General features: G+C 43.0%; 42 protein-coding genes and 1 tRNA gene (1 of these 43 running past the window's edge). 23 read left to right on the forward strand and 20 right to left on the reverse strand.

Annotation, left to right across the window (positions count from 1 at the left end):
• Positions 1-336: 336 nt before the first annotated feature.
• Both dapA and G500_RS0113145 read right to left on the reverse strand, forming a co-directional pair.
• The gene (gene dapA / locus G500_RS0113140) at positions 337-1,206 is read right to left on the reverse strand and encodes a 4-hydroxy-tetrahydrodipicolinate synthase (protein WP_027002887.1); all 870 of its coding nucleotides are present in this window, start codon (positions 1,204-1,206) and stop codon (positions 337-339) included.
• Positions 1,207-1,383: 177 nt separating this feature from the next.
• Entirely contained in the window at positions 1,384-2,223 is an 840-nt protein-coding gene (locus G500_RS0113145; protein WP_161626136.1) for a glycosyltransferase family 2 protein, read from the reverse strand.
• Between the two features lie 380 nt (positions 2,224-2,603).
• Between G500_RS0113145 and G500_RS0113155 the strand changes: the two genes are divergently transcribed.
• Together G500_RS0113155 and groL are read left to right on the forward strand one after the other, a co-directional pair.
• Positions 2,604-2,882 carry a co-chaperone GroES gene (locus G500_RS0113155; RefSeq protein ID WP_027002889.1) on the forward strand — a complete coding sequence of 93 codons (279 nt, stop codon included), beginning with the start codon at positions 2,604-2,606 and terminating at the stop codon, positions 2,880-2,882.
• A gap of 100 nt (positions 2,883-2,982) precedes the next feature.
• The gene (gene groL, locus G500_RS0113160) at positions 2,983-4,632 is read left to right on the forward strand and encodes a chaperonin GroEL (RefSeq protein ID WP_027002890.1); all 1,650 of its coding nucleotides are present in this window, start codon (positions 2,983-2,985) and stop codon (positions 4,630-4,632) included.
• Between the two features lie 134 nt (positions 4,633-4,766).
• On the opposite strand, the gene G500_RS0113165 is transcribed toward groL, so the two are convergent.
• Together G500_RS0113165 and nhaD are read right to left on the reverse strand one after the other, a co-directional pair.
• Positions 4,767-5,177: a MaoC family dehydratase gene (locus tag G500_RS0113165; protein ID WP_027002891.1), complete on the reverse strand. Its 411-nt coding sequence runs from the start codon at positions 5,175-5,177 to the stop codon at positions 4,767-4,769.
• Positions 5,178-5,306: 129 nt separating this feature from the next.
• Positions 5,307-6,647 carry a sodium:proton antiporter NhaD gene (gene nhaD / locus G500_RS0113170; protein ID WP_027002892.1) on the reverse strand — a complete coding sequence of 447 codons (1,341 nt, stop codon included), beginning with the start codon at positions 6,645-6,647 and terminating at the stop codon, positions 5,307-5,309.
• A 501-nt stretch (positions 6,648-7,148) separates the two neighbouring features.
• Here nhaD and G500_RS0113175 point away from each other — a divergent pair.
• Positions 7,149-7,739 (forward strand): NADH-quinone oxidoreductase subunit NuoB, encoded by a 591-nt coding sequence (locus G500_RS0113175; protein WP_086047905.1) that lies wholly within the window; start codon positions 7,149-7,151, stop codon positions 7,737-7,739.
• A gap of 103 nt (positions 7,740-7,842) precedes the next feature.
• Here G500_RS0113175 and G500_RS0113180 read toward each other — a convergent pair.
• Both G500_RS0113180 and dprA read right to left on the reverse strand, forming a co-directional pair.
• Positions 7,843-7,915 (reverse strand) — tRNA-Thr (locus G500_RS0113180).
• Between the two features lie 237 nt (positions 7,916-8,152).
• Complete coding sequence (gene dprA / locus G500_RS0113190) at positions 8,153-9,283, reverse strand: DNA-processing protein DprA (RefSeq protein WP_027002895.1); 1,131 nt, start codon at positions 9,281-9,283, stop codon at positions 8,153-8,155.
• Positions 9,284-9,641: 358 nt separating this feature from the next.
• Between dprA and G500_RS0113200 the strand changes: the two genes are divergently transcribed.
• Both G500_RS0113200 and G500_RS0113205 read left to right on the forward strand, forming a co-directional pair.
• Positions 9,642-10,628 carry a DUF6268 family outer membrane beta-barrel protein gene (locus G500_RS0113200; RefSeq protein WP_154657155.1) on the forward strand — a complete coding sequence of 329 codons (987 nt, stop codon included), beginning with the start codon at positions 9,642-9,644 and terminating at the stop codon, positions 10,626-10,628.
• 194 nt (positions 10,629-10,822) lie between these two features.
• Positions 10,823-12,058, forward strand: coding sequence for a Glu/Leu/Phe/Val dehydrogenase dimerization domain-containing protein (locus G500_RS0113205; RefSeq protein WP_027002897.1), 1,236 nt, complete (start codon positions 10,823-10,825; stop codon positions 12,056-12,058).
• A gap of 129 nt (positions 12,059-12,187) precedes the next feature.
• Here the strand turns inward: G500_RS0113205 and G500_RS25125 are convergent, their stop codons facing one another.
• Positions 12,188-14,068 (reverse strand): caspase family protein, encoded by a 1,881-nt coding sequence (locus G500_RS25125; RefSeq protein ID WP_051203578.1) that lies wholly within the window; start codon positions 14,066-14,068, stop codon positions 12,188-12,190.
• A 729-nt stretch (positions 14,069-14,797) separates the two neighbouring features.
• Here G500_RS25125 and G500_RS0113225 point away from each other — a divergent pair.
• The gene (locus tag G500_RS0113225; RefSeq protein WP_027002899.1) at positions 14,798-15,643 is read left to right on the forward strand and encodes a potassium channel family protein; all 846 of its coding nucleotides are present in this window, start codon (positions 14,798-14,800) and stop codon (positions 15,641-15,643) included.
• A gap of 27 nt (positions 15,644-15,670) precedes the next feature.
• Here G500_RS0113225 and G500_RS23485 read toward each other — a convergent pair whose 3' ends face one another.
• The 9 genes from G500_RS23485 to G500_RS0113295 form a co-directional block, all read right to left on the reverse strand.
• Positions 15,671-16,303 (reverse strand): 2-thiouracil desulfurase family protein, encoded by a 633-nt coding sequence (locus G500_RS23485; RefSeq protein ID WP_051203580.1) that lies wholly within the window; start codon positions 16,301-16,303, stop codon positions 15,671-15,673.
• A gap of 222 nt (positions 16,304-16,525) precedes the next feature.
• On the reverse strand, positions 16,526-17,557 hold the full coding sequence (pdhA, locus tag G500_RS0113235) for a pyruvate dehydrogenase (acetyl-transferring) E1 component subunit alpha (RefSeq protein ID WP_027002900.1): 1,032 nt from the start codon (positions 17,555-17,557) through the stop codon (positions 16,526-16,528).
• A 189-nt stretch (positions 17,558-17,746) separates the two neighbouring features.
• The gene (gene porM / locus G500_RS0113245) at positions 17,747-19,366 is read right to left on the reverse strand and encodes a type IX secretion system motor protein PorM/GldM (RefSeq protein WP_051203582.1); all 1,620 of its coding nucleotides are present in this window, start codon (positions 19,364-19,366) and stop codon (positions 17,747-17,749) included.
• Positions 19,367-19,438: 72 nt separating this feature from the next.
• Positions 19,439-20,254: a type IX secretion system motor protein PorL/GldL gene (porL, locus tag G500_RS0113250; RefSeq protein WP_027002902.1), complete on the reverse strand. Its 816-nt coding sequence runs from the start codon at positions 20,252-20,254 to the stop codon at positions 19,439-19,441.
• Positions 20,255-20,920: 666 nt separating this feature from the next.
• Entirely contained in the window at positions 20,921-21,193 is a 273-nt protein-coding gene (locus G500_RS0113265) for a hypothetical protein (RefSeq protein WP_154657156.1), read from the reverse strand.
• A gap of 48 nt (positions 21,194-21,241) precedes the next feature.
• Positions 21,242-23,641, reverse strand: coding sequence for an endonuclease MutS2 (locus G500_RS0113270; protein ID WP_027002905.1), 2,400 nt, complete (start codon positions 23,639-23,641; stop codon positions 21,242-21,244).
• A gap of 182 nt (positions 23,642-23,823) precedes the next feature.
• Positions 23,824-25,800, reverse strand: a complete 1,977-nt coding sequence (locus G500_RS0113280) for an alpha-ketoacid dehydrogenase subunit alpha/beta (protein WP_027002906.1) — start codon at positions 25,798-25,800, stop codon at positions 23,824-23,826.
• A 363-nt stretch (positions 25,801-26,163) separates the two neighbouring features.
• A complete protein-coding gene (locus G500_RS23490) occupies positions 26,164-27,645 on the reverse strand; it encodes an OprD family outer membrane porin (protein ID WP_051203584.1) in 1,482 nt (493 codons plus the stop codon).
• A 48-nt stretch (positions 27,646-27,693) separates the two neighbouring features.
• Positions 27,694-28,794, reverse strand: a complete 1,101-nt coding sequence (locus G500_RS0113295; RefSeq protein ID WP_245574489.1) for a c-type cytochrome — start codon at positions 28,792-28,794, stop codon at positions 27,694-27,696.
• A gap of 104 nt (positions 28,795-28,898) precedes the next feature.
• Between G500_RS0113295 and G500_RS0113300 the strand changes: the two genes are divergently transcribed.
• Positions 28,899-29,144 carry a hypothetical protein gene (locus G500_RS0113300; protein ID WP_154657157.1) on the forward strand — a complete coding sequence of 82 codons (246 nt, stop codon included), beginning with the start codon at positions 28,899-28,901 and terminating at the stop codon, positions 29,142-29,144.
• A gap of 3 nt (positions 29,145-29,147) precedes the next feature.
• On the opposite strand, the gene G500_RS0113305 is transcribed toward G500_RS0113300, so the two are convergent.
• Both G500_RS0113305 and G500_RS0113310 read right to left on the reverse strand, forming a co-directional pair.
• The gene (locus tag G500_RS0113305; protein ID WP_154657158.1) at positions 29,148-31,340 is read right to left on the reverse strand and encodes a 7TM diverse intracellular signaling domain-containing protein; all 2,193 of its coding nucleotides are present in this window, start codon (positions 31,338-31,340) and stop codon (positions 29,148-29,150) included.
• Positions 31,341-31,510: 170 nt separating this feature from the next.
• Positions 31,511-32,107 carry a hypothetical protein gene (locus tag G500_RS0113310; protein ID WP_027002910.1) on the reverse strand — a complete coding sequence of 199 codons (597 nt, stop codon included), beginning with the start codon at positions 32,105-32,107 and terminating at the stop codon, positions 31,511-31,513.
• Positions 32,108-32,337: 230 nt separating this feature from the next.
• On the opposite strand from G500_RS0113310, the gene G500_RS0113315 reads away from it, so the two are divergent.
• From G500_RS0113315 to G500_RS25130, 8 genes are all read left to right on the forward strand, one after another.
• Positions 32,338-33,402: a beta/alpha barrel domain-containing protein gene (locus G500_RS0113315; RefSeq protein WP_027002911.1), complete on the forward strand. Its 1,065-nt coding sequence runs from the start codon at positions 32,338-32,340 to the stop codon at positions 33,400-33,402.
• A gap of 123 nt (positions 33,403-33,525) precedes the next feature.
• On the forward strand, positions 33,526-34,857 hold the full coding sequence (locus tag G500_RS0113320) for a hydroxymethylglutaryl-CoA reductase (RefSeq protein WP_027002912.1): 1,332 nt from the start codon (positions 33,526-33,528) through the stop codon (positions 34,855-34,857).
• 600 nt (positions 34,858-35,457) lie between these two features.
• The gene (locus G500_RS0113335) at positions 35,458-36,381 is read left to right on the forward strand and encodes a GYDIA family GHMP kinase (protein ID WP_027002914.1); all 924 of its coding nucleotides are present in this window, start codon (positions 35,458-35,460) and stop codon (positions 36,379-36,381) included.
• A gap of 263 nt (positions 36,382-36,644) precedes the next feature.
• Entirely contained in the window at positions 36,645-37,376 is a 732-nt protein-coding gene (locus G500_RS0113340) for a glycosyltransferase family 2 protein (RefSeq protein WP_027002915.1), read from the forward strand.
• Positions 37,377-37,387: 11 nt separating this feature from the next.
• On the forward strand, positions 37,388-37,858 hold the full coding sequence (locus tag G500_RS0113345) for a regulatory protein RecX (protein WP_051203589.1): 471 nt from the start codon (positions 37,388-37,390) through the stop codon (positions 37,856-37,858).
• A gap of 69 nt (positions 37,859-37,927) precedes the next feature.
• Entirely contained in the window at positions 37,928-39,337 is a 1,410-nt protein-coding gene (locus G500_RS0113350) for an MBOAT family O-acyltransferase (protein ID WP_027002917.1), read from the forward strand.
• Positions 39,338-39,439: 102 nt separating this feature from the next.
• On the forward strand, positions 39,440-43,261 hold the full coding sequence (locus tag G500_RS0113355; protein ID WP_027002918.1) for a DUF7149 domain-containing protein: 3,822 nt from the start codon (positions 39,440-39,442) through the stop codon (positions 43,259-43,261).
• Positions 43,262-43,394: 133 nt separating this feature from the next.
• Complete coding sequence (locus tag G500_RS25130; protein ID WP_051203591.1) at positions 43,395-46,385, forward strand: M43 family zinc metalloprotease; 2,991 nt, start codon at positions 43,395-43,397, stop codon at positions 46,383-46,385.
• Positions 46,386-46,800: 415 nt separating this feature from the next.
• Here G500_RS25130 and G500_RS0113375 read toward each other — a convergent pair whose 3' ends face one another.
• Positions 46,801-47,592, reverse strand: coding sequence for a tetratricopeptide repeat protein (locus G500_RS0113375; protein WP_027002919.1), 792 nt, complete (start codon positions 47,590-47,592; stop codon positions 46,801-46,803).
• A gap of 22 nt (positions 47,593-47,614) precedes the next feature.
• On the opposite strand from G500_RS0113375, the gene G500_RS0113380 reads away from it, so the two are divergent.
• The 8 genes from G500_RS0113380 to G500_RS0113425 all read left to right on the forward strand — a co-directional run bounded on the left by G500_RS0113380 (position 47,615) and on the right by G500_RS0113425 (position 57,057).
• The gene (locus G500_RS0113380) at positions 47,615-47,800 is read left to right on the forward strand and encodes a hypothetical protein (RefSeq protein ID WP_027002920.1); all 186 of its coding nucleotides are present in this window, start codon (positions 47,615-47,617) and stop codon (positions 47,798-47,800) included.
• A 214-nt stretch (positions 47,801-48,014) separates the two neighbouring features.
• Entirely contained in the window at positions 48,015-49,487 is a 1,473-nt protein-coding gene (locus G500_RS0113385; RefSeq protein ID WP_027002921.1) for a replication initiation protein, read from the forward strand.
• A 338-nt stretch (positions 49,488-49,825) separates the two neighbouring features.
• Entirely contained in the window at positions 49,826-51,277 is a 1,452-nt protein-coding gene (locus tag G500_RS0113395) for a hypothetical protein (protein WP_027002922.1), read from the forward strand.
• The gene (locus G500_RS0113400) at positions 51,277-51,798 is read left to right on the forward strand and encodes a DinB family protein (RefSeq protein WP_027002923.1); all 522 of its coding nucleotides are present in this window, start codon (positions 51,277-51,279) and stop codon (positions 51,796-51,798) included. Before G500_RS0113395 ends, G500_RS0113400 begins: the two co-directional genes overlap by 1 nt.
• Before the next feature lie 518 nt (positions 51,799-52,316).
• The gene (gene lepB, locus G500_RS0113405) at positions 52,317-53,495 is read left to right on the forward strand and encodes a signal peptidase I (RefSeq protein WP_027002924.1); all 1,179 of its coding nucleotides are present in this window, start codon (positions 52,317-52,319) and stop codon (positions 53,493-53,495) included.
• Between the two features lie 275 nt (positions 53,496-53,770).
• Positions 53,771-54,619 carry a DivIVA domain-containing protein gene (locus G500_RS0113410; protein ID WP_027002925.1) on the forward strand — a complete coding sequence of 283 codons (849 nt, stop codon included), beginning with the start codon at positions 53,771-53,773 and terminating at the stop codon, positions 54,617-54,619.
• A gap of 159 nt (positions 54,620-54,778) precedes the next feature.
• Positions 54,779-56,245, forward strand: coding sequence for a sensor histidine kinase (locus G500_RS23500; RefSeq protein ID WP_086047908.1), 1,467 nt, complete (start codon positions 54,779-54,781; stop codon positions 56,243-56,245).
• A 293-nt stretch (positions 56,246-56,538) separates the two neighbouring features.
• Positions 56,539-57,057 (forward strand): hypothetical protein, encoded by a 519-nt coding sequence (locus G500_RS0113425; protein ID WP_027002926.1) that lies wholly within the window; start codon positions 56,539-56,541, stop codon positions 57,055-57,057.
• Positions 57,058-57,063: 6 nt separating this feature from the next.
• On the opposite strand, the gene G500_RS0113430 is transcribed toward G500_RS0113425, so the two are convergent.
• A protein-coding gene (locus G500_RS0113430) for a tetratricopeptide repeat protein (protein ID WP_027002927.1) crosses the window boundary here: on the reverse strand, positions 57,064-57,671 show its final stretch. Its footprint extends 889 nt past the window's final position; 608 of the gene's 1,497 nt are visible here — the last part of the coding sequence; its start codon lies off the right edge, out of view — the gene reads right to left on this strand; it ends in the stop codon at positions 57,064-57,066.

Genomic DNA, 57,671 nt, shown 5'->3' on the forward strand with positions numbered 1-57,671 from the left:
CTTTGAATTGTTACATCAAAACGCAATAATTCGGACAAAAAACCTTCTAAGATGCCAAAATTTGCCTTGTGGCGCAGCATCTTTTTCATTGCCCAGTCGAAACGGATTAGTTTTTTGCTCATAATCTTATTAGTTTTCCGACAAAGATACAAAAAAACAAGCCAAATTGAAACTCGACTTTTCGCCCTTCTTCTACCCAAATCCTACACAAAATAACTTGCACGCAGGGATAAGGCAGTGCCTTATCCCTACGCCTATGTACGCTAAAAGTATTTTTTTGAACGATAAACTTATAGGGTTTTGATAGGAAGGAAAATACCAATCAGACTAAAAAACTTACAAACTTTTCATTTTTTCTTCTAACTGTTTCAAGAGCTTATCCGTAGGCTCTACCAAAGGCAGACGCACCGTTGTTTCGCAAATATTTAATAGTTTCAATACTGCTTTAATTCCCGTAGGATTGCCTTCTGTGAAAAGTAAAGGTAGAATATCAGCAATTTGATACAATTTTTGAGCGGCTTCTTTATACTTGCCTGCTAACGCCAAATGGGTCATCTGACTAAAAATTTGCGGATAGGCATTAGGCAAGACCCCAATTACGCCTGTCGCACCCATAGAAATAAGCGGCACTGTGAGAGCATCATCGCCTGAAAGTAACTGAAAATGAGCGGGTTTGTGCCTCAAAATATCCAAACACTGTCCCAAATCGCCAGAGGCTTCCTTGATGCCAATAATATTAGGGTGCTGCGCCAAACGCAAAGTGGTTTCCGCCGTCATGTTACAAGCCGTGCGGCTTGGCACATTGTAAAGCAAAATAGGGGCAGGCGCGGCATCGGCTAAGGCTTTGAAGTGGCGATACAGCCCTTCTTGGGAGGGTTTGTTGTAGGCAGGAGCAGCCGAAAGAAAGGCATCTGCACCCTGATAATCGGTTTTTTCTAAAAGTTCTAAAAGTTGGCGCGTGTCATTCCATGCCAAACCATACACTAAGGGCAGGCGGCGTGGGTTGTTTTTACGGACAAAATCAAAGATTTCGTTTTTTTCGGGGCGCGTCGTAGTGGCGGCTTCGCCCGTTGTGCCATGCACGACCCAAAAATCTACATGAGGCGAAGTATGCGCCAAAAGCCGTTCTAAGGCTGGATAATCTACAGCCCCGTCGGGGCGAAAAGGCGTAACTAAGGCTACACCCACTCCTTGGATTGGATTCATAAAGCAATATGGGAAAACGGAAACAAACAGTCAATAATAAGCAAGTAGGAAGGTAGGAGAAGCCCTTTTTGCCCCTTAGCAGGCAGGGCGCAATCCCAAACAGACAAAAGTAGTCAAAAGTAAGCAAGTTCGGATAAATTTCACGCTTTTTAGGACTTCTTTTTTAACCTCTTCGGATTAGTTTGGCTTTTCCTTCGCTGCCTTTCGCTCCAATTCTAAAACCTTAATGTATTTGACCACAGGATAAAAAGCCGAAAAAAGCGACCACATAAAACCGCCAAAGCCATTGAGAAAACAACCTCGCAAGAAGAAAAGTTGGCAAAACGTTATCGGCAATCTGACCACAATGAGCCATTTGCCTTTCCCCTTTTTTTTGTGAAAAATCTCTTGGGCGGCTAAGGTTGTATATTTATTAAATTTATGAAAATAGTCGTGTATGCTGCGGTAGCTATCGTGCCAAATGGGATTTTTGAAACTGCCAATTTCGCCGCTGACCTTGATGGTTTCATGCACCTTATCAGGCGTAACCTCACCCTTTTGGCGATGAAAAAGGCGCAAACAAGGCACTTTGTATTCTGAACGGATTTTTTCGCCCCAAAAAATAAGCGTGCGTGGCAAATAAAAACCAGCCTCTGCAATATGAGGCTGTGCCAACGCCGCCTGTATTTCGGTTTGCAGCCCTTCGGAAAGTACCTCGTCGGCATCTATTGATAAAATCCATTCATGCTCCGCCTGCGCTACGGCAAAACGTTTTTGCTCGCCAAAACCCTCGAAGGCTTTGTAGAATACCTTACAACCGTACTGCTCGCAAAGGGCGACCGTACCGTCGGTACTGCCCGAATCTACGACCACAATTTCATCACACCATTGCAAGGCTCGAAGGGTATTCTCCAAAATCGCCGCCTCATTCATCACGATAAGTACCGCACTGACTTTGTGTTTCATCTCTAATTTTGCTCTCTTGTGGGTTTGTTTGGTATAAAAGCCCTGCAAAGGTACAAAAAGTAACGAAAGCATCTTGGGGGGCGAAGTTTGTGATGCCTTTCTTGCCAAGCTGGAGCTTCGCGCTACATTTTCGAAATCCAAAATACGACAAAATGTCAGGCTTTCTGAAAAAAAGTCGGCTCTTTTCTGCCAAAAAAAAACTTTTTCGCCGCTTTTTATAGCCTGCTTGTGCCAATTACTGAAAAAGAGTACGAAAAAAGGCTTCTTTGCAGGCTTGGCACATTTCATGAAAAAAGGCATATCAGAAACGCCAAATCGGGCTTTCACTAACTCCTTTCACCTCTCTTGCGCGTCTTTTTCGCGATATGTTTCGCTCGAAAAGTTTGCGCCAAAAGACGGAATTTGTTTTTTTGTTTTCATTGTTTCAAACACTAAACACAGTTAAAGCTAATATGTCCAAGCTATCTATTCGTCCCTTAGCCGACCGCGTAGTCGTAGAGCCTGCTGCCGCAGAGGAAAAAACCGCAGGTGGTATCATCATCCCTGACAGCGCAAAGGAAAAACCCCAGCGCGGCACTATCGTAGCCGTAGGTGCTGGTAAAAAAGACGAGCCTCTCACCGTACAGGTAGGCGATGCTGTATTGTATGGTAAATATTCTGGTACAGAAATTACCATCGATGGCAAGGATTATTTGATTATGCGCGAAGCCGACATCTATGCGGTTATTTAATCGCACTTCGTCATATTTCGAGCTTTAGGTTCTTTTTTTAGTACATTTCCGTTTCTTTATTTCGTTTCTCAACTCGACATTTTCATACTCTCTTTATATTATGGCAAAAAAAGTAACATTCGATATTTCAGCAAGAGAAAAACTCAAAAAAGGTGTAGATACCTTAGCCAATGCTGTCAAGACTACCTTGGGTCCCAAGGGTCGTAATGTAGTTATCGATAAGAAGTTTGGTGCGCCTACCGTAACCAAAGACGGCGTGAGCGTAGCCAAAGAAATTGAATTGAAAGACCCCGTAGAAAATATGGGTGCGCAGCTAGTCAAAGAAGTAGCCTCTAAGACTGCCGACACTGCTGGTGATGGCACTACCACCGCTACCGTTTTGGCACAAGCCATTTTTAATGCAGGTTTGAAAAACGTAGCCGCAGGCGCAAACCCTATGGATTTGAAGCGTGGTATGGATAAAGCCGTTACTGCCATTGTTTCGCACCTCAAAACACAGTCGCGCCCTATTAGCTCTTCTAACGAAATTGCACAGGTAGCCTCTATTTCTGCCAACAACGACAACGAAATCGGTAAGATGATTGCTGATGCGATGGACAAAGTAGGCAAAGACGGCGTTATCACCGTAGAAGAAGCGCGTGGCACAGAAACCGAAGTCAAGACCGTAGAAGGTATGCAATTCGACCGCGGCTATCTTTCTCCTTACTTCGTAACCAACACCGAAACGATGGAAGCTGAACTCGACAGCCCCTTTATCCTTATCTATGATAAGAAAGTTTCGGCTATGAAAGAATTATTGCCCGTTTTAGAGCAAGTAGTACAAACAGGCAAGCCTTTGGTTATCATTGCCGAAGACGTAGATGGTGAAGCCCTCGCTACTTTGGTTGTCAATAAGATTCGTGGCGCACTCCGCATTGCAGCCGTAAAAGCACCCGGCTTTGGCGACCGCAGAAAGGCGATGCTCGAAGACATTGCCATCTTGACAGGCGGCACAGTTATCTCGGAAGAGAGAGGCTATAAGCTCGAAAATGCTACCTTAGATTATTTGGGCAGAGCCGAAAAAATCACCATCGACAAAGACAATACTACCCTTATCAATGGCGCAGGCGAAAGCGACAACATCAAGCGTCGTGTAGCTGAAATTAGAGCGCAAATTGAAAAAACTACCTCTGATTACGACCGCGAAAAACTCCAAGAGCGTTTGGCGAAATTGGCAGGCGGCGTAGCCATTCTCTATATCGGTGCTGCTACCGAAGTAGAAATGAAAGAGAAAAAAGACCGCGTAGATGATGCCCTTCACGCAACACGCGCTGCCGTACAGGAAGGCGTAGTGCCTGGGGGAGGTGTTGCCTTGATTCGCGCCATCGATGCCCTAAAAGACCTTACCCTCGCCAACGGCAAGGTAGAAAATTTAGACCAAGAAACAGGCGTGAACATCATTCGCCAAGCGGTAGAGTCGCCTTTGCGCACTATCGTAGGCAATGCAGGGCTTGAGGCTTCGGTTATCGTACAAAAAGTAAAAGAAGGCAGCGCGGATTTTGGATACAATGCACGCGAAGATAAGTTTGAAAACCTTATCGCTTCGGGTGTCATCGACCCTACTAAGGTTACACGCCTTGCCCTTGAAAATGCCGCTTCTATCGCTTCGCTCCTACTCACTACCGAGTGTGTCATTGCCGAAGACCCAGATGCAAAAGAAGCCGAGCCAGCTATGCCACGTGGCGGAATGGGCGGAATGGATATGATGTAATTTGAAAAACACGACTTTCAACCTGCTAAAAAACCTTATAGACCAAAATCTATAAGGTTTTTTCTTTTTCAAATTGAAAGCAAAATAAAAATTGGTAAAAACACCATTTAGCGTTTGTTTTTTTATGATTGTACTTATAGCTTGGCGAGGTGCATCACAATCGCTTCGCCTTCTATCGTTGCTTTGCCCGAATTGACATCGATAACTTGCGTCTGCACCGTAGCGCGATGCTTTTCTCTATCAATTTCGCTAATTGTCAGGACGGCTTCGTAGGGCGTATCTACAAACATAGGACGCATAAAACGCAGGTTTTGGCTTAGATAGACCGTACCTTCACCGGGAAAAAGTGTCCCGAAGATTTTAGAAAATACACTCCCCCCTAAAAAGCCATGCATAATCGGACGCTTAAAGGGCGTAGTGGCAGCATAAGCCTCGTCGCTGTGTAAAGGGTTGTTGTCGCCTGTAACTTCGGCAAAACGATTGACCTGCTCTTGGGTGTAGGAAAAAGGAAGACGGTAAGAATTGCCCACTTCTAATAAAGCCATGTGAGTATTTTTTGGAGTTGGAAAATAAATAATTTGAAAAATAAAACCAAATAGCTTTTGGGTAGGGAAGAAGCCTTCGCCTTATCCGCATAGGGCGAACAAAGCGAAGGCGTTTATTTTTATACCCTATTAGACCAAAAACAAAAACTCTATCGCCATATAACAAGCCGCACCTGCCACATAGCCGATAATAGAAAGCCAAGCAATGCGTTTGAGATACCAAATAAAGTCGATATGCTCCATGCCCATGACTGCCACGCCCGCTGCCGAGCCAATAATGAGGGTGCTACCGCCCGTACCTGCGCAATAAGCGATAAAGTGCCAAAATGCGCCATCAATCGCATAAGGCGAACCTGCTATTTCTGAAATAGGATACATACCCATAGAGGCGGCGACGAGTGGCACGTTATCCACAAGGGCAGAGAGCAAGCCCAAAATAAGTCCGACGATATGATAATTATCCACCGTTTTATCGAGCCACTGTGCCAAATCGCCTAAAATTCCCATAGATTGTAGCGCACCGACGGCTAATAGAATACCTAAGAAAAATAGCACACTTGGCACATCTACGCGCTGCAAGACCGCCATAACAGAAAGATTGTCGGCGGCGTTGTTGTCGTCTTTGCGTTGGTGCAAAACTTCAGTTACTGTCCAGACTAAGCCCAAACTAAACAAAATCCCCATAAAAGGCGGCAAATGCGTAATGGTTTTGAATAAAGGTACAAAGAGCAAGCCGCCCACGCCTAAGGCAAAAATCAGGTTGCGCTCATTGTCATGCACATCTACTTTATGATGCCCTCCTTTTTCTGCCATCTTACCCAAATCTATGGGGTCTAATTTGCCTTTTAGCTGCAAACCCGCCACAAAAAGCGGCACTATCATACAGACCAAACTGGGCAGAATCAGGGTAACGATAATTTTGGAAGCCGTAATTTGTCCGCCAATCCAAAGCATCGTCGTTGTTACGTCCCCGATAGGCGACCAAGCCCCACCTGCATTGGCAGAAATGACGACCATACTAAGGTAGAAAATCCTATCATTGCGCTTGCTCACCAACTTTCGCAAGACCGAAACCATTACAATAGAAGTGGTTAGGTTGTCTAAAACGGCAGAGAGAAAGAAGGTTACAAAACAGATAATCCAGAGGAGTGTCCGCTTTCGTTGGGTCTGAATCCGCTTGGTGATAATCTCGAAACCTTGATGGGCATCGATGACTTCTACAATCGTCATGGCTGCCAGAAGGAAAAATAGAATTTGCGCTGTTTCGGCTAAATGATGCAATAAATCGCCGTGAATGATGCTGTGTAGCTTCTTTTCGTCGTCTAAAAAGCCTACCACATAAAGCGTCCAGCAGAGGACGGCGATAAGTAGCGCAGGAGCTGCCTTATTGAGTTTGAGGTTATGCTCCAAAGCGATAGCCAAGTATCCTAAGCAGAACACGACTATAGCTAAGATTTCGAGGAGGGTCATTTTGTTAGGGTTTGATTTATGATAAGAGGGTTAATTGAAATGAGCTGTAGCAGGGTGCTTGCTCTTTTATTTGGATTTTAGTCTAATAGGGAGCTAACGGGGTCTATTTTGAACCTAAAAGGAATCTAAGTAGGATACAAAGTAAGGGGCAGAGCAGGCTTACAAAACCACAAGACTCGTCTGATAGAAGCAAAGACCCACTTTTTGGCTTGTTTTTTCTACTTTTTGCCTCTTTTAAAGCCTTCAAGGAAATGCAAATATACTTAACCTTAGCGATTTGCCAAATGCAAGCGTGTGAATAAAATTTCAATTTTTGTCATTTTCACCCGTTTTTAATTTTTTTTCAATCTCGATTACCTTTTATCCTATGCCAAAATTGCCCATCTTTTCGTATCTTTGCCTTGTCCCATCTGTATCCTATCTTTGTTTTAGCATAGTCTTAGCAGACTTTTATCTTGATGCCTTTTTGATACCCGACTCTTTTTCTGCCTCCCTTTCGAGATGTTTCCCCAATCCGACCCTAATTCCCGCCATATTTTGCACGACAATTCTGACGACAATTCTAACAAGAGTTCGCCCGATACTTCGCCTCAATTTTCCCTCGAACTTCCTACCCTTGCCGCTACCCCTGCCATCAAGACAGGCGAAGGCGAACTTATTTGGGCGCAATTAGACGAACTACTCAAATGGGCGCGTGCCTCCTCGCTCTGGCCGCTTAGTTTTGGCTTGGCGTGCTGTGCCATAGAGATGATGTCGGCTTATAGTTCGGCTTACGACTTAGATAGGTTTGGGGTTTTTCCACGTGCCTCACCAAGGCAGGCAGACGTGCTTATCGTGTCTGGCACTGTTACCTTCAAAATGGCAGACCGCATTAAAAGATTGTACGAACAGATGGCAGAGCCGCGTTATGTTATCTCGATGGGCAGTTGTGCTAATTGCGGAGGACCTTATTGGCAGCATGGCTATCACGTTGTCAAAGGTGTTGATAAAATCATTCCCGTCGATGTTTATGTGGCAGGCTGCCCACCCCGACCCGAAGCCTTAGTAGGGGCGATTTTACAGTTGCAGGAAAAAATTAGGAATAAAACTTAGGTAGCTATCAATCTATAGATTCGAACAGACTAATTCCTTTTCCTTTCATAAAATCCAACAAAAAACCCTAAAAATCTTATCGACTTTTAGGGTTTGAAATTTGAGCCCCCTGACGGACTCGAACCGCCGACCTACTGATTACAAATCAGTAGCTCTACCAACTGAGCTAAGGAGGCTTTTTTGTAGTAACGTTTGTACTACTTTTCAGATACAAGTTTTATTCGAAAAGCAATCGAAAACGGTTTTGAAAACGATTTGAATAGCCTTGCGTTGAATTGTGATGCAAAGGTAGTGCTTTTTAGAATTGCTGTCAAGAGGGAAGGCGAAAAAAAAAGCATTTTTTTATTTTTTGTTCGCTTTCTGCGCATTTCATTTTCAAAAAAGCCTCAAAATCAGGAATTTAGACAAAAAAATCAATGTCCGCGCCAGAGAAATTTTTTGCCCGGTAACGCTTTAATGTAGTCTTTCATCTCCATTTCTACCAATACAGAAGCCAAACGATTAAGTGGCAGTTCGGTTCGAAGGGCAATCTCGTCGATGTGTAACGTATTGCCTGCCTCTTTTAATTGTGCTGCAATGCGTTTCTCTTCTTGGGTGAGGTTGTCAAAAAGGATAAGATTGTGCGAAGGACGCGCCATTTTATCCATATCCCATTTCAAAATATATTCAATATCTTCAATACCTGTATAAAGGTGCGCCTTGTGGGTCTTGATAAGATGGTTACAACCCGCAGAGCTGGGGTCTGTAATTCTGCCTGCTACCGCAAATACCTCTCGATTGTAATCATTGGCAAGGTGCGCCGTAATGAGTGCGCCGCCCTTTTGGGCTGCTTCTACCACAATGACGACATCGGCTAAGGCGGCAATGATTCGGTTTCGCTGTGGAAAGCGCGTCGGCTGTGCCGTTACGCCAAAAGTATCCTCTGTAAGCAGTCCGCCTTCTTCTATCATGGCTTGCGCCGTAGGGCGATGTAAGGCAGGGTAGATTTTATCCAAGCCATTCGCCATAACCGCAACCGTAGGCAAACCCACCTGCAACGCCTTTTTATGTGCCTCAATATCAATCCCATACGCCAAACCGCTCACCACTAAGGGCTGATAAGGTTGTAGGTCGGCTACAATTTCTGCCGTCAGGTTGCGCCCGTATTCCGAAGCCTGTCGCGTCCCGACAATCGCCACGCTTTTAGGAGGATTCAAATCTGCCTTCCCTTTGTAGTAGAGCAAAAAAGGCGGATTGTGGCTATTGAGTAGCCGCTTAGGGTAGCGATTTTCGGTATAACAGATAATTTCTACCTGATTCTGTGCCGCTTGTCGCAAAATCTTTTCGGTTTTAGAAAAAAAGCTATCCTTTTCCTGTTGCAAACGCTTCGAAATTTCGGCAGCCTGCGCCAATCCTGAAAAGTGTGCTACCTCACGCGCCGCCTTTGGCTCAAAAACTTCTCGCGCCGAACCAAAATGCGCAAACAAGGCTTTTGCACTTTTAGCTCCCACCTGCGGCACTAAGGAGAGCGCAACTTCATAAAAAAGAGATTCGTAATCTGCCATACAAAAAGAAAAGGAAAATAAAAGAAACAAATAAGACTTTAAATTTCAAAACACACTTGCAACTAAGGCACTGCGCCTGCTTCAATCAGACGATTTCTACTGCTCAAAAAGTAGCGATTGAAGTTTGAAAGGCAATTTTTTCACAAAAATAGCATTTTTGCTAAAATTTCAGCATTTTGGTATGCAGATAAAATTAGTTGTAAGGGCAAAAATATTTCGGCTGCCTTCTTCTTTCCCAATCTTACCTTATCTTGCCCAATCTTGCTTAATCTTGCTCGAAAGTAAAAAATAGAAATTGTTGTTTCCAAAAAAAGCGTTTATTTTGTCTTTTCTCTACTCCTATCCTTCTTCTTTTTTTATGAAACCCTCCTTCCTACTCTTTCGCTTTCTGTGCCTTTTTCTTTTTTGGGCTTCGATGGAAAATGCGTCTTTGCAGGCTCAACAAATAGGCTTAGGCTTTCTTTTTCGCCCTCATGTCCGACTCGGCATGGACTATTTGCCCTCGCAAGCCATCAATGATAGCCTCCGTTTTCAGATGAACCGCTACTCGCTCAATGCCGTTGTGCCTTTGAGTGGAAAAGTGGAAGCAAGCCTACAAGACCTTTCTTTGAAAGCCTCCTATCATTTTCTAACGTTCAATACAGGCTTTCGCACCCCAAACGTAGAATATGCAAGCCCCAATTCGCGCCTCTACAACGCCTCTATCGGTATTTCGGGGATTCGCGGCGCACTGCTCAAAGGGGCATATTTTTATACCCTCAACTTGGGCTTTGTGCAAGAAGGGCAAAGTTTAGACCAGATGCACCCCTTTGGTATCGCTGCCTTTGCCAAGCTACAAATCAAGGGCATCTACAAACACAATATTTATGGGGTAGCCTTGCTTTATCAATACAAACGCTTCCTGCCTGTGCCGCTTTTGGGTATCAATCGTAAGATTGCCAAAAACCTAACGACGCAAATTTTGCTGCCTGCCCAAGCCACTTTGAGCTACAAAATCAATAAAAAACTAAATGTAGATTGGACAACAAGCCTGCTAAGTTTTCGGGGCGGCATCATACCCAACTTGAATTGGATAGGAAACCAAAACCTAAACCCTACTTTTCAAAATCCAAACCTAAACTATACGCACCTTCGGTCGGGGCTGATGGTAAGCTATAAAATCGGTAGCCGTTGGCAATTAGAAGCCGAAGGCGGCTATGCCCTTTTCCGCAATCTCTACCTACAAGACCAAAACGAACAGTATTTCAAACACACCGTTCCTGCCACTTTTTACGGTGGCATTGCCCTGCGCATGGATTTGGGCAAGGGTGTGGTAAGCTCAAAACTTTTTGGCAACGATTTTTAAGGCTACTGTTTTCAAATTTTATTTCAATACAAGTTAGGACAAGGCAGTGCCTTGTCCCTACAAACGACAATAATTTTTGACAGGTCATCTTTGCCCTCGACAATCCCCGTTTGATAGATTTTTCCTACCTTTAAAGTCAGAACCTTAAAATCCTTAGACCCATGAACACACATCAGACAAGCACAAGCACCGCCATGCGCGAGTTGCTACAAAAATTTGAAAATAAAGAACCCGAAATCGTTTTCGAGTGGCACGACAGCGAAACAGAAGCTGTCGGCTGGGTGGTCATCAATTCTTTGCGCGGTGGCGCGGCAGGCGGCGGCACGCGCATGCGTGTAGGTTTGGATAAGCACGAAGTAAAATCGCTTGCCAAAACGATGGAGGTAAAATTTACCGTTTCAGGTCCCGCCATTGGGGGGGCAAAATCAGGCATCAATTTCAACCCGCATGACCCGCGCAAGGCAGGCGTTTTGGAAAGGTGGTATAAAGCCGTTGCGCCGCTTTTGCGCAGTTATTATGGCACAGGAGGCGATTTGAACGTAGATGAAATTCACGAGGTCATTCCCATTACGGAAAGTTGTGGCGTTTGGCATCCACAAGAAGGCGTATTTACAGGACACTTTCAGCCTACCAAACCCCAGAAAATCAACCGCATTGGGCAGCTTCGTTATGGTGTTATCAAAGTCTTAGATGATGCCATCTATACGCCTGATTTGAGCCGCAAATATACCGTTGCCGATATGATTACGGGCTATGGCGTAGCTTCGGCAGTTTTTCACTACTACCAACTTTGGCAAAACCAACAGGATTTGAGCCAAAAACGCGCCATCATTCAGGGTTGGGGCAATGTAGCCAGTGCCGCCGCTTTCTATTTGGCACAAAAAGGTGTGAAAATCGTCGGTATCATCGATAGAGAAGGCGGACTGCTCAATGAAAAAGGGTTTTCTTTCGAAGAAATCCAACAACTCTTTTTAGATAAAAAAGGCAATCAACTCCATCACGCCGACATGCTCGCTTTTGAAACCGTTAGCGAAAAAATTTGGGACATCGGCGCGGAAATTTTTATCCCTGCGGCGGCTTCACGTTTGGTTACGAAGGCGCAAATCGAGCGCATGCAAAAAGGCGGCTTAGAAGTCATTTCTTCGGGCGCAAATGTGCCTTTTGCCGACCCTGAAATTTTTGTAGGCAAGATAGCCGAATATGCCGACCAAAGTGTTTCGGTGATACCTGACTTTATCGCCAACTGCGGCATGGCACGTGTCTTTGCCTATTTAATGAGCCAAGACAAGGTAGATATGAGCGATAAGAGCATCTTCGAAGATACCTCACGCATCATCTTCGAAGCCTTAGAAAAAGTACGCGCCCTCAATCCCGAAAAAACGCGCCTAACGGAAACGGCTTTCGAAATTGCCTTGAAAGTATTGGTTTAAAAGTCATTTTTTGAAAGTCATTTCTGGTTTCCGACCTAAAAAAGAAGGCTTATCATAAGGCAAGATTAAACGCGCCTTGTGATAAGCCCTTTTCGGTCATAACTTTGACCAACTCTTGACTATCAAATCCTATTCCACGACCAAAGAGAGGGGCAGTCTTGGGTCATAATCGCCCCCAATAATCGGGTTTTGTCTGTAACCTGTCGCCTGCGCAACCTTTTCTAAGACATACGCGCTAATTTCCTCTGCCTCTACATAGCCACTTTTGTCAAAATCTGCCTTTCCCTTCAAACCTTCTAAAAGGTAGAAAGTGAAAACGCCTTGCCCGTTTTGGCTCGTTTCGATGGCTAACTCGTTAGATTTTGCGGAAAGCAAGTAGAGCATTCTGCCACCTTTTGCCTCCGTAATGCGCTTGTAGTAAGAATCGAGTGCAAAAGTGCTTCCCAAAGAGCGTGTATTGTGGTGGGCTGCATCTTCGAGGCTTCCTGCATGGCAGGCATCGGCGATGATGATGTTTTGTTTGGCTTTCGAATTGTCAAAGACGCTCAAAACTTCTTGGTGGCTCAAAAGGGTGCGCTTATTAGTGCCTACGCCTTCGTAAGGGACAAAATAACCTTCTATGCCATGCCCTGCAAAATAAAACATAAAAATGTCGTTTTCACCTGCCTGACGCGCCAACTGATTAAGAGCCGCCAAAATAGCAGGTTTTGTGGCTTTGCTATCTACTAAAAGCCTTCTTTGCTTTTCAGGAATAGCACCGCCTTTTACAGACACCAAAAAGTTATCGGTGAGATAGACATCATCTTTGCTATATTGAAGGTCTTTTTCATGCGCGTAGTCGGAAATACCGACGGATACACACCAAATCTTGGGCTTTTTCTTCGCCATCTCTAAGTCTTTTTGTTGCTCTAATGACATCTCAAAAGCCTGTGAGTAATGATTCGCTGTCGCGTCTGCCACTACGAGCGGTGCAGCAGGGTCGTAATGCACTTCTACTTCGTGCGAAGTAAAAACGCGGTCAAAATGTTTGTACTTGCACCAGACCGTAATTTTATTGATACCCGGCTCTAAAAAGACCTCCTCCGAAATGATATATTCATTGTAAGATTTATTGTTATCGGTCAGAAGTCCGCGATTGGAAGCTAAAATAGGCGTTTCTGTTTTCAGACGGCGCACCCAAGCTTTTTCCAACTCAAAACCTGTACGGATTTTGGCTTGTAGTACAAAACGTGGGTCGGAAACCCTGATAACAAGGTTTTCTTTCTTTTCGGAAATTTCAGGGTTGATAAACAAAAACTTAGATTCTTTTGAGAGATACCTGCCTACATTAAAAAGGTGGCTTTGGAAAGGCTCAATCTGACTGACCTGTGCTTTGAGTTCTTCTCTCAAAGTATTGGCATACTTGAAATAATTTGAGGCATCTCCCTTTTCGCGAAAAAAGCACAGTGCCTGCCCATAAATTTCCACTTCGAAAGCTCCACCTGCCTCATTGAGGGCGTTGAGGTAATATTCTCGTGCCAAATTGGTCTGTTTGCGCAATTCTTCATTTCTTGCCAAATAAAGATATAGACCGCCTTGCATGTATGTGCCTTGCGCTTTGGCGTTTTGTAGGAAAGCGTCGGCTTTTTTGCTATTTTTTAGCCAAAAATTAGTAGCACCGCGCCAAAAATAATATTCAGCGAAACTCGCCTCTCTTTTATAGACCGCGACCCAATTAAAATGGTCTTCGGCTTTCTGATAATTTGCTAAATGATAGTAGGTTAGCCCTAATTTGTAGTGCAGATGGTGCGCCTGCCTATCTTGTTGGAAGGAAAGCAGGTAGTTTTTGAGTGCTAACTCGTAATACCCTTTTTCAAAAAAAGCATCAGCTTCGGCTTCTGCATGACGCGCGTATTGCGTCGTTTGGGCATAGATAGGAGTGGAAGGAAGGACGAACGTACCCAAGCCCAATGTTAGGGAGGCTGCCAATGTCCAAGTTCGCACGCGCTTGTTCATTTGATAAAAATTCATGGCGTAGCTCTTTTTAGTATTTGAGTGTAATTGTTGAAGAGTAGGTAGTAGTAAGGGGTAGGAGGTTTGTGAAGAATCACAGAAACCCATTCAGTAGGCAGTTTTCGGCAGACCGAATAAGAGAATACAAAGAAGAAATAGGATTTTAACGACAAGATAGTGAATTGAATTGAAAAAACAAAATTCTGCCTCTTTTTTTTTAGGAAAGCCAAAAAAAGCCTCGTTAGGGCATTGGTTTGAATAAGCTAAAAAGGCGGCAGAAAAGGGTTTGAGAAGTAGAGTTTAATTCACGTGCGCGATTTTTTGTAAAAAAATAATACTTAGTAATCGTCCTTATCAAGTCTGGTAAAAGCGTGTGCGAATAAAAAGCAACTGCCTAATACTCAAACGCAAAGCTAATACAAAGATTTTACACGTGCAAGTTTTTTTCAATAAAAATAAGGGCAAAAAGCACAAGAAAGAGTAAGAAGCTAAACTACAAAGTAGGCTCGCCGACCTTTTTTTGTCGTAAAAAGTAAGAAATTGAGCGTAAAAAGCTCGTTTTAGGGTGCAAAAGAATATTTTTAGTTGCTTAGGCTGTAAAGGCATTTTTTTTGCAATTTGGCTTTTTTAAGCTATTTTTGTTTGTCTGCTTTTGGCAGGAAAAACAAAAATAGCCGCCTCTATCCGCCTTTTCTATCTGGTCTTCTAATCCCATTTCAATATTTATCACTTTTTATTTTCTCATTTATGAACCCAAAACTCCAATACTGGGAAGAGCGCGTTTTCAATATCGTAGAAAAGCATGAAAAAGGCAACCTGCCAAGCCTGATTTTTGATGTTTTTATTATTATTTTAGTCATTTTAAGTGTAGTAGAAACTGTAATAGAATCATACAAAGATATTGAAAGCTCTTATAAAATATACTTACTCTCTTTTGAATACTTTACGATTTACGTTTTTTCGGTAGAATACCTGCTCCGCCTTTTTAGCGCACCCGCCAAATATAAGTACAAACATCGCGGGATTGCTTACTTACGTTATGTTTTTTCGCCCTTAGCCATTATAGACCTATTGGCAATTTTGCCTTTCTTTTTGCCCATGTTGGGTTGGGGCGATTTGCGCCTGCTTCGCCTTTTGCGTGTTTTGCGAATTGTGCGCCTGCTCAAACTCAAACGCTATTCGCGCTCCTTAGGCTTAGTAGGGCAGGTAATTGCCGAAAAACGCGACGAACTGCTCACGACGCTACTTTTAGCCCAAATTCTGCTCATCATTGCCGCTACGCTGATGTACTACATCGAGGGGGAGGAAAATCCTCATTTCCCAAACATTATCAATACGCTTTGGTGGGCAGTCGTTACGATGACTACCGTAGGGTATGGCGATGTCGTACCCATAACGGGCTTAGGCAAACTCCTCAATGGCGTAATTGCCTTTTTAGGGATTGGCATTGTGGCTTTGCCTACCAGTATTTTGAGTGCAGGCTTTTTGGAAAAACTGCAAGAAGCCAAGAAATTGCGCAAGAGGCATACGCACAAAAACGCCTATCCCTACGATTATTGTCCCCATTGTGGAAAAAAACTACCACATGAATAACAACTATTTAAACCTTTTTTCAAACCTTTACTTAAAATAGTTTTGATACCACTCTGTTTCTTGATGGTCTATTTTTTGGCTATCTACAAAGTGGCTTGGGTCTAATTTGGCGTAAAGCAATTCCAAAGAAGCAAAATCGCGCTGACTTATTACCCTAAAACCCGACTTGCGCAAGAGGGCAGTAACCACACCCACACCTGCCTGATAGCGTTTCTCCGCTGCAAAGCGATTGCCCTGATACACCACTGTACTGCCACAAGCCGCACTAATGTCCATCAAAACGGCTATTTCTATGGCTTCACTTTCCGCCAACGCCAACATCTTTTCGGCAGCCGCTTTCATGCCTTCTGTCCAATCTTCGCCGTCTGAAGTCAGAACTTTGGCACGCCCTTCCCAAACATCAAAGCCATCGCCCCCATGTATATCACACATAGCACGTGGCGAACCAAAGGAAAACTCTTCGGGACAAAAGCGTATGACTTTCGCCGTAGGATACGATAAAATTTTGAGTGCGCTGGGATAAACCCCATTTGCCGTCTGGTCATAACCACAAGGCACACCTGCCAAACACGCGCTCATCAAGATGCGTAGCGGATTTTCTTTGGTAGGAAGGCGAAGGTTGTTAATAAAATCGTGGCTTGTTCCTGTCTGATTTTTCATAACATTAAAAAATAAGATGCTATCTTTTCAAAAAAGTAAAAATTTTTTTTAAACAGACCTAACCATTTTATAGTCGTGTTAGGTCTGTTTTTGGCTTGAACCCTTTTTTATTTCAATCCTACTTCGGACAAGGCAATGCCTTGTCCCTACATTTGTGTCTGTTTTTTAGAATTGAACACCACTGCCCTTTGGGAAGAGGGCAGGGCAGAGGTTCAGAAATTTCTAATCCATGATGTAGGGGTAGTCGCTCTGCACATATACGTCTTTAAAGGCTTCCGCAGGGTCAGGGAAAGGCGATTCTTCGGCGAAGCGCACCGATTCTTCCACCTGCGCCTTTATTTTATCATCAATCGCCTCCAAGTCGGCTTCGGTAGCAAATCCTTTTTCTAAAAGCGTTGCGCGTACCTGCTCTATGGGGTCAAGTTTTTTGTAGGCTTCTACCTCCTCGCGTGTGCGATATTTGGCAGGGTCAGACATAGAGTGTCCCTTGTAGCGATAAGTTCTAAATTCGAGCAAGGTTGCCCCTTCACCTTTTCGCGCCCTTTCTGCTGCCTTTTCTACGGCAAGGTGTACGGCTTCTACACTCATGGCATCTACCGCTTCGGAAGGCATGTCATACGCCAAACCCAACTTGTAGAGTTCGGTAACATTCGAAGTACGCTCTACCGAAGTTCCCATCGCATAGCCATTGTTTTCGATGACAAAGATAACGGGCAGTTTCCAAAGCATCGCCATATTAAAGGCTTCATGCAAAGCACCTTGTCGAACTGCGCCATCACCCATGTAACAGATGCAAAGGTTGGGCGTGCCTAAATACTTTTCAGCAAAAGCAATGCCTGCACCCAGCGGCACCTGTCCGCCTACGATACCATGTCCGCCCAAAAAGTTGTGTTCTTTATCAAACATGTGCATAGAACCACCTTTACCTTTCGAGCAACCTGTAATTTTGCCGTATAGCTCTGCCATAATCGCATTTGGCGAAGCCCCTACTGCTAAGGGGTGCGCATGGTCGCGATATGCCGTAATCCACTTATCGTCGGGAGTCAAGGCACTGGCAGCACCTGCCACACACGCTTCCTGCCCAATATAGAGGTGGCAAAAACCGCGAATCTTTTGCTGTCCGTAAAGTTGTCCTGCCTTTTCCTCAAACTTGCGCATCAGTTGCATGCTTTCATACCATTTGAGGTAGGTTTCCTTAGAAAAAGTGGTGGGGGTGGCTTCTTTGCTACCCTTCTTCTCTTTTACTTTCGCCATGGTTTGTGTGTATTGGTTTTGATAGGGCAATTTAGGAAATATCGCGCAAAAATACACTTTCTTGGCTGCTTTTTTTGAAAAAATAATCGCTTTTGAGGGCTTTTTTCAGCACAAAAAAAGAAAAGCCATTTCTTTTCAGAAACGGCTTTCTTTCTTGCCCATAAGGGCAAAATCGATAAGGTTGCGAAATTACATAGAGATTGGATAAGTGAAGATTACATCACCGATACCACCTACGTTTTCAACCTGATTTTGGAAGTTCATGCGCTGTACGCTCTTTACTTCAATAATCATACGGTCGCCGTCTTTTGCAGAAGCTGCCAAAGCTGCTACGCTGCCGCTATCGCCACGAACGGTGATAGGTGCGCCTACAGGACGCTTGCCACGTGCCAAAGTTACGGTAAATTCAGCTACACGATAACGTGCATCTTTTGGTAAGAACTGTGCAAAACTTTGGTCGGCAACTGCTTTCACTGCAATAGTTTGAGGAGGAGGACCGCCAGTTTTCATATTCAACTTTACGACTTCAATGGCAGGCTTAGGCACAAGACGAACATTGAATTTTTTGTCGCCGATTTTGTTACCACCGCTTGATACGCCAATCGTAACCTCTTTGCCGTCAGGTACAATCGTAACCATACCCTTAGAAGCACCTTTGATAACGCTACCACCAGAAGCGGTGAAAGAAGGGTCATAAAGCGCACCTAAAGCAGGAACTTGAATGTTAAGCTCGTTGCCGCACTTCAAATAAAGTGCTTGAACAGAAGCAGACTGTACGTCGATAACAGGCTTTACAACGAAGTATTTTTCATCAACAGTCAAGGTAGTATCAATACCAGCAGCATTTTTGATGGTGATAGAGCCTCTCCAAGACTTTTCAGAAACGCCTTCTTTGTTATAGTCGCCTGCGCTTGCCGTAAATTCAATTTTACCAATACCTGTGGCTTGGTCTACAGAAACACCACCGACACTTGAACTCATGGTAGGCTTTGCAGTAGTAGAAGAAGCAGAAACAAAAAGTTCGGCTTTGTACTTCGTACCTGCGGCTACGTATTTAGATTCTGCCGTAACCTTAGCACCTACTTGGTCAAACTTGAGAACAAAGCCACCAATTTTATTTTGTAGGGCTTTGATAGCGTCTGTTTCCACTTTCGCCACTTGGTTTTCCATTTGGCTTAATACCGCCAAAGAAGCTACCAAAGGTGTATTTTGGAAATTGATGCGCTGCCAATCCATACCATCATATTTGGGATTTGTAGCAAACATAGGGTCTTCCTCTTTCTTTTTAGCAAGGGGAAGGTTATGTTTGATAGCGTTTGCAACTGTGGTATCAATTTTGGCAACTTTTTCGCCAAAAGCGTTCATTTTGGCATCTAAGCCGTAAGCGATACCTGTACCGCCGTCGCCTTCACCCAACATGATACGATTGACGTTGTCATAGCCTTTTGCATCAGCATATTGTGTAGTGTCGTCTTCTAAACGACCACCAGACTCCTTAATCAAAGTTTCACGAATTGTCGCGAACTCTGCTAACATTTCAGAGGTAGCAGCCTGTACTTCTTGGGCTTTCTTAACCCAAATCATATCTTTTGGATTACCATTTTCGCTATTAACGACTTCGTTCATCGACTTAACGGTTAGACCGTTAGTACGACGCGCTACATCGCGAGCTTCGCGCAAACTGGCATCAATAAAATAGAACTTTTCAAGAACCGTATTTTGCACCTGCAAGGCGAGAAGGGCGGTGAGTACGAGATACATCATACCCACCATTCGCTGCCTTGGGGTTTCTTTACCGCCTCCAGCCATATTGGAATTGTGTTTTGAGAGTGAATGTCAAAAATAAAGAGAGAATAAGGAAAGAAAAAACGGGTATGCAACTTAGCCTTTCATAGCGGTAAGCATATTGCCGTAGACCTTGTTCAAAGTAGTAAGGTTTGAAGTAAGCTTGGTCATTTGCTCTTTGAAGAGTTGTGATTCCTTGCTTGCGTCTGCCATGTTTTCCATTGCCGCAGTAAGGTTAGAATAAAACTTATTCATCGCCTTTAAGTGGCTATTGGCATCTTTCAATTCCATTTCATACACTGCATTCAAACCTGCTAAGTTTTTAGTAATGGCTTGAACTTGGGTGTGATATTCCTTTGCTTCTTTTGCAGCATCTGCCATTGCGCCCATAGAGGCTACTGTTTTAGAGTAGGCTTCGTTTAGGCTTGAAAGCGATTGAGAAGCCTGTTTTACGCTACCTGCATATTGGTTTGTGGCAGTAACGGCTTCAGAGATGTCTTTCATGCGTGAGGCAGTGTCGTTTAAAGACTGGATACCTTGTCCGAATTTTTTGAAAGCATCTGCGCTAAGATTCGCTTCTGCCAACATCTTGTCAAGACCTGCTACGGCAGCTACTTCTTTGCCGTCGCTACCTTTGATAGGCTTCTTTGCAGCAGCCGCTTGCTCTGCCAATTCAGGATAAACACGCTCCCACTCATAGTGAGCAGCAGGCGGTTGAGCAGGCTCGAACACACCCATAAGGAAGATAACAGACTCTGTAATCAAACCTACGGTAAGCATCACACCTGCGCCAGGCCAGTGCATAATTTTAAAACACGCACCGAGTACAACGATTGCAGCACCCAAACTTGTCGCTTTGGGAACGATTACGCGATAAAACTTCTGAAGACCAGATTCTTTTTGATGAGCCATTGTTTAGCGTTTTTTTGAATGAGAGATTAAATGAATATAAAAGATTTAAGGTTTCGTTTGTAAGGTCAAATATTAGGATTTTTTTGCATAGATGCAAATTTTTAGGCTAATATTTGTCGAAATAAAATGCGTTTTTAACGTTTGCGCTTTGTTAGTGCCTGAAATTAAGGAGTTTGCGGAATTATTTTTTTTCGAGTTTTGGGCTTTTTTCCTTCGCCTTGTGGGGCGTTTGAAAAAGAGCGCGTTTTGATTCTGCAAAAGAGCCTTTCTTTCCAACTCTAACAATCGAGGGTTAAATTTGCAATAAAGATTTGAAACGTGCAAACCTTTGGGGCTTTTTTTCCAAAAAAACGCTAAAAAATAGACAAAAGGCGGTTCTGCCAAGGTAGAAAGTGCTATTTTTTAGGCTTTTGAGCGAATTTCTTTTGGTTAGATAGGATAGTATTCCTAAAAATAAAAAGCAGGTGCTTTCCAAAAATCCCGATAAGGTAGTGCGGTTTCTTCTTCGTACAAATCGCCTGACGTGCGCCTTTGTATCGCCTTTACCGACGTTGTTGCCACACAAAAGAACCTCTTGTTCCTTTCAAACGGTTTTGATTTTACAAAAATTGGGACTTTTTACCTTTTTTCCTACTCAAAAAATAACAGGTTTCGGTAAAGCCCCTATTAGTCGGGGTCAAAAGTATAAATAAATAGGTAAAAATCAAAAGGGAGAGCGTAAAAAAAAGCGGCAGAGGCAATTTTGCTCGGAAAACAGAAAACTCCCATCAAGTTCCCAATCCCAACCTCGATGGCGTTAAGTTCTGAAAAAAGCGTCGTATTTTTAGATTTGATACGAAATAAAATTTGGTTTAGACCCAATTTTGAGCCTGAAAACGCTTTTTTTACTTTAATTTGAGGTAGGACAAGGTAATGCCTTGTCCCTACACGAACAAACAACTTTTAGAACTTAACACCACTATCCGAAAGAGCAAGGATTTTTATTTTTTAGAGTTCTACTAAGGTAATGCCCGCTCCGCCTCTATCGGCGTGTTCGTCTTTCATGTCGCGAATTTCCTTGTATTGGCGTAGCGTGTCGCGTACTACCTGCCTCAAAACGCCATTTCCTTTGCCATGCAAGATGCGCAGGTGCTTCTGATTGAGCATCAGGGCTTCATCTAAAAAGGCTTCTACTTCAGCTTGGGCTTCTTCGGCACGCTTGCCTCTTAGGTCTAATTCGGGGGAAAAGTGCAGGACGCGCTCGTGCAGATTAGAGCCGATATTGGTTCGGATAGGCGTAGCAGTAGTATTGACGTAGGCTTTTTTATTGACTTTGAGGAGTTTTTTGAGGGCTACCGTCGTTTTGAGAACGCCCACCTGCACAACGGCATCTTTTCCACGTAGCTCGATGACCTCGCCTGCCGAACTCTGCCCCTGCAAGCGCACCCAATCGCCTACGCCGATTTCGCCCTCTATGGTATCGTCTTCTGTTGGCGTTTCGAGGGGTAGCTCTACTTCCTCTTCGCGCAGGGTCTGGTCTTGAAACTGTGCCAATTCTTTTCTCAAAAGTTTGGTGATTTCTTTTTCTGCCTGCCCTTCTTTGATAAGTCTGATGGTTTCTTCTATTTTCTGATTGGCTTGTTTGAGCAATAGCTTGGCTTCTTGCTTGGCTTCGTTGAGCATCTTTTTGCGGTTTGTGTCCAAATCGAGTTTCGCCTTTTCATACTCTTTGACCAATTTTTCGTACAAACGGTGCTTATTTTGGGCTTCCTGATTTTGGTGCATCAAGCGCGAATTTTGCTTTTCCAAACTGCGCAAGAGTTTTTCCATTTCTACCTGCTCATTTCCAACCTTAGAAGCGGCATTTTGCAAGACATCTTTGGGTAAGCCTATTTTTTTGGCAATCTCTAAGGCAAAAGAACTACCCGGTTTGCCCATTTCGAGTTGGAAAAGCGGCTCCATATTTTCCACATCAAAACGCATTGCCCCATTGACAATCGTAGGCAAACGCTCCGCCATAAGTTTGAGATTGGCATAGTGAGTCGTGATGACGGCAAAGACACGCTGCTTTTCTAATTGCTCCAAAATCGCCTCTGCAATGGCTGCCCCGATTTGTGGTTCTGTGCCTGTGCCAAACTCATCTATTAGACACAAAGACGATTTTTTGCCAAAAAAGAGCAACTTTTTCATATTGGTCAGATGCGAAGAATAGGTACTCAAATCGTTTTCCAACGACTGCTCATCACCAATATCTACAAAAATATCTTGGAAAATACCCATGCGCGAGCCTTCCTCCATTGGCACAAGCAAACCGCACTGATACATATATTGCACCAAACCTGTCATCTTCAAAGTAACGGATTTTCCACCTGCATTAGGACCTGAAATAAGCAAGATGCGTTTGTGTCCATCGAGGGTAATGGTGTGTGGCACAACCGCCTTGTTTTGCTTCTGGTAAGATAAAAGTAACAAGGGGTGATAGGCTTTGTGCCATTTGATAAGCGGACGATTTTCGAAATGTGGATTTAAAGCCTGCATCTTGACCGCTAATCGCGCCTTTGCCCGTACAAAATCTATGTGTGCCAAAAAAGAATACGCATGGGTAAGCACGCCCAAATAAGGGCGGATTTCGTTGGTCAGAGCCGTTAGAATCCGAATAATCTCACGCTTTTCCTGATTGGTGAGCTGTTTGATGTCGTTATTGAGGTCTATAATTTCTTCGGGTTCGATAAAAACGGTCTGCCCAGTGGCGGAGGAATCGTGAATAATCCCCTTTACCTGTTTTCTATATTCTGTCTTGACGGGAATGACCATTCGCCCTTCGCGCAGCGTAATTTCTACATCATCTTTGGTATAATCCTGACTTTTTGCATTTTTCAAAATCTGCTCGATGCGCTTTCGCAAAAAGGCTTGTGTGCGGATAATCTCCTGCCTGATTTTCTGTAATTCGGGCGAGGCATTGCTTCTAAGCCTGCCTTGGTCGTCTATCACACGCGCCAGTGCCTCCAAAATTTGATACGGCACTTCCACTTCGGCACACAAAGCACGCAAGCGCGGAAATTCCTCTTGGGGCTGCCGCTTGATAAGGCGCACCGTTTGGTAAAGGGTAGTAAGTGAGTTTTTTAGGTCGGCAAATTCCGCTTCGGTTAGGAAATTGTTTTCTATCGCGGCTTTCTGCAAATATGCCGATACATCGAGGTAGTAGCCTTCGGGCGGATTCTCATTTAAAGTAATCAATTTGACAAACTCTGCCGTTTCCTCTGTACTTTTGGCAATTTCGACATAGTCGGTAGAAAAAGACATTTGAGCGACCAACTCTCTGCCCATTGTGCCTTGACATTCTTCCTTTAAAAGCGTCCTTATTTTATCGAAACCTAACTTGGGTTCTATATTATCGGGGTAAATCATTGTATCGTGCTATGAAGTGGAAAAGAGGTGAAAGGTTTGAAGGTTATAGTTTGAAAGACAAACACAGTTGGGCGCAAATAGGTTCAAAAATCTGACAAAACCCTAACATGAAGCAAGGACAAGGGGCTGCCTTGTCCTTGCTATTTCACAATACCGCCTATGCAACACCCACAGAATCAGCACTAAAACGCCAAGAGTTTTTCTAATTTCGCCTTAAAACGGCTTTCGGGTAGAAAGTTTTTCTCTAATTCAGGGGCAAAAGGCACAGCCGTATCTAAACTTCCCTCACGCATGACAGGCGCGTCGAGGTATTGGAAAAGATTTTCTGCTATCCAAGCCGCAATTTCGCCGCCGATACCGCCCGTAAGGGTATCTTCGTGCAGAATAATTGCCTTGCCTGTCTTCTTGACCGATTCGCTAACTGCCTGCGTATCCCAAGGCAAAAGCGTGCGCAAATCCACAATATCTGCCGAAATGCCTAATTCTTCCACTGCCTTTTTTGCCCAATGCACGCCCATGCCGTAAGTGATGATAGAAACATCTTCGCCTTCGGTTACAAAATTTGCCTTTCCGATTTGTAGGGTATAATAATCGTCATGCACCTCTTCGGAAATGGCGCGGTAGAGTGCCTTGTGTTCGAAAAAGATGATAGGATTTGGGTCTTCAATCGCTGCATTGAGCAACCCTTTGGCATCATAGGGCGAAGAAGGATAGACTACCTTCAAACCGGGCGTATGGAAAAACCACGCTTCATTCGATTGAGAGTGAAAAGGTCCCGCTGCCACGCCTGCACCTGTCGGCATGCGCACCACCACGTCGGCATTTTGTCCCCAGCGGTAGTGGAGTTTTGCCAAATTATTGACAATCTGATTAAAACCACAGGTAACAAAGTCGGCAAACTGCATTTCTACCATCGCCTTCCAGCCTTTGATAGAAAGCCCTAATCCTGCTCCGATAATTGCCGATTCGCAAAGGGGCGTATTGCGGACGCGCTCTCTGCCAAATTTATCTACAAAACCGTCTGTAATTTTGAAAACGCCGCCATACTCGGCAATATCCTGCCCCATCAAAACCAAATTGGGGTAGCGTTCCATGCTCTGTCTTAGGGCTTCGGAAATGGCATCTACAAAACGCTTCTTGCTGGTCTGATTGCTGATAGGCGCAATCAATTCCTGCTCATAAGGGGCGTACATGTCGGCGATTTCTTCCTCGCTGCTCGGCTCTATCTTGGGCTGTGCCAAAGCGCGTTCCAAAGCCTGATAAATTTCCTCTTGCATCTCTTGGCGAATTTGCTCTACCTGCGCTTGGGTCAGGATTCCTTCTGCCAAAAGATAGTTTTCGTAGTTTTCGAGGGGGTCTTTCTTTTTCCACTCCTCGAAAAGCTCTTGGGGAACATATTTTGTACCCGAAGCCTCCTCATGCCCACGCATGCGGAAGGTAAGTGCCTCAAAAAGAATAGGTTGCGGCGTTTCGCGCATCTCTTCGGCTAAGGTGCGGACGGCGTGATAGACCTCCAAAATGTTGTTGCCATCTACCTGCATGGTGCGCATGCCATAGCCAATTCCCTTATCTATAAACTGCTTGCAGGCAAACTGCTCGCGGCTTGGCGTAGAAAGTCCGTATCCATTGTTTTCTACCACAAAAATTACAGGCAGATTCCAAACCGCTGCCACATTCAGAGCCTCATGAAATTCGCCTTCGGAAGTGCCGCCGTCGCCTGTAAAAGCAACCGTAATGCGCGGTCTTTTTTCTAAAATATCAGCTAAGGCAATGCCATTGGCAAGCGAAAGTTGGGGACCTAAATGCGAAATCATACCTACGATATGATGGTCATTTGTACCAAAGTGAAAGGAACGGTCTCTGCCTTTGGTAAAACCCTCTTTTTTGCCCTGAAATTGGGCGAAAAGTTTTTCTAAATGCAAACCACGCGAGGTAAAAAGTCCTAAGTTGCGGTGCAAAGGAAATAGGTACTCATCTCTGCCGATAGCCTCTGCAATGCCGACAGAAATCGCTTCCTGTCCCATTCCCGAAAACCACTTGCTAATTTTACCCTGACGCAAGGCAATCAGCATGCGCTCTTCGATAAGACGCGGTTTGAGAAGGGCTTTATAGAGATGCAGCAAGGTATCATTACTATATTCATAACGATTGAAGACCATGCCGTTGTCAGATTCCGATTGTAGGGCGAGTTCTAAGGGTGTAGGCATATAGGCGTGTGTGAAATTGCGTGTGTAATTGGGTAAAGATGAGGGAAAAGCGAAAAGTAATGCGCCTCTCTTTGGCAGATAGCCCACCAAAAGCAAAATAAAGAGAAGCCCTGCTTTTCCACCACAAAATTGCAAAAAAAAAGGCAACCCACAAAACTTTTGACCCCAAAACCGATGCAATGTAAAACGCAAAGGGGCATAAGGTCGAGTTTTGTGGCAAATCTTGCCTTTTCAGATTTGAAAGCGTTAAACCCTAAGGGTCTTGAAGACCCTTAGGGTTTGAACCTCATAACTATCCCTACAAGGACGAGCGTCTTACCTGCCAAAATGATAGTTTAGCACAAAATTAAAATTGGTCATATTGACTTTATTAAACACAAATCTCAAATCCTGATACGTTTCGCCTGCCCTGCTTTTATGTACGATAAGAAGTTGTGATTCAAGCCCTTGTAAGAATTTGTGGAATTTATAGCGAAGGTCTAAATTAAATTGATGGTAGGAAGGCATGCCGTATTTATTGAGGCGAAAGTTGCGCACATCGGGCAGTTGGTAATAGCCATATCCTACCGAAAAAATAAACTTTTTGTTCCACCAAATCGAGCGATAATTGACCGTAGCCGCCTGCACGTCGCCCAAACCCTCGTTGCGCTCACGCGGCAGGAAGGTATAAAAAGGGTCGCGCCCCCATTCACGCGGCGCAAGAAAGCGTCCGTCTTTGGTGATGCGCGAATAGTTAAAAGTTAGGGTATGATTTTGATATGCCAGACCGATTCTGCCACTAAAAACCTGTGCCTTTTTTTGCCCTTCGTAATAGGCTAATTCAGGGTTTTGATTGCCACCCTGCCCTACTTTGTTTTGCAAATGATATTGAAAGCCAAAAATAGGCGTAGGGCTATTTTTCTTTTTGGGCAAATATTCTACCTGCAAAAGAGCCGTATTGAAGATGTTTTCTACATACTGATTAAAAAGACGCAATTCCAAGCCTTTGAGCGGTCTGTACTGCAAATCGCCATAAAAGATACCCTTCGAGTGCTGATGCTCAAAATAATCGTTGCGCTTGCCGTCGGTGCGCACGCCTTGTGGATACAGCCCTATTGTATGCCCAACGTGTGCAAATTTTACGGTACTGCGCGGCGAAAGTCCCCAAAGATATGCCACTTCGAGTTCTAATTTGAGCTTGACAGGTGCAAATTTAAAAAGCACGCCTTCTTGAATGGTAGGGCGCATGCGTCCGTCTTGGGGGTTGATGTAGGGCGTATTCAAGACCAATCTGCCCACCTGTGCCGAAAAAGATTTGTAGTCGTAGGCTACATAAAGTTCTTCTAAACGGTCTAAATCGGTCTTGTTTTGCGGATTTTCTATGTCAAAAAGCCCAATTTCATAGCGATTAGGCATACCACCTGCCTGTTCTTCACGCGCCTGCATGTCGCTCGAAAAGAGATTGAAAATGAAAAAGCCCCCTGCGCCTACATGAAAGCCATGCCAGTGGCGACTTTTGTAGTGCATACCCGCCCCGATGCCGTTGGCGTAGGAATCGAGCAGGTCGCCCTGATTGAAGGTTGCCATAAAAAAGTTTCTAAATTTTACTTCAAAATGCCCTTTTTTGAGCGCGTTTTGCAGCGTCTTTTCCTCCAAAGTATCGCAATAAGTAGGCTTTTCATAGCTCTGTGCGGCAAAAGGAAAATGAGGGTCAGGCTTTTCTAAGCGGCTCGAATCCTGTTGCGCTTTTGCACTTAGGCTTAGAAAAAGAAAAAAGAGTGGAAAAAAAATGTTTTTGGGGTAAAACAAAGTAGGCATGCCGTTTGGGTCTGATTTGAATTTTTAAATTGATTGAAAGGCTAAATTCTATTTCTTTTGCTGCTGCAATTCTTTTTGTGCCTTGATAATTTCCTGATATGCACCATATTTGTGCTGCGCTTCGGAAAAATTATCTGCATAAGGGGCAAAGGGTGCGTCAAAAGGTTTGAAAGCCAAGTTGGGAAAATCATTAGGCGTTTCTTTGTGAGGGTGTGGCTGCGAATTGACAAAGGCGGCTACGTCCCAAGCCTCTTCGTCGGTGAGGATAGGATTTTGATAGCTCACGCCCAGCGGCATATTGAACTTGACATATTTGGCAAAATTGGAAAGGCGATAAAGCCCTGCGGCATCATTGTAGCTATTTTTGCCCCAAAGCGGCGGGAAGGCGTATTCCACACCGTCGGGATTAAGCAAGCCTTCGCCATTGGCTTGATGACAACTTTGACATTTAGCCACATAAATTTCCTTTCCTTTGATGGGGTCGGCAGGGCGGTCGAGAAGGGCAATCTCCTTCAAACCCGCACCTTTTGCCTCCTTGCCCTTTTCTACATTCGAACCCAAAAAAAGTAAATAGGCTTTAATCGCCTGCATCTCTTTGCTTTCCTCTGCCAAAGGTTTGCCATTCAAACTGCGCTCAAAACAGTCATTGACACGCTTTTCTATCGTTTCTTCGCTATTGCTTCGCTCTCTAAATTTGGGATACAAAGCTGCCACAGAGCTGTAATTGTTGCCAAAAATTTTCGTACCTGCGTCTAAATGGCAATTTTGGCAATTCATGCCATTGCTGATTTGCAAAACCGAACCTTTGGGACCTAAATACTTTGCCGTATGCACAATCAAATCGCGCCCATATTCTATTTGGGCTTTCAAATCGGGAGCGGCAGTGCTTAATTCTGGTGCTTGCCAAAAGCCCCCTTGTGTGGAAGCATGAGCGGCAGCATTTGCCGCCACAGTAGGGTTTGTTTGGGCGTAGGTTGTAAAAGTCTTGTTTAAATCGCTTGTAAAGTAGTATAAAATGGGCAAGGCAGCCAAAAAAACAACCAATGCCACCGTACCTGCAAGCAAGAGCGGCACTACCGCCACTACCATTTTCTTGACTTCTAAATCGTGTTCGAGGTCATCTTTGGGTGAAAAAGAAGGGGTTTCCATTTTTTTTGTTGGGTCTAATTTGGGTTTTGAAAAAGCATACATCAAACTTGACAACCACAAAATTAGACCGCACCCTTCAAGATTTTAGGAACAAATGTTACGCAATGGCAACGAAACTTGTCATTTGTGGGGACACAAACAACGGCAGGCGAACAAATGTTACGCAATGGCAACGAAACTTGTCGTTTGCAGGGACACAAACAACGGCAGCTTGTCATTTGTGGGGACACAAACAACGGCAGGCGAAGTTTCAACTTAACGTCCTATTCAAACCTGCGAAGCGGGAACTTCGCGCTACATCAGAGGACAAAGGCAATACCTTGTCCCTACTGATGGATATAAAAAAATAAATTTTACAAAACAAACTGCATCTTTCCTTTCATACCAAAACCCAAGACGGTAATGTCGTCTATTTGTTTATAGTTACCTTGCCACTCTTTGAGTGTTTGGAAAATCATTTGTTTTTGTGCCTCGAAGGTTTGGGGGTGCGATTCTACCAATAACTTTTTGAAGTTTTGCGACATAAACTTGCGCCCTTCCTCGCCGCCAATTTGGTCTTGATAGCCGTCGGAATAGAGATAGAATCGGGTCGGCAGGTCGATGTCTAAAAAGTGAGTGGTGAAACTGCGCTCCTCCTCGTCTTTGAAAAGTTTGCCTCCGATAGGTCTTTTGTCGCCTTTGATGATTTGCATTTCGCCACGCTGAAAATAGACCAAAGGCTGTTTTGCCCCTGCAAAATGTAGGCACTGTTTGGCAAAATCAATGACACAAACGCCTACCTCCATGCCGTCTTTTACATTCGGATTTTCGTCTTGTTTCAAAAGTGTATAAACACTATTGTGTAGTTCCTGCAAAATTTCGGCAGGGTCGGTGAGTTGATTTTCTAAGACTAACTGCGTCAATACGTTTTCGCCTATCATGGTGAGCATCGCACCCGAAACGCCATGCCCTGTGCAATCGCCTACGGCAAGGTAGGTGAGTCCGTTTTGCGTGATTGTCCAATAAAAATCGCCCGAAACGATGTCTTTGGGTTCGAAAAGGACAAAAGCCTGCCCTCCAAAACGCTCGATAATTGCCTTTTCGGTAGGCATGATGGCGGTCTGAATCCTTTTGGCGTATCTGATGCTATCCTGAATGTGGGTGTTGATGGTTTCGAGTTCGTAGTTTTGTTTTTGTACCACCTGCAACGCCTGATTGAGTTCGGTAGTGCGTTCTTCTACTTTTTGTTCTAAAATTTCGTTTTGCTCTTGTATAATTTTTCTGTTTTCTTCTAAAAGCGCAATAGATTCTGTTTGTGCCTTATTTCTTTTGGCTCGCTCGATGTTGATTTTATCTGCCAAACCCAGCGAAAGGGCTAAGGCTTCAAATACTGCCCCGATTTGGAAAGAATATTCCGTAATGGCATTTTCATCGACAATTCCTGCCTGTTTGAGGGCTGCCATAATGACCCCTACCAAAAGCAGACTCCACGCCAAGACATAAAAACGCGCCGAGCGCAATTTTTTCCATAGCGAAATCACACCCAAAAGAAGCGCGAATACGGCAAAACTAAAAGCGACAATCCCCGTAGTGCGTGCGGAAAGCAAAAAAACTTCCGCATCAAGCCAAATGCTACTCACCACAAAGGCGAAATTGATGGAAATAAGCACCCCCAAAAGCCAACTTATTTTATAGACAAGGGGAAAAAGCGTTTTGGTTTTCAGAAAATTTACCGCAAAGGCAAGCCCGAACAGCGTCGTTATCGAAACCAAACTATTAGAGGCAATTTTGGCAATCGTAGGAATGTTGGGCGTGATGTATTGGAAAAAAAGCCCATTGAAAGTAAAAATGGAAAGCCCTAAGAAGAACATATAAAAAACATAGAGCAGATAGGAAACCTCGCGAATGGACACATAGAGAAAGGCATTGTAGAGGGTCAGACCAAATAATATTCCGCAGATAAGGAGAAAAAAAGCATCACTCTTTTGTGTTACGCTTAAAAAAAGATTTTCCGACATCACGCGCATCGGAAATTGCTTTGAGGTAGAGCCTGCAAAAAAGAGGTATAAAGTCGTGATTTTGTCTTTTTTTAGGTGCAAAGGCACTACAAAGTTGCGATACGGAATCGGACGCTGCTCGAAGGGAAAAAGGCTGCCCGTTTTGTGCATCTTGATAAGCGAATCGTCCATAAATTCATAGACGAACATGGTATCGGTATTGGATTTGGTCATGTTTAGAAACCAAATTTGCTCGTCGTCGGTGGTGCTAATTTCACAGCGAAGCCAAAAATTGGCGTTAGAATAGCCAAAATTGGGAATATTCTGATTGCTTTTTACAAATTTTTGTGGCTCTTTTTCATACAAATTCAAAACCTCTTGCAGCGAAAACATACGTGAGCTATCAGCAAAAACTTCAAAATTTTTGCCTACGATATACATCTTGTTGGGATTGGTAAGTTTTAGGAGGGCATCTTGCGCCCCAACTTTTCCGAAGAAGAAACCTATCGCCGCCAAGTTTATCAAAAATAAATAGAAACTTTTTTGTGTAGCCTTCCGATTTTGTATCATAATTCTTGGGGTAAATCTGGAAACGATAACACGCCCAGACCTTTCAAAGTTAGTCAAAATCAAGCGAAAAAACGATTTTTTTCTCTTTTTTTCGATAGCTTCCAAATTCTTTTCTACCAAGAGCGAAAAATAAGCCCACAAAAGTAAGGATAAGCGTTTTTTTCAGTATTTCATTCCAAAGGCTTGGCGATAAAGCGATTGCCTTCGAAATGCAGGCTGCCTACACACTGCTCTTTTTCCTGCTCGTCGTCTATCAAAAAAATCCAGAAATCGGGCAGTGCCTCCTCTTTTTTCCACTTGACTTTCAAATCTTTGTCTATAAACCGCAATTCCAAATATTGCGTTTGCTGCTGCAAATAAGTGGCAAAATGCGCATCTTTCTTCAAATCGGGCAGAAGCCAAGTAGAAATATCTTGTGTTTGGTCTTGCACTATCTTCAAAAGTGTGAGGTCGGAAAAAATGCCGTCCTGCTGCGTTTGGAGGGCGAAAAAAAACTGTTTGTTTTTAAATTGCCATCTGCCCATTCGCACCAAAAGCCCTTCGGCGGCTTGCTCGAAGTAGGCAAAATCGCGCAGGGTGTCGCCTTGAATAGCAGGCATTTTTTTGGGCGCAAATTTCATTTTTTTACTTTCCTTGCCATAATGCGCCGCCAGAAATTCCTCAAAAGTAGGGACTTTCACCTCCACAGGGCGTTGTGCCTGAACAGACTCAAAACTTGCCGCACACAAAAAAAGTGCAAAGAAAAAAGATAGCAATATACGACGCATATTTTCATAGTAAAAGTGAAACTAACGACCTTTGAAGGCTGCAAAGGACAAAACATAAACGCTTTCAAAAAGCTATTTATTTCTCTATGCGTTGCGATTCAAGGATTTTTAAGATGTAGATAGCCGCGCTTGTTCAATTTTTTAAGCCGCAAAGTCTATTTTTTTCAAACAAAATCCTAAATTTGAGATTTTATAGGTATTTTAAATTGCAACCCTAAGCCTAATAGCCCTTGGAACGCCAAACGCCTCCCCCTGCGCCTACTTCGAAGACAGTTCCCCATTTTGAAGACCACGACCCTACGGCGGAAAGTCGGAAAAAAGACCACATCGAGTTGGCTTTTCGCTCACAGGTGCGCCAAACAGACACGCGATTTTATTACGAACCTCTCCTGACGGCTCACCCACAGGCAGGAGAAACCCTCCCCGTATCTTTGCACAACAAGACCCTGCGTTATCCTATCTGGATTTCGAGCATGACAGGTGGCACGCTTTGGGCAAAACACATCAATCAGAACTTGGCACGCCTTTCACAAGCACAGGGACTGGGCATGGGCTTGGGTTCGTGTCGCGCCCTATTGACCGACAACACCTATTTAGCCGATTTTGATGTGCGCAAATGGATAGGCGAACAGCCACTTTATGCCAACTTGGGCATTGCACAGGTAGAACTTTTGATAAAAGAGAAAAAAGTCTATCTGATTCAAAATCTTATCGAAAAACTCGCCGCCGACGGGCTTATCCTACACATCAACCCCATGCAGGAATGGCTACAACCCGAAGGCGATAGATTTGAGCAAGCCCCTTTGGAAACTATCTTGCGCCTTTTAGACCAGATGCCCAATTTGCCCCTGATAGTCAAGGAAGTAGGGCAAGGCTTCGGCTATCATAGCCTTTACGAACTCTTCCAACTGCCCTTAGTGGCGGTAGAATTTGCCGCTTCGGGCGGAACAAACTTTGCCCTTTTAGAACTGCTACGTAGCGAAAGCCAAAGGCGCGATGCCCTACAAGCCTTAGCACAGGTAGGACATACTGCCGAGGAGATGGTAGATTTTACCAACCAAATCAAAGAAGAATTGGGCGAAAAAATGCGCTGCCAACAAATTATCATTTCAGGCGGTATCCAAAACTTTTTAGATGGTTTCTATTTGATAAAAAAAGCCAAACTGCCTGCCCTTTACGGACAAGCCTCCGCTTTTCTCAAATATGCACAAAAAAGTTATGAAGAATTAGAACTTTTTGCGCAAAGCCAAATAGAAGGACTAACCGTAGCCAATAAGTTTTTGAGAATCAGATAAAAAATAGTAATTTCGCACGATTTTCGACGCTTACTTTCAAAACTTTCAATTTTTTTTGAAAGCTCTAAAAGCCGCCCTCAAACGACTTTCAGACCTTTTAGCACCCACATAAAAAATAACGATATGGAAATCATCTCTGGCTTTTCAAAATTGAGCAAAGAAGAGAAAATGCGCTGGGTTTTGCGCCAATTTGCCGACAACCCCGCCCAAACCGAAGCCGAATGGAAGTCTTTTTGGCATCAAGACCCTGACATGCAGAAACTTTTTGATGAGTTTAGCGAAAATACGCTGACTAATTTTTACATGCCCTTTGGGGTGATTCCCAACCTACTGCTCAATGGCGAATTGCTCTGTGTGCCAATGGTGATAGAGGAAAGTTCGGTCGTCGCTGCCGCAGGCAAGGCGGCAAAATATTGGCAAAGTCGTGGCGGCTTCAAAGCCCAAGTGATAGATGTCAAAAAAGTAGGGCAGGTGCATTTTCTTTGGAAGGGCGAATACAACAAACTCTATTGCGTCTTCGACGAACTCAAAGAAGCCCTTTTAGACCAAGCCGCCGCCCTAACCCAAAACATGCGCAAGCGCGGAGGGGGTATTTTGGATTTAGAGCTGGTAGATATGCGCCACGTGTTGCCCGACTACTACCAAATCAAGGCTACCTTTGACACCTGCGACTCGATGGGTGCAAACTTCATCAACTCTTGTTTGGAACAGTTTGCCAAAACGCTACAAAATTGGATAACTGCCAATGCAATGTTTGACGATAGCGAGCGCGACGTTACGATAGTGATGTGTATTCTTTCAAACTACACGCCTGATTGCTTGGTGCGCGTATGGGTAGAATCGCCTATTGAAGCCCTTACCGAAATAGAGGGCATGTCGCCCCAAACTTTTGCCTTCAAATTCAAGACGGCAGTGGAAATTGCCAAAAACGACGTTTTTCGTGCCACTACGCATAATAAAGGCATCTTCAACGGCATCGATGCCATTATCTTAGCCACAGGAAACGATTTTAGGGCGGTGGAAGCCTGCGGACATGCCTACGCTGCCCGCCATGGACGCTACACCTCCCTGACGGATTGTAGCATAGAAAACGGCATCTTTAAGTTTTGGATAGATATTCCTATGGCAGTAGGTACGGTAGGGGGGCTAACGGCTTTGCACCCCTTAGCGAAAAAATCGCTCGACATGCTGGGCAATCCGTCTGCACAAAAACTGATGCAGATAGCTGCCACAGTGGGCTTGGCACAAAACTTTGCCGCCGTCAAATCGCTCACCACTACGGGTATTCAGAAAGGACACATGAAGATGCACCTGCTCAATATCCTGCGTACTTTTGAAGCCAACGACGAGGAAATCAAAGTGGCAGTAGAACACTTCAAGACCAACGTTGTTTCTTTCAACGCTGTGCGCGAACTGATGGAGCAAATTCGACAAGACAAATACATTGCAGAATAAGCATTTTGCGTACCTTTTCTCTATCTATTTAGCGTTGTTACAACGGTCAGAAGGTCAGAAAACGGGGTTTTGCGCTTTGCACAAGCCTCCTGAACCCCCACCCTGCCCTCCCCCCATAGGGGAGGGTTCGAAAATCAAATCATTTTTTTGCATAAATGCAAAAAAATGATACCGCATCAAAGCCCCGCCCTATGGGGCAGTGATGTTAAATTCTAAAAAACAGGTTCAAATGTAGGGACAAGGCATTGCCTTGTCCGTAGTGAGATTGGAATAAAAAAGGGCTTTCAGACCTAAAAAAGGGTTCAGCCCAAATTTTATTTTGTGTCAAATTTGACAAAACAAGGCTTTTTACAGAACTTAACATTACTGCACCCTGCCCTCCCCCCATAGGGGAGGGTTCGAAAATCAAATCATTTTTTTGCATAAATGCAAAAAAATGATACCGCATCAAAGCCCCGCCCTATGGGGGCGGGGTTTGGGGTGGGGTGCATTTAAGATTTTTATCGTTGCAACAACACCTATCTATTAGCATCAGTATCAGGTCGGTACAAACCCCAAATGGTATCGACTTGGGTATTCCTCCACTTACCTCCTCTCCTTATGCATCATTTTCACGGCAACGGCAAACTGCTTATCAGTGGCGAATACTACGTCTTAGACGGTGCGCTCGCCTTAGCACTTCCCACAAGACGCGGGCAACTGCTCAACGTAACCTACATGCCCTCTGAACACAAAGTCTTGCACTGGAAAAGCTACGATAGCAACGGACAAATTTGGTTCGAAGCGCGTTTCGACATCGAAACCTTTCAAGCCTTAGAAGGCTATGTTTCTCAAAAATCGCTCATTTTGCAAAAAATCTTGCAAGCAGCACGCAAAATGGGTTCGAATTTTTTGGTCGGAAAGGAATACGTCTTAGTAGAAACGTTCTTAGAATTTCCTCGCCTCTGGGGGCTGGGCAGCAGCTCTACCCTGATTCACAACATTGCACAATGGGCAGGAGTCAATCCCTTCGACTTGCTTTCGCACACACTTGGCGGCTCTGGCTATGATGTAGCCTGTGCCGAAGCCAATAGCCCTATTCTTTACGAGCGTAGCGCAGGAAAGCCTAAATCTATGCCTGTCCCCTTCAATCCGCCCTTCAAAGACCAAATCTATTTTGTCTATTTGGGTAAAAAACAGTCTTCGGCAGAAGGCATTGCACACTATCAGAAAATCGGTAAGAATAAGCATCAGTTGGTAAAAAAGTTGAGCGACATCACACAAAAAATGATTGTCGCACCCGACCTCGCCACTTTTGATGCCCTTATCGAAGCCCATGAGCAAATCATTGCCAATAGCCTGAAAATGAAGCGCATCAAGACGACTTACTTTGCCGATTATTGGGGCGAAATTAAATCCTTAGGTGCTTGGGGCGGCGATTTTGTCATGGCGACAAGTCCGCGCGACTACCAAACCACAAAGGACTACTTCAACCAAAAAGGCTTTGATACCTTCCTTACCTACGAGGAAATGATTAAAGCCTAAAAGGTATAAAGGTTTAATTTTTATCAAAATTTAGTGTTTTTAATGATGACTTTATAGCGCGAAGTGTCTGCTTCGCGCTTTTTATTTGCGCCCCAAAAGCGAAAATATACTTACCACTATCTAAGGGCAGCCGCACTAAATCCTAAAAAACAGACTGCAAATGTAGGGACAAGGCAGTGCCTTATCCGAAGTCTTGCCTTGTGTTTTGGGTACGAAAAGTCAAATTTTTCTGTATTTTTGCCTTCTGACAAAAAACAAGCCCTATGCAGCCTCGTATCAGCATCATCACCGTTGTAAGAAATGCAGCGGAATTATTGGAAAAGACGATTTTATGTGTAAAAAATCAGACTTATCAGAACATAGAGTACCTCGTCATAGATGGCAATTCTACCGACTCTACCCTCGAAGTTATCAAAAAGTATGAAGCCCATATTAGCCGCTGGATAAGCGAACCCGATAAAAATTTATATGATGCCATGAACAAGGGACTGCAATTAGCAACAGGCGATTTTGTCTGGTTTCTACACGCAGGCGACCTCATTCCAACGCCTCAAAGTTTGGCTTTGGCTTTGAAAGACTTTGATAATGAAGACTTTATCTATGGTGATGCCGTTATTGTGCAAAAAGATGGCAGCCACAAACCTTTACACAAAGATACGCCCCATCGGGCTTCTTTTCGCGATTTTCGCAAAGGAATGGTTATCTGCCATCAAGCCATGCTCGTTAGGCGCACCCTTGCCCCCCTCTATGATTTGCGCTTCACCTTAGCAGGCGATATAGATTGGGCAATCCGCATTTTGAAAAAAACAAACAAGACGCGCTATATAGGGTTCGTTTTAGCGGAATTTCTTACAGGTGGCATTTCTTCGCAAAAAAAGAAAGAATCTTTGATAGAACGCTACCATATCCTACGGCAGCATTTTGGTTTTTTCCCCAATCTTTGGGCGCACCTTGTAATGGGCTTGGATTTTTTAAAGCGCAAATATCAACCTTGAAAAAGTGAAAAATGGAAGAATTAGACAAAAACTTGAAGCCACACTTTCTAAAAATGGCAGATTTCTGTGCCTATCAAGAACGCGCCGAACAAGAAGTATGGAAAAAATTAGAAGCCCAAGCCCTTGAATATGAGCAAATTCAGAAAATCATAGCCACACTAAAAGCCGAAAACTACCTCGATGAAAGACGATTTGTAGCCTCCTACATACAAGGGAAAATAAGATTTAAAAAATGGGGCATTTATAAAATTAAACAAGGCTTACAACAAAAAGGCATCAACGCCCAACTTATCGCAGAAGGATTGGAAAACAAAGACCTTCGCCAATACAAACTCAATCTTTTAGACCTTTTAAAAGCTAAGAAAAGGAAACTAAAAGAAGAAGAAGTCTGGAAAAAAAAGCAAAAACTGTATCAATACGCCCTAAGCAAGGGTTACGAAAGCGCACTTATTCAGGCTTTTTTACAAAAAATGACTTTTTAGCCCTACACAGACGCAAATTTTTGTTAATTTCGCCCCATTCTTTTATATCCTCTACCCCTACCTACTTGTATGGTCTTTGCAAGTCTGACCTTTTTATCTGTTTTTTTGCCGTTAAACTTACTTCTGTACTATTTATTCAATAATAGTACCTATCGCAATATCCTACTAACGCTTTTTTCTCTTGTTTTTTATGCGTGGGGAGAGCCTGTGTGGGTGATTTTGCTTATTTTTTCGGCGTTGGTAGATTACCTAAACGGACTTTGGATAGAAAAATTTAGGGGTACTTTTTGGGCAAAATTAGGACTTATTTCCTCGCTGGTCATCAATTTGAGTCTTTTGGTAGGATTCAAATATAGCGGCTTTTTGTATGAAAATATCAACTTTTTATTTGGACTCGATTTAAAAGTTCCGAATTTTACCCTACCCGTAGGCATTTCCTTCTACACTTTTCAGACGATTTCTTACACCGTAGATTTATACAGAAACAAGGTAAAAGTTCAAACTTCTTGGTTAAAATTTTTACTCTTTGTAAGCCTTTATCCGCAATTAGTGGCGGGACCGATTGTGCGCTATGAGCAGGTAGCCGATGAAATAGACCACCGCCGTTTTAACATCATAGACCTTAGTGCGGGTATTCACCGCTTTTGTATTGGTCTTTTCAAAAAAGTTTTTATTGCCAATACCGCAGGCGAATTTGCAAGCAAGTATTTAGAAGGCAGTTTAGCCGAAGTTAGTATCAGCGAAGGATGGTTTGGAATTTGTATGTTTTCCTTACAAATTTACTTCGATTTTTCGGGTTATTCTGACATGGCAATCGGCTTAGGGCGCATGTTTGGATTTCACTATCAAGAGAATTTCCGCTATCCTTACATATCTACTTCCGCCACTGAATTTTGGCGCAGGTGGTATATTTCGCTTGGCTCTTTCTTCCGCGACTATGTGTATATTCCGCTGGGCGGAAATAAGAAAAATCAATATCTAAACTTATTTATCGTTTGGTTTCTCACAGGTCTTTGGCATGGCGCAAGTTGGAACTTCGTAATATGGGGGCTTTATTTTGGCGTGCTTATCACGATAGAAAAGCTGTTTTTATTGAAAATATTGGAGAAAATCCCTGCTTTATTACGTCATCTTTATCTACTTTTTATCGCCGTAGTGGGTTGGGCGATTTTCTATTTTACCGATTTCGAAAAATTGATAGCCTTTTTCAAGCTACTTTTTGGTATCTCCTTACAGCCTTTGAGCAGTTTAGAGTTAAACTTTTTAATCAAAGAAAATATTTACTGGCTTGCTATTTCCTTATTACTCTGCCTGCCTATCTATCCTTTTTTCAATAAATGGTTTGAAAGAAAGATAAAGTTTGAAAATAAACAGGCACTTTGGATACTTTCCTTTGTGCTTCAATACGTTTTACTTTTGGTATCGATTGCCCTTTTGGTAGGCAATACTTACAATCCTTTTATTTATTATCGTTTCTAATTTTTTCTAAAATCTTCGCTATCCAAGCCCTGTTTTTTTGGTCTGTACGCAAAAAATGGTAACTTTACACAACGTTTTCCACTCTTTTTTTCTCAAAAAACTATGGCGTTACAATTAGAAATGCTCACCCCAAAACAGGCACTAAACAAGGCTTTTTTGAAAAGAAAGGTCTTTCGTGGCGATTTTGATATTTTTAAAAATGAACTAATTAGCCTGCTTTCTAATGTAGATGAAGAAGAAAGTGAAGAACACGTCAAAAATCTTTTAGCAATTTTTTTACGAAAAACCTTTTATGAATCCGAATATCAAATTAATACCAAAGGCAAGACAGATTTGGTCATTAGTGGCAATCCGCGCCAAAAAGATGCCTGGATAAGGAACACAACACAGGTTTTGCTTGAAGTGAAAAAACCCACTAATAAATCCGAAATGATTAGTGCTAACAATCTCAATGTCAAAGCCTTACACGAATTGGTGCTGTATTATCTTAGGGAAAGAGAAAACGAAAAAAATGGCGACATCAAGCACGTAGTCATCACAAATATTTATGAGTGGTATATTTTTGACGTACAAAATTTTGAACAAGTTTTTCATAAAAATAAAGAATTAGTAGAGGATTTTCGCCAGTGGCAAGCGGGCAAAAAGACGAATAAAACAACTGACTTTTTTTATCAAGAAATTGTTAAACCTTTTATTAGTAGTAGTGAGGCTTCGCTCAAAGTTGCCTACTTCGACCTGCGCCACTATCAGCAGGCACTTACAGAGGAAACAGACGAAAAAAAGCTCATTGCTCTTTTTAAATTGCTTTCACCCGACCATTTACTTAAAAAATTTCAATATGATAGTAATCAATTAGATAGAGGATTTTATGAAGAACTTTTGCACGTAATGGGTTTGGAAGAGGTGAGCCAAGGCGGGCTTAATTTGATAAAGCGCAAGCCTGCCGCCAAACGCGAGGCAGGTTCTATTCTGGAAAATACGATTCAAATTTTGGAAAGTAGCCGCAAGGTAGAATTTTTGGCAAAAAGACAGGAATATGGTACTACACTCGAAGAGCAAATCTTTCACGTTGCGCTGGAACTTTCTCTCACTTGGGTCAATCGCCTACTTTTTCTCAAACTTTTAGAAGGACAGCTCCTAAACTTCAATAAAGGCAGTGCGGCTTTTCGCTTTTTGAGTGCCGAAAAGTTGCCCGATTACGACGAAGTTTATAAACTTTTTTTTGAAGTATTAGCGAAAAAAGAAGAGGAACGCCGTCCGCTTTTTCGTGCGGCTTTTGCGCATATTCCTTATCTAAATTCTTCACTTTTTGAAATATCTGAACTCGAAATCCAAACCCTTAGTATTCATGCTCTGAACAATCGTGCGCCGATACGTTACTATGAGCGCACAGTTTTGGTTGATGAAAAAGGTATCAGAAAAGAGGGCGAAACGCTACCCTTAGCCTATTTTTTGCAGTTTCTCGATGCCTATGATTTTGCAGCCGAAGGCACAGAGGAGATTCAGACGCAGCGCAAAAGGCTTATCAATGCTTCTGTTTTAGGTCTAATTTTTGAAAAAATAAATGGCTACAAGGAAGGCTCTTTTTTTACGCCCGGTTTTATTACGATGTACATGGCGCGTGAAACGGTACGAAAGGCAGTTGTTACAAAATTTAATACACATTTTGGTTGGCAGTGCCAAACATTTGACGATTTAGATGCTCATTTGCGGTCAGTGCCTTGGCAGCAAGCCAATGCCTTAGTCAATGACTTGCGAATTTGCGACCCTTCGGTAGGTTCAGGACATTTTTTAGTTTCTGTTTTGAATGAAATTTTAGTTGTAAAATCAGACTTAAATTTATTATATGATAAAAAGGGAAAAATGTTAAGAATTTATCGTTTATTGATAGATAATGACGAACTTTCCGTAACGTATGCCGATGATGGAGAAGTTTTTGAATATTTTATCACAGAAAATAGATTTGGAGAGCGCAAAATCAATGAGGAGCGGCAGCGCGTACAGGAAACTATTTTTTATGAAAAAAAGTATATCATAGAAAACTGTCTTTTTGGTGTAGATATCAATCCTAACTCGGTTAAGATTTGTCGGCTTCGGCTTTGGATAGAATTGCTCAAACACACGTTTTACAAGCCCGAAGGAGGGGTAAGAGAATTAGAAATCTTACCTAATTTAGACATCAATATTAAAGTAGGCAATTCACTATTGAGTCGTTTCGAGCTTCATTCCGACCTAAAAGATGCACTTCGAAAGAGCAAACTTACAATAGAAGCCTATCAGCAGGCTGTGGCAAATTATAGAAAAGCCACCGTTTATGAGGAAAAGCGCGAACTCAAACAATTAATTTCACAAATTAAAGAAAATTTTAGCCAAGAAATCAGCAGGAACGACCCCGACCGCAAGCGTTTGCACCAGCTAAAAGGCGAATGGCAGTTGCTTATGGCACAACAAAGTTTTACAGAAGAAACTGAAAAAGAGCAAAAAAATAAAGAAAAAAAGAAAAAACTTTTAGAAGCACAAATTTCATCATTAGAACAAATTTTGACCGAGCGCGAAACAGGTAGGCTCTACCGTCAGGCTTTTGAATGGCGTTTTGAGTTTCCCGAAGTGCTAAACGAAGATGGCGATTTTATGGGTTTTGACCTTATTATAGGAAATCCGCCCTACTACTCACTAAATTACGCATCAGACTTGAAAATTTTGGATAGATACTATTCTTTATATGACAATACTAGCGATATTTATGTACTATTTTTTGAGTTAGGATTAAAACTTTTAAAAACCAATGCAGACCTATCTTTTATCACAGCAAATAAATGGCTAAAAGCAGGCTATGGTGAAAAACTAAGAGTATTTTTAAAAAACTATAAAATACATAACATTGTAGACTTTGGAGATTTGTCCGTCTTTCCAAAAGCAAGTGCCTATCCTGCTATTATACAGATAAAAAAAGACAACAGCCAAGATACTCACATTAAGGTTGCTATAATAGAAAACTTAAATTTTAAATTACTTTACAATAAAGTAAAGGAAACAGAGTATTCTATCCCAATAACACAACTTGAAAAAAGCGGTTGGCATTTGAGTAACCCCAAAAAGATGGATATTTTGAAAAAAGTTCAAAAAAGAAGTATTACCCTAAATGAATACATAAATGGACAAGTTTATAGAGGTATTTTAACAGGACTTAATGAGGCTTTTATTATTGATTTAAAAACTAAAAACGAATTAACATCAAACAATGAAAAGAATAAAGAACTTATCAGACCTTTTGCTGCTGGTCGGGACATTAAAAATTATATTCATACTTTTAATGATAAATATATCATTTTAATTCCCAAAGGCTGGACAAAAGCAAAGTTTAATACAAAAAATGAAGAAAAGGCTTGGCAATTATTTTCACAATCTTACAATGAGATTGCAAATCACTTATTGCCTTTTGAAGAAAAAGCACGCAAAAGACAAGACAAAGGCGATTTTTGGTGGGAAGTGCGAGCTTGTGATTACTACTCAATTTTTGAACAAGACAAAATCATGTATCAAGCCTTTCAAGTTTCACCTGCCTTTTGTTTGGATAAAAACAAAGTCATTACAAATAATTCCGTATGGCTTATACCTACTAATGATAAATATTTATTAGCTTATCTTAATTCAAAAATAAGTTGGTTTTTAATTTCTCAATATTGTACCCAAATTCGCAATGGATATCAGCTTATCTATCAATATTTAGGGCGTATCCCTATTTTTGCATTGAAAGATAGTGAGAAAATTTCATTCGAAACCCTTGTCAATCAAATTTTGGAAGCGAAAAGCCTCGATTCAGAGGCTGAGGTGAGCCATTTGGAAAAAGAAATCGATAGACTTATTTACCAACTTTATGAACTTGATGAGGCTGAAATAAAAATTATAGAGCAAGGGCTTTGAAAAATGTCTGCCAAGCGAGTGCAGCCAAAATTTAATCTTGCTTTTTTTTGGATAAGAAAGCGATTATTTTGTATCTTTGCCCAATACCTATCTTGGCTAATCTCCTGATATACACAAAAATAAGCCTGCTTTTATGTTGCCACTACGTACATTTTTTGCCCGCTTTTCTGCCTACTTTTCTACCTGCTTTGTAGGCACGAAAGCCCCCCTAACCGCCCTTAGCGCACGCCCCTTGCCCTCTTTTCTGTTCCTATCCCTAACCTTTTTGGGCGTACTTTCGGAAGGGCAAGCCCAGATAGAAAGAAGCTGTCAGGTAAATCCAGAGCAGGTGTCGCCACTTCTGCAAAGGCATCAGCCACAAGGACGCATTTTTGAAGACCAAATAGCAGAGCAAATTGAAAATCAACGCCTTAGAAAGGCACAATTAGGAAAAACCACCGAACAGACGGACGAAACTATCCGTATTCCCGTCATTGTACATATCATTCATGCAGGCGAAAAAGTGGGCGACGGAGCCAATATAAGCCGCGAACAGGTCTATTCTCAAATCGAAGTCATCAATGAAGATTTCAACCGTAGGAATGGTGATGCTCGCAATACGCCGTCCCAATTTTTATCGGTAGCCGCTTCTCTCAACATCGAATTTGTACCCGCAACCCTTGACCCCGACGGACTCCCTTTGGAAGAGGCAGGGATTCACCGCTACAATGCCTGTCGTACCCAATGGACACCTTCGAGCTTCGAGGCAGAGATAAAACCCAAAACCGTTTGGAATCCCGACCAATATCTGAACATCTGGACGGTATCTTTCCAACGTGGCATCTATGGTTTCGGGCAGTTTCCCAACGCTTCGGGCTTGGAAGGCTTATCTGAAAACGAAGGACAGGCGCAAACCGACGGCGTGATGGTCAATTATCGCAACTTCGGTTCGGTGCTAAAAGTACGCACCCCTCAACTTTTAGATGGCGAACCCAACAATTTAGGACGCACTGCCACACACGAAATTGGGCATTTTTTGGGTCTGATTCACATCTGGGGCGATACCAACTGTGGCAATGATTATTGTGCCGATACGCCTACACATCAAGGCTCGAATAGTGGCTGCCCTTCGCACCCAAAGCCTAATAATTGTGGTACAAGTGATGAAATGTTTGAAAACTTTATGGATTATAGCCATGATGTTTGTATGAATATTTTTACAAAAAATCAGGTAGAGCGCATGGAAGCAGTTTTGGCAATCTCACCGCGCCGCAAAACCTTGAAAGATTCAGACAAAGCAGCCGACCTTTCGGAGCGCGTTTTTGCACTTTTCAAGTCGGAAAAAACAAATGCCTGCCAAGGGCAAGCTATCCGTTTTCAGGAAGATGTCCGCCTTTTTGATGCAGCAGACGCTGTGGTAAGCTATAATTGGACATTTCAAAATGGCTCGCCTGCCACCTCTACTGCCCTCAATCCGCTGGTGAGCTATGCCGCCGCAGGCACTTTTGCCGTTAGTTTGAGTGTGCAGACGCGCTTAGGCAAGACACATACCTACAACAGTCAGGTTACGATAGAAACCCCCACTGTGGCGCAAAGCAATCCTACACAAGGTTTTGAAAGCCGTCGCTTAGAAGAGGGCTGGCAAGCAACGGGCTGGAACTTCGCAAGTTTGGGTTCGAGTAGCAATGTTTCGATGGTGGCAGATAACTTTACTACACTTTTCTGTGGTGAAAATAGCCCTATTTTAGAATCGCCGCAGGTGCTTCTGCCTGCAAACCGCTTGCTCAAAATAGACTTCGACTTGGCTTATACCGCACGTAGCAGCGATTTTACCGACTCTTTGGAAATTGCCTTTTCTACCGATTGCGGAGGGACTTATCAAGTGATTTGGAAAAGAGGCGGCTTGAGCCTGATGACTGCCCCTGCTCAAAGTGGCGTTTTTAGCCCGCGCCCACAGGATTGGCGCACGCAAAGTGCCTATATTTATGTGGAAGATTTAAGCGTTAGCAGCGTCCAGATACGCTTTCGCAACATCAGCCGCCGAGTCAATAACCTTTATATCGATAACATTCGCATCGAGAATATGGAGGATTTAAGCCCGCCTTTGGCAGACTTTGAAGTGGATTATACAACCCTTTTGGCGAATGAAAATCTGAACCTAACGAACCTTTCCGAAAACAGTTTTGAGTATTTATGGCAAATTACAGGCTCACGCTCTATTATATCAGAAGAGGAAAATCCAAGTGTGGTGCTTTCGGAAGCAGGAAATTATGACGTAAGTCTGACGGCAAAAAACCCTTTGGGTACAAATCAGATTTCACGACCTAACTATGTGCGGGTCATTCAGGGTGCAAAATTGCGCAACATAGCAGGGCAGAGCCTATTAGTCAGGACAAACAACGAAGGCTATGTCGCAGGGCATAATCAGAACCAAGACCTTGCAAAGGCAGAGTTTTTCGGCAACTTCGGCACGTATCGCACCCTTATAGGGGCAGACCTGCATTTGGGCGCATTAGAAGATATTGATGAAAATGAAGTAGTTACGCTTAAAGTTTGGCTCAATGACGGCGAAAACGGGCAGCCAAACACTGAAATATACCGCCAATTAGTGGCAGTTTCACAGCTCAAACGCGACTACACACGCCAACGCTTTTCGCGCATTATCTTTAATAATGGTGCAGGATTTAACGCACCCGCCAAATTTTATATCGGTTTAGAATTAGATTATACCCAAAGCACGCGATTGGCAATCTTTACCGCTAATATGAGCCAAAACACAGGCTGGGAACGCCTCTCCAACGGCACTTGGCAGCCCTACGACATTCCAACGGCACAGGGCGGAAAAGGTATCAGCGTTTCTCATGCCATCTATGCACTTGTTACGCCCGACCAGCCACTCTCCTCCCCTTCCGATGAAATTAGCCTACGTGTGAGCCTCTTTCCAAACCCAACACAGGATAGAATACAAATTCAGGGCGATAATTTTAGGGTAGAAAAGGTGCTGATTTTCAATAGCTTAGGGCAGTTACAACTCACCACTGATGCCCAACGTGAAATCAACCTCGAAGGACTTGCAGCAGGCGTGTATGTGGCACGCATCTTTACAGACGAAGGCGTAGTGGTGAAAAAATTAGTGAAAAATTAGTTTCCCTAATTTTATTTTTTCTGCAAAAAAAACGATAAAAGCCTCCTATGCGGACAAGGCAGTGCCTTGTCCCTACATTAAATAAAATAAATTGAAAAAATCAGGACTTAAAAAACGCCCAATCATTCCTTATCGATGCTTGGGCGTTTTTTCTGGCGTTGTTACAACGATAAAAGCCTTAAATGCACCCCACCCCAAACCCCGCCCCCATAGGGCGGGGCTTTTTTATCATAAAGTATCTTTGCTTTGTTATGCAAAATATTGAAAATTAGTTTGATTTTCGAACCCTCTCCTATGGGGGGAGGGCAGGGTGAGGGTTCAGCAGGTTTGCACCAAGCACAAAGCGCAGATTTTTGACTTTCTGACCGTTGTAACAACCCCTTTTTTCTAAAAAAAGCGGTCAAACATAGGATATTTATTGTACTAAATCGTAAAAATCTTCTGCATATTCTTCATGCTTGCGCAATTTTTCGAAGGCAGGGTCGGCTTTCGCAATAGCGGCTACACGTGGCTCTAAATCGATGGCAGTTTCCAAACAAATCAAGGCGCGTGAATAGCGTTCTAAGGCAGTGTAGGCAGTGGCAAGCCCTACCCAAGCCTGCACAGAATAGGTATTGGGCTTTTGTAAAGGCACTAACTCGACTACTTTCTGATAGGCTTCTTCGGCTCTGACCCAATCGGCAGCCATGACCCAAAGTTGCCCTAAGTGAAAATGTGCAACAATATTTTTAGGGTTCAATTCGACAACCTTTCTAAAATGCTCGATGGGCTTATCTAACACAAATCCGCCCTTTTCGTCTTCTTCACCCTTTTGTTGTGCATTTTTTAAGCGTTCCGATTGTAGCCATTCGTAATATGCCATCGCGATATTAAAATGCGCCTGTTCGAGGGAATTTTCTTTCATACCCAACTCGATGGCTTTGAGCATGCGTGGAATGGCAACCTCATACGCCTTCATCTGATACAAACAAAAGCCCAAATTGAGGTGGGCATCACCGATATTGGGGTTGTAGCGTAGGGCTTCCGAAAAAGATTGGCTTGCCTGTTGCCACTGTCGCAATACCTTATGTGTTTGTCCTTTGGTATAAAGCACTAAAAACGAATCGGGACGCTCTTGGGCGGCTTTTTGGAAATAAGTGAGGGCTTCGGCATAACGCTGTGCTTCAAAGAGTTTGCAGCCTGCCAAGAAAATTTCTTCGGGAGTCATATTGTAAAAAAGCAATTTGCGAATGGATAAGAAAGAAGGCACTACCGCAGCAAACTCGAAGGAGCGATACTTTTCTAAGGTAGTAGCAGGGCAAAAAATGGGAAATCAAGAGAAAGTGGGGAAAGCAGGGTTAGAAAGCTCGCCCAAAGCCCAGCGGCAGCCTCTCTTTTGTATTTTTTATTTTGCCCAAAAAGAGAGGCAAAGTTAGCAAATTATGCGCAAATCAATAAAATTATTATCTTTGCAGCCCGATACAGTCTTAATCGGTGGCAACGCGCTCGCTTAGAATCTTCTTTCCCGCGCTCAAAAGCTACAAACCCTCGATTTTTTCGGCATGCTGATAGTATTCTCTGTGCCTTTTGGTTTGTGAAAATTTGATAATTTCGTAACTTTGTCGTTATTTTCTATTCCCCTCTATCAGCATGGTATCTTCGCTTTCGGTGGAAGGCGACCTCAAACGCAATTCCTTACAGAAGGCGGCAAAGGTTGTCTCAAAAGCAGACGGAAAGAGTCATAGGGCTGCCCCCAAAGGCAGACCCAGACGGCGGCTGCCGCTCGAAAATACCTTGCCGCAGGTGAGCAAAACGGAAAATATGACCGCCCAAAAAATAGAAGGCAAAGAAAATGCACCACAGGGGCAAAATCCGCAAAGAAAAAAAACAACGCCTGCCAATACAGAAAACGAAGAAGAGCCGCCCCACCAGCGGCAGCACACAAAGCCAAGCAGCGAAGACACCCAGACCGAATTAGTACTCCCTGAATTAGCACTCCCTGCGCCTGCCATTGCCACAGCAGTACCCAAGCGTAGGCGCAAGAGCAGTGAGCCGCCTAAAAAGCGTGGGCGAAAGCCGCTGCCCGAAAATCTCAAAAAATTAGCCCCGCCCCCTACTACGGTTGCAAAACGAGGACGACGCAAGAAAGAACTTTTACACAACTTTCAAAATTATCAGCATCACCCCAAGCACCACCTTATCGTTCAGCACAACGACCTTATCAATAGCTGCATATCCGAGATGAGCATTTTTCAGAAGCGGTTTATGTACTATGTCATTTCTTTGATTGATAGGTATGATGCTGATTTTCAGGTCTATCGCATACAAGCCTTAGATATTATCAAATTGGCAGGTATTTCGGGAAAGGGTTGGTATCAGCGCATGCGTAGCGAATTGCGTTCTCTTATGGGCATTACCATAGAAATTAAGAAAGAGAATGGCTTTTTGATGATGAATTGGGTTTCGTCCATAGAATACAACAAAGGATTTATCGAAGTATCCTTAGACCCCAAGCTCAAACCCTACTTGCTTCTTTTGCAGGAACGTTTTACGGTCTTTAAATTGCAGCACGTCTTTCGCATGGGGAGTACCCATTCAATGCGCCTTTATGAGCTTTTAAAACAGTATGAAAATTTTGGCGAGCGCAAATTCGAACTCCCTGCCTTGCGTCAGGCTCTGCACATTGCACCCGAATCGTATCGCAACTATAATAGCCTGCGTACAGGAGTCTTAGAACGCGCCCAAAAGGATTTTGAAAAGTGTGCCGACCTGCGCTTCGAAATCGAGGAGGTAAAAAAAGGGCGAAAGGTAGCGGCGGTGCGTTTTGTCATCAAACGTTTCAAATTAGATAAGAGCAGCCAATTCAAAGATGCCGTTTCGCGCAGTGTGGTATTGCTTGTGGCGGCAGGCGTGCGGCAAGACCAAGCCTTGCAGTTTTCCAACGAAGACCCCGATTATATCCGCTTCCTACAAGAGAAAGTGCGCCAAATTACGCTCAAAGAGCAGCCCAAAATACTGCTCGACTTTCTGGAAAAACAAGAAAGTAGGCAGGATTTTGAAAAAGAACGGGAAAAACGCAAGACGCAAGGACAGAGCTTCGACTTTTCTGTATTGGGTCTGTAAGGTTTTTCGCTATTGCTCCAATATTGTCCGTATAAAGTCTATATTTTTCGCTCCCTTGCGTTCAAAAAATGAGAAATACGCGCCGCCGACATTTCAAACCCAATAAGGACACAAATTAGGCACAAAGAAAAAATAGAGAAGACGTTTCTACCATTTTTATTACGTCTGTAAAAAAAAAGCCTTTTTTTTGTTTTTTTCTCTCTTTTTTGCAATTTTTACAAAAAAATTACGTACCTTTCTGAAAAAATGTACCCTGCCGATAAAAGAGAAGGGGTATCCTGTGTCTGGGTACAGGTGCGCCATTTTCTAAACACAAAATCCTCTTAATTTTTCAAATTATGGCAAAACTCAAAAACATCATTAAGCAGCTTTCTGACCCTGACTATCAGGCTCTTTATCAAAATTTAGCGCAAAGCGGAGCTGATAAGTCTGCCTACCTACTCAAAGCACTGCGCGAGCAGGAACTGCCCGATGCCAAGATTATGGTGGAATTGGAAGTCAATAACAACGCCTATTACACCCTGCGCTCACGCCTCAATCAGAAGATAGAGGAATATTTGCTGCAACAGATGGAAAGCCCGCGCACCGACTTGCTCAAAAAGGTCGTCAATATCAATGAAGTAGTTTTTACCAAAAAAAGGGCGATTTCAGTCGCGACGCTCAAAAAATTAGAAAAAGAACTGCTTGACTATGATTTATCTAACGAACTAACCGTTATCTACAAGGTTCTCAAAAAACTACACATTCACTCACCCGAACACTTCCACTATTCACAACTTTACAATCGACATGTGGCTTATATGCTCGCCATCGACAAGGCAGAGGATATTTTAGCCGACTACTTCCGCAAATTTGGCGAATACAGCCTCACTGGGGACGACACCGACCGCTTAGGACTTAGCTTTTTGATGCAAGAGATACAAAACATCAGCAAACTCTACGATTCACATCGCTTGTATGTCTATCAGAGTTGTGTTACAGTCTTTCACCGACTTTTTGTAGAAAAGGACATCGAGGCACAAGAAAACGATGATGCCGAACCGATTGAAGACATTTTGAACGAGGTGCAGAAGCATTTTATACGATACGAAAAAGATTCGATTTACTACCACCTCAATATCGTCTTTGAGTTTTTAAAGCTCGAATACTACAATCATTACAAAGTCTATAAAAAAGCCGAAAAATATTACGAAGATGTCAATGATTCGCTCACTGCCCTGCTGACCAATTACGGCTGGTACACCTATCCTGCCCAATTTCTGCACACCAAGATAGAACGTGCCTTGCGCAATCATACCCTGACACAACTTTATGAAGAAAGTTTTGCACTTTTTGAAGACTACGAGGAGGATATAGACAACACGCCTACCCATGTAGAATACATCACCTATCGCGCCCTCTGCTGCTATTTTGCAGGCAAATATTCGGAAGCGGCGCGTTGGCTCAATGATTTGCTCAATGAGGTAAGTCTGAAAAAATATCCGCACGCCCTTTTAGAGCTTAAATCGCTTTTGGCACTGCAATACGCCCTTCTCAAAGACCAAGAGTTGTTCAATCAGCTTATCAATAGTATCCAACGCCAAATTCGACTATTGGGGAAAGAAAATTGCGGACACATCATTGCCTTTTTGAAGATGTTGAAAAATAGTGCTGCCGAAGCCAAAAAACTCAAATCGGGCAATACGACCACGCCGCCGCCTCATCGCATCGAGTACGAAACACGCCGTCGTTTCTCGCCTACTAAGTATATTGTTTTTGACGAAAAACTATTAGAACAAATTTTCGGCTAATGGAACAGATGATTTATCAGGAAATGCCCTCCTATGCCAAATTGTATTTGGAAAAAGTGGCGCATTACGAAAGTCCGATTAGTGCTTTGCAGCACAACACGCAGCGGCTGAATCGCTTTTTCAAGGAGTTCCCCTTAGAAAAACGCCTCTTTCGATACGCCCCTCAAAAATGGAGCGTACAAGACATTCTTCTGCATTTGATAGATTCGGAGCGCGTCTTTGTTTATCGCGCTCTGCGCTTTGCACGCAACGATAGCACGCTTTTATCGGGCTTCGACCAAGATTTGTATGTAGAAAGTGCGCAGGCAGATAGTTATGAATGGGAACAAATAGAGGCACTTTTCAAAACACAACGCTTGGCAAGTTTGGCGTTTTTCTCTTATCTAAAAGAGGCTGATTGGCTACGGAAAGGCGAATCAAACGAATATCCTTTCTCTGTGCGCGGTTTGGCTTATGCGATAGCAGGGCATACTGAACACCATTTAGACGTAATTGAAAGCCACTATTTAAACCAAATTTAGGCTGCATAAATGCTACCTTCCTTGACGGCATAGCCTTTGCCATAGCCTGCCTTCTCTGCGCAAGGGTAGGGCAGCCGCTTGTAAGGAATTGAAAAAAATAGATACTAATACAATAAAGTCAGTTAAAAACACCGTCGGAGCGCGTCTGTTTGCAGGCTTTCTGTATTTTTGCCTTTCCAAAGTTTTACTTTCAAGCGTTTTAGCTTCAAGAATTTTACCTTCAAGAGTTTTACTTGGAGCGCAATCAGAAGGCAGAAAATAGCCTATTTAGGCTTGAAAAGTGCAAACGTCGCGCCTCACGTCATAGTAATGTTAGGTTCTGTGAAAAGTCTTGTTTTGTCAAATTAGAAACGAAATAAAATTTGGGCTAAACCCTATTTTTGGGTCTGAAAATCCTTTTTTATTTCAATCTCACTGCGGACAAGACAGTGCCTTGTCCCTACATTTGCCGCTGCTTTTTAGAATTTAACATTACAGCCCTGCTCTTTTACTTGGCATCACACTTATTTTGTATCGATATGCTCAAATTCCCTTGGACAAAAAAAGCCACTACTCCCAAAGTTCCCAAAAGCCCAATGCGTGAGTGGTTTGATTCGCTACTCTTTGCTATCATAGTCGCGACCCTCGCCCGTTGGCTCATTGCCGAACCTTTCAAAATCCCGACTCCTTCGATGGAAGGCTCGCTTTTGGCAGGGGACTTTGTTTTGGTCAGCAAAATTAGCTACGGCGCACGCACGCCCAAAACGCCTTTGCAGTTTCCGCTTACCCATCGCGATTTTTGGGGGCTGCCTGTCCCCTCCTACCTCGATTGGATAGCTTTGCCACAGGCAAGAGTCCCAAGTTTGGGTAGCATAGAGCGAAATGATGCTATTATTTTCAACTATCCTGCACAATTAGAATATCCCAGCGACTTGCGCGACAACTACATCAAACGCTGTGTCGGACTCCCGGGCGACGAATTTGAAATCCGCGACAAGGTTATCTACATCAACGGAAAAGCACAAGAAAATCCGCCAAACACACAATTTCAATATCTTATTATCGCCAATCAAGTACTTACAGATGATACTTTTAGGCGAAATGGGATTCCCGTTGTCGCCAATGTAGATAACAGCCGTTCTATCATCGAACTCAATAGAAAGGCTGCCCTGCATTATTTTCCCAACCAAATTGATAGCCTTTATACCACAGACGAAAGCTACAACTACTACGTCGTTTATACCACCGAAGCCATCGTCGATAAATTTGCACAATACGACTTTGTAGCCAAAGTCGTCAAGACCTTCGATAGCCCACTCGATAATTCTATCTTCAACGAACCCAAATGGACTTTGAATAATTTTGGAAAAATCACCATTCCGAAAGAAGGCATGACCATCGAGCTAACGCCTCAAAACGTTAGGCATTACGGTTATACCATTCAATACTACGAAGGCTTAGAAAATGTAGAAATCAAGGACGAAACGCTCTACCTCAACGGCAATGCCCTAAAAGACTACGTTTTCAAGCAAGATTACTACTTTGCAATGGGCGACAACCGCCACAACTCGCTCGATTCGCGCTATTGGGGCTTCGTTCCTGCCGACCACATTGTAGGAAAAGGCTCTTGGGTTTGGTTTTCCATAGACCCCGACCTTGCCAAAGGCGGCATTTTTGCGCGTATTCGTTGGGATAGAGTAGGCAATAGCATAGAATAAATCAGCGTTTTTCGCTCCTTTTTGATAAGCACCTCCCACTTGGGCTTTTTACTTTTTTTGTAAAAAGCCCAATTTCGCTTGTAGTTTATCTTTTTTTTTCATACTTTTAGCCGTAATTAGGCTTTATGAATCATTTGTAAAATACCCTTCGGGTTTTGTAGTCTTTTGAAAATCAGCCAATAGGCTGCCAACTATGTCTGCGCTACCATTTTGTTCATAATCGCTACTACTTTGTGAAATTAAAGACAAGTTTCAACTTCTAAACCGTCTTCGCCTTGCAAACCGTAACTATCGCAAAAATCAAAGAGCATACCTTTAAAAAAGCTACCTTTGGTGGGTATAGAAAAGAGGAGGTAAGCGAATTTTTAGCCAACCTTGCCGAAGATTGGCAGCAACTTCATAGTAGAAATGAAATTTTAGAAGACCAAATTGCACAGGCGCGTGCCGAATTGCAAAAACTCAAAGAAATCGAGGCTGCCTTATTACAAAATTTGCAGCAGACACAAAGTGCTTCCAAACTAACCTTAGAGCAAGCCGAAAAACAGGCGCAGGTCAAACTCATGGAAGCGCAAGTGCGAGCAGATAGCCTCCTGCATCAGGCGAAGGAAAAAGCCGATGCCCTTCTTGCGCAAGCCGCCCAAAAAGCCGAAAAACTCATCACAGAGGCGAAAAACTTTTCTGAACAGACCCTTACCGAAACCAATAAGGAACTCAATCGCCTGCAATATGCGCACGAATTTACGGTACAGCAAAGGCAGAAGATGCTTGAAGATTTGACAGAATTTTTAGAAAATTCGCTTAAAAAAGTAAAGCGTTTTGCCGAAATAAACGTCGAAAATACAGTGCCGCATTTTCAGGGAAAAGTCTTTCAAATGGCGCAAAAGGAGCAATTAAACCTACAACCGACCTCACATTCTGCCTCACAACCTGCCGCCAAACCGCTTGTAGATTTTGCCCAATACAAAGAGCAGCAAAAGAATGAAACGGCGAAAGTAGATAGAAAAAATAACAGCGAAGAAGTGGCAAATCAGCCCCTATCCAAAGAAAAAGCCCCTGCCAAATCGCAGGCTTCCGAAGAAAAAGCCAAAGGTTTGCTTTGGGATTTTGACGATTTGAGTTTTTAAGAGCCGTCTTTTAAGGCACACTTAAAAATAGTAGAAAAATTTTCGTAAAAAACTTACTTAAAAAACAAGCTCATAGTTTTTTGTGCAAAAAGTTCACTTTTATATCCACTCCCAAACAACTATTTTCCTTTTCAGGCTTTTTATTAGAAAAAAATAGACATGGCTTCAAAAATGCTCTACCCGCGCCCGCGCATTTTGGCTTCGCTCTTGGTGCTATTGGGTAGTATGCTGGCGTTTTGCTTTTTCCTTTTAGAAGAAGACTATCTCTTCACAACGCTACTCTTGGGGGCTGCCCTCATTTACCAAATCGCCCTGCTGCTCAAAACGCTCATGAGCGCGGAAGGCGAACTAACCGAACTTTTAGAGGCTTTGCGCAACGACGATTTTTCTACCTTAGTCCTCCCCTTTTCCCTCGACGAAAAAGAAGCCCCAAGCGAAGAAAAAGCCTTGAAAGCTAAAAATTTAAAACAAAAAGCACAACATTTTTGGAAACAAACCCTACAAAATAGCCCGCCCAATGAACTAAGGCAGGCAGTCATGGAGGCATACCTGCACTTTCAAGAAATTAGACAAAACAAAGAACGCGACCACCAAAACCTGCTCACCATTATCCAACATATCGGCATGGGCATTTTAGCCTACAACGAAAAAGAGGAAATCGAGCTGCTCAACTTGGCTGCAAGGCGGCTTTTAGGCGTTAATAAAGCTGAAAAATTAGATGATTTACAAAACTTTGCCCCTGAATGGGTTTCTACTGTTCGCCAACTTAAAACGGGAAATCGTGCCTTAGTGAAAGGGAAAAAAATCAATGGCGAACCCATAGACGTATCAGTCTATGCAATAGAGATAAACAGACGTGGGGAAAGTTATAAATACCTTACTTTTCAAAATATTCATAATGAACTATTAGATAGAGAAATGGAAGCCTGGCAAAATTTGCTGCGCGTCCTGACACACGAAATCATGAACTCGGTTGCGCCTATTTCTTCCTTAGCCGCTACGATTGCAGATGAAAGCGAATATTTAAAACAAAAATACAATCAAAATCCTCTGGATTTTGATGACATGCAACTTGCTGCCCAAACAATTCAAAGGCGAAGCGAATCTTTGGTTAATTTTATGGCAGACTTTCGCAATCTTTCTAAGCTACCCGAACCTAAATTTGAGCAGGTGCGTTTAGCCGAAATTTTTACACATGTAGAAACACTTTTTAAAGCAGATTTGCAGGAAAGTGAGATTTTGTTTCAAGTAGAAATGCCTGCGCCTTCGTTTTTCATCACTGCCGACCCCATGCTGATAGAACAGGTTTTGATAAATTTGGTAAAAAATGCCGCCCAAGCTCTTGAAAGTCAAGACGATAACGAACACAAAAAAATATGTCTAAAATCCTTTCGCAACGAACAAGGACAAGCCATTATTTCGGTCAAAGACAATGCAATGGGAATTGATGCAGATGCTATTAGTAAAATTTTTATCCCTTTCTTTTCTACCAAAAAAGGCGGTTCGGGTATCGGATTGAGCCTTTCCCAGCAAATTATGCGGCAGCACAAAGGCTCTATTTCTGTTATTTCAGAAACCGACCCTCAAAAAGCACGTGGAACAGAATTTAAACTTACCTTTCTTTAAAAATTTAAAATTGTATGATGGTGCGGTAGCAAGGCAGTATCAAGGAGGCTCAAAAGCAGGTGCGGCTTTGGGCGACAAAAGGGCTGTATCTTTGAAAGGAAACTTCTGAAATATAGACATATTTTTAATCAATCGAATGTAAGACTTTGCTAAAAAGGAGAAAAACGGTTGATTTGGGCAGTGTGCCGCCTTTCTTAGCAACAAAGTACGCAGCTCACAACGTAAGGAATGTAAGGACTCTGGCTTTATTCCGATTTTTGCCTTAGTTTTGCACCTTCATCATCTTCTTCAATATGAAAACTCAAAAAAAGTTACTTCCCTTCGCACTCTCTTTTTTCTTTGCGTTAGCGTTTTTTTTGTCAGATTTAGATAAAAACTTACAGGCGCAAATTACAACCGAGTACGCCCTCAAAATTGACAATTACGACACCCGTCCGCGCTATTTGCGGGCAGGCGATTGGCTTATTTTCAAACAAAAAAACAACGACCATCAGTATAAAGCGCGTATTTTAAGCATTGGCGCAGATTATGTAGTTCTGGAAGGCTTAGAAGTGCGCCTTCCTTTGCAGGATTTGGAAAAAATCTACCTTCGTAGGAAAGCACCCCTCTTGCTTGAAGGCGGATTTTATACGCTGGGAGTAGGATTTTTTACCTCTTTCTTACGTGGCGTTTTTCGAAATAATAAGGCAGAAATGCAAGAATTTGCTATCATTAGTGGCAGTTTTATTACCTTAGCACAACTCATGCGCCCTTTCCGCTACAAAAAATACAATTTTGAGAAAAAGGCGCGGATTCAGAGTCTTGCTTTTTAAAGTTTGCTACTTACTTTTTTCTTTTATTTTTTTTAATTCTATTTTAGCTTGTTGGTCTAAACTATTTTTGTATTCATGCGTGGAAAAAGATAGGACTTTCTCGAAATAAAAGGTAGCCTTTTCCCAATCCTGCGCTGCCGCATAAAACTTTCCCAATCGCAAGGCGGCGTTTGGCGCAAAGTAGTGAGGTAAGTTATTATTTTTTTCTACTACGATTTCATAGTAAAATTTTGCTTCTTTTTTTCTCTCTAAATTTTCCAAAATCCTACCCTTTCTATAATGAAACTCTATCCAATCTTTTTGCGAAAAATCTGAAATTAGTTTCGTTTTTTGATATGATTCCAAAATTTCAAGGGCTTTCAGGTCTTCGCCCCCATCTGAAAGCAACCGCGCCTCTATCAGCACCGAAGCAGGGATTTTTTTTTGAGCGGCAAATTGCGCCGCATGCTTATCTACTTCACTATTTGTGTTGCCTACTGTTTTTATTTTTTCTAAAAAAGAAAAAGCATCAGGCGATTTAGAGAGCCATTTGGCAAGAAATATTTTGTAATGTGCATCTTTTATAAGTGTATTTCCTTTATAGAAAAGTATAAACTTTTGGTAATGAAAAATTG

The organism is Hugenholtzia roseola DSM 9546 (assembly GCF_000422585.1).
GTDB classification, from domain to species: domain Bacteria; phylum Bacteroidota; class Bacteroidia; order Cytophagales; family Bernardetiaceae; genus Hugenholtzia; species Hugenholtzia roseola.

Excerpts from the sequence above, each read along its gene's own strand:
- dapA (WP_027002887.1), bottom strand. The coding sequence starts at position 1,206 with ATGAATCCAATCCAAGGAGTGGGTGTAGCCTTAGTTACGCCTTTTCGC.
- G500_RS0113145 (WP_161626136.1), bottom strand. The coding sequence starts at position 2,223 with ATGCTTTCGTTACTTTTTGTACCTTTGCAGGGCTTTTATACCAAACAA.
- G500_RS0113155 (WP_027002889.1), top strand. The coding sequence starts at position 2,604 with ATGTCCAAGCTATCTATTCGTCCCTTAGCCGACCGCGTAGTCGTAGAG.
- groL (WP_027002890.1), top strand. The coding sequence starts at position 2,983 with ATGGCAAAAAAAGTAACATTCGATATTTCAGCAAGAGAAAAACTCAAA.
- G500_RS0113165 (WP_027002891.1), bottom strand. The coding sequence starts at position 5,177 with ATGGCTTTATTAGAAGTGGGCAATTCTTACCGTCTTCCTTTTTCCTAC.
- nhaD (WP_027002892.1), bottom strand. The coding sequence starts at position 6,647 with ATGACCCTCCTCGAAATCTTAGCTATAGTCGTGTTCTGCTTAGGATAC.
- G500_RS0113175 (WP_086047905.1), top strand. The coding sequence starts at position 7,149 with ATGTTTCCCCAATCCGACCCTAATTCCCGCCATATTTTGCACGACAAT.
- dprA (WP_027002895.1), bottom strand. The coding sequence starts at position 9,283 with ATGGCAGATTACGAATCTCTTTTTTATGAAGTTGCGCTCTCCTTAGTG.
- G500_RS0113200 (WP_154657155.1), top strand. The coding sequence starts at position 9,642 with ATGAAACCCTCCTTCCTACTCTTTCGCTTTCTGTGCCTTTTTCTTTTT.
- G500_RS0113205 (WP_027002897.1), top strand. The coding sequence starts at position 10,823 with ATGCGCGAGTTGCTACAAAAATTTGAAAATAAAGAACCCGAAATCGTT.
- G500_RS25125 (WP_051203578.1), bottom strand. The coding sequence starts at position 14,068 with ATGAATTTTTATCAAATGAACAAGCGCGTGCGAACTTGGACATTGGCA.
- G500_RS0113225 (WP_027002899.1), top strand. The coding sequence starts at position 14,798 with ATGAACCCAAAACTCCAATACTGGGAAGAGCGCGTTTTCAATATCGTA.
- G500_RS23485 (WP_051203580.1), bottom strand. The coding sequence starts at position 16,303 with ATGAAAAATCAGACAGGAACAAGCCACGATTTTATTAACAACCTTCGC.
- pdhA (WP_027002900.1), bottom strand. The coding sequence starts at position 17,557 with ATGGCGAAAGTAAAAGAGAAGAAGGGTAGCAAAGAAGCCACCCCCACC.
- porM (WP_051203582.1), bottom strand. The coding sequence starts at position 19,366 with ATGGCTGGAGGCGGTAAAGAAACCCCAAGGCAGCGAATGGTGGGTATG.
- porL (WP_027002902.1), bottom strand. The coding sequence starts at position 20,254 with ATGGCTCATCAAAAAGAATCTGGTCTTCAGAAGTTTTATCGCGTAATC.
- G500_RS0113270 (WP_027002905.1), bottom strand. The coding sequence starts at position 23,641 with ATGATTTACCCCGATAATATAGAACCCAAGTTAGGTTTCGATAAAATA.
- G500_RS0113280 (WP_027002906.1), bottom strand. The coding sequence starts at position 25,800 with ATGGTCTTCAATCGTTATGAATATAGTAATGATACCTTGCTGCATCTC.
- G500_RS23490 (WP_051203584.1), bottom strand. The coding sequence starts at position 27,645 with ATGCCTACTTTGTTTTACCCCAAAAACATTTTTTTTCCACTCTTTTTT.
- G500_RS0113295 (WP_245574489.1), bottom strand. The coding sequence starts at position 28,794 with ATGGAAACCCCTTCTTTTTCACCCAAAGATGACCTCGAACACGATTTA.
- G500_RS0113300 (WP_154657157.1), top strand. The coding sequence starts at position 28,899 with ATGGCAACGAAACTTGTCATTTGTGGGGACACAAACAACGGCAGGCGA.
- G500_RS0113305 (WP_154657158.1), bottom strand. The coding sequence starts at position 31,340 with ATGATACAAAATCGGAAGGCTACACAAAAAAGTTTCTATTTATTTTTG.
- G500_RS0113310 (WP_027002910.1), bottom strand. The coding sequence starts at position 32,107 with ATGCGTCGTATATTGCTATCTTTTTTCTTTGCACTTTTTTTGTGTGCG.
- G500_RS0113320 (WP_027002912.1), top strand. The coding sequence starts at position 33,526 with ATGGAAATCATCTCTGGCTTTTCAAAATTGAGCAAAGAAGAGAAAATG.
- G500_RS0113335 (WP_027002914.1), top strand. The coding sequence starts at position 35,458 with ATGCATCATTTTCACGGCAACGGCAAACTGCTTATCAGTGGCGAATAC.
- G500_RS0113340 (WP_027002915.1), top strand. The coding sequence starts at position 36,645 with ATGCAGCCTCGTATCAGCATCATCACCGTTGTAAGAAATGCAGCGGAA.
- G500_RS0113345 (WP_051203589.1), top strand. The coding sequence starts at position 37,388 with ATGGAAGAATTAGACAAAAACTTGAAGCCACACTTTCTAAAAATGGCA.
- G500_RS0113350 (WP_027002917.1), top strand. The coding sequence starts at position 37,928 with ATGGTCTTTGCAAGTCTGACCTTTTTATCTGTTTTTTTGCCGTTAAAC.
- G500_RS0113355 (WP_027002918.1), top strand. The coding sequence starts at position 39,440 with ATGGCGTTACAATTAGAAATGCTCACCCCAAAACAGGCACTAAACAAG.
- G500_RS25130 (WP_051203591.1), top strand. The coding sequence starts at position 43,395 with ATGTTGCCACTACGTACATTTTTTGCCCGCTTTTCTGCCTACTTTTCT.
- G500_RS0113375 (WP_027002919.1), bottom strand. The coding sequence starts at position 47,592 with ATGACTCCCGAAGAAATTTTCTTGGCAGGCTGCAAACTCTTTGAAGCA.
- G500_RS0113380 (WP_027002920.1), top strand. The coding sequence starts at position 47,615 with ATGGATAAGAAAGAAGGCACTACCGCAGCAAACTCGAAGGAGCGATAC.
- G500_RS0113385 (WP_027002921.1), top strand. The coding sequence starts at position 48,015 with ATGGTATCTTCGCTTTCGGTGGAAGGCGACCTCAAACGCAATTCCTTA.
- G500_RS0113395 (WP_027002922.1), top strand. The coding sequence starts at position 49,826 with ATGGCAAAACTCAAAAACATCATTAAGCAGCTTTCTGACCCTGACTAT.
- G500_RS0113400 (WP_027002923.1), top strand. The coding sequence starts at position 51,277 with ATGGAACAGATGATTTATCAGGAAATGCCCTCCTATGCCAAATTGTAT.
- lepB (WP_027002924.1), top strand. The coding sequence starts at position 52,317 with ATGCTCAAATTCCCTTGGACAAAAAAAGCCACTACTCCCAAAGTTCCC.
- G500_RS23500 (WP_086047908.1), top strand. The coding sequence starts at position 54,779 with ATGGCTTCAAAAATGCTCTACCCGCGCCCGCGCATTTTGGCTTCGCTC.
- G500_RS0113425 (WP_027002926.1), top strand. The coding sequence starts at position 56,539 with ATGAAAACTCAAAAAAAGTTACTTCCCTTCGCACTCTCTTTTTTCTTT.